Origin of the sequence: Rhodococcus sp. IEGM1428, assembly GCF_050321865.1 — a bacterium.
Lineage (GTDB): Bacteria > Actinomycetota > Actinomycetes > Mycobacteriales > Mycobacteriaceae > Rhodococcoides.
Genome location: NZ_JBNQFW010000001.1, coordinates 1,613,735 through 1,671,405, shown reverse-complemented (window position 1 = coordinate 1,671,405; position 57,671 = coordinate 1,613,735). Strand labels below are relative to the sequence as shown.

Genomic DNA, 57,671 nt, shown 5'->3' with positions numbered 1-57,671 from the left:
TCCCACTGCGAAACATGCATTGCGGACGGCAGCCTTCTCGTGATCGTCGAAATGACCGTCTGCGCCGCCGATGATGATGCCGATCTGGATGACGGCTCGCGCCTGGTCGGGCTTCGACTTCAGCTTGCCGATCGTGGCAGTTGCTTCGACCTTCCCGAAGTCGAAGTCACCCTGCAGCTTGTCGCAGTACCAGTCGAACTTCTGACGAAGTTCGTCGGATTCGAACACCCGCAGAGCCTCGTTACCGGCGATCAGGGCTGCTGTCTTCTGACGCTCGGCAGGATCGATGGTGCCGTCTGCTGCCGCGATGAGCGCGCACATGGCCATGCTGCCGTTGGCAAATTCCTTGTTCTTGAACTGGCTGGTCTTGGTTTGCAGCTGACCGTTCAGTTCTTGTGCCTTGGACTTGAGTTGATCCCAGAACGCCATGGAGCTCCTCTTCGTGTTCTTTCATCCGCGCACATGCGCGAACTCCGTCCATTGTCCATGCTGCCGGTGAACGAGGATGGAACCTCAGTTCGGTGTGGTCGATTCACCAGACCTTCCCTGCCTTCCTCAGCGCAGCCGCTCCGCATCGCGCGCTTTGGTCAACAGTTCGACACACAAGCGGTGCAGTTCCGTGGCGTCGGCACCTTCAGAGACTGCGGTGCTGACGTCCTCGGCGGCGCAGCGAACCTCGAACGCTCGATCGGCAGCCGCCGACGCCTCTTCGGCCGTCAAGATGACGGCGTCGTCGGGAATCGAGGTTTCCTTCATCGCACTGCGCTGCTCGTAGGCACGTTGGCGACACGACTGACGGCAGTACCGTCGCTTGCGTCCGGTTCCGGAGTCGGCGACAGGGCGTCCGCACCATGTGCACGTCTGGTCACGGCGGGTTCTGACGGACATGGTCGTTCAGCCTACTGCGGCCGGAAGGTAAGATGCATTCACCAGCTGCGACGATGGCATCGCGCCGGGGCTCCATCGGCCCGGGAACGAACCGACGCGCGGCGACGTTGTAGATCAGTGGGTAGACGGTGTAGCTCGGTGTCGACCGATGACGCCGACTCGCGTACCTACTATCGATGGAGAGGACTTCACCATGGCAGATCGTGTACTTCGAGGTAGCCGACTCGGAGCCGTGAGCTACGAGACCGATCGTGATCACGACCTGGCACCTCGCCGCGTTGCACGCTACCGATGCGACAACGGTGAGGAGTTCGACGTTCCCTTCGCCGACGACGCAGAAATCCCCGGCACCTGGGCTTGCCGAAACGGTCTCGAAGGGTCGCTGATCGAGGGAACCGCGCCGGAGGCCAAGAAGGTCAAGCCGCCGCGCACCCACTGGGACATGCTGCTCGAACGGCGCTCGGTGGACGAGCTGGAAGAACTCCTCAAAGAGCGCTTGGATTTGTTGAAGGTCAAGCGCCGCGGAGCATGAGTACCGTCGCCTGCACCGCCTGATTGGAAACAATCCGGCGGTGCAGTTTTTTTGTGCTATTCCAACTCGACGTACGTTCCGGGTGAGGGCGGTGTGTTTATCGTCGCGCTTTCCTGCGTTCCAATACTGTTGAGTGGCGGTGAAACCGCGCGAGGTGTCATGATCGAGCATCGATTACCGCGTGCAGGACGTAGATCGGCAATGTCTGCCGTAACAATTGTCGGTGCATTCCGATAATCATCACCACTGGAGTCGAAACATCAGGGGGCAGTAACTCGTGAGCCAGGATTCTGATCAACGCTCCAACGACGCTCTGCGCACAGCTGCCTCCGAGGCGAAATCCGAAGGTCATCGCGCTGTAGGTGAGCAGAAGCTCGCCGAGCTGAGGCGTGAGTTGGACGGGATAGACGAAGTTCTGCGCGCTGCAATTCGAGACCGTATCGATGTGTGTGTCCGAGTTGCACATGTGAAGCGCGAACATTCCATTCCGATGATGCAACCCGGCCGCGTCGGTTTGGTGACCGAACGCGCCCGAGAATTCGCGTCCGAAAACGGCCTGTCCCCCGACTTCCTCGAAGAGCTGTACCGATCGATGATTGCCGAAGCATGTCGCGTCGAGGACTTGATCATCGATTCTCCGGCCGCCGGGCTCGGCCCCGAGAGTGAACGGTAGAGCACGTCGATGACCATCAACACACTCCTAGTGGACAACTACGATTCGTTCACCTACAACCTGTACAGCCTGCTGGCGGAGGTCAACGGCCGTCCGCCGACAGTGGTCAAGAACGACGTCGAGTGGACGTCTCTGAACTTCGACGCCTACGACAACGTCGTCATCTCCCCCGGACCCGGACGCCCTGATCTGGAGCAGGACTTCGGCATCAGCAGTCGAGTGATCACCGAATCCGGTCTCCCGATCCTCGGTGTGTGCCTCGGGCACCAGGGGCTGTGCCACCTGTTCGGTGGCAGTGTCGATCTCGCACCGGCACCGATGCACGGCAGGATCACCGATATCACTCATACCGGTGTCGATCTCTTCGCCGGAATCCCGTCTCCCTACTCGGTGGTTCGGTATCACTCACTGGTCGTGACGCGAACACCCGCCGACTTCGAGGAAGTCGCATGGACACCCGACGGCTTGGTGATGGCAGTTCGGCATCGCAGCAAGCCGATGTGGGGAGTGCAATTCCATCCCGAGTCCATCAGCACCGAGTACGGACGTGAACTGCTCGCCAACTTCCGAGACCTGACATTGGCGCAGTCCAACGCATCGAGTGCTGCAGGTACCCAGGATTCGATGTTCACCATCGAAACTCGCTCTCTCGACGAGGCTTTCGATCCCGAGCAGGTTTTCGCCACGCTCTACGCCGACGGTAAGAAGAGTTTCTGGCTGGACGGCAGTGCAGCACTCGAGCCCGAATGCAGGTTCACCGTCATGGGCGACTGCTCGGGGCCACACGCCGAGTACGTGACCTACTCCGTTGCCGAGACCATGGTGTCCGTGCAGGGTGCCGACGGTACGACGGAGCGCGTTCACTCCACGTTCTTCGACTACATCGACGATCGATTGCGCGAGCGCGCCACTCCCCCTCGCCACGACCTTCCGTTTGCCTTCGGACTCGGCTACGTCGGATATCTCGGCTACGAGTTGAAGGCCGACACCGGCGGACAATTGGTGCATACAGCTGCCACCCCCGATGCCTCCATGGTCTTCGCGGATCGCGCGTTGGTCTTCGACCACGAGGCCGGCACCCTCTATCTGATGGGATTGGCCACCACGCCCGGTGACCCCGTCTTGGCGCAGTGGTTCGACTCGACAACCGCCACACTGCGCGGCCTGTTCGGTCGATCCGCACAGGCGGCCCGCTCCGGCATGGGCGCGTCCGGTACTCCTCTGCTCGGAGCAGCGCACTCGCTCGAACCGCGACTGCGGCACGATCGCGCCCACTACCTCGATTTGATTTCCCAGTGCCTCGCCGAAATCCGCTCCGGTGAAACCTACGAGGTCTGTTTGACGAACACCGCTACGTTGGCGGGTTCGATCGACCCTGCGGCAACGTATTCGTATATGCGGGAGATCAACCCGACCCCGTACAGTGCGTTCTTGAATTTTCCCGAGGTGTCGGTCTTGAGCGCGTCACCCGAGCGCTTCCTACGAATCGACGCAGACCGCATCGTGGAGTCCAAGCCCATCAAAGGAACTCGTCCACGCGGAGCGACTTCCGAAGAGGACAACGCACTCAAGGCCGACCTCGTCGCAAACGAGAAGGACAAGGCCGAGAACCTCATGATCGTCGATCTGGTCCGCAACGATCTGGCTCAGGTGTGCATTCCTGGTTCGGTGCATGTGCCGAAGCTGTTCGATGTCGAGACCTATGCTCCTGTGCATCAATTGGTGTCGACGGTTCGCGGTCGTCTGCGTGACGACGCGTCGGCGGCGGACTGTATCCGCGCTGCGTTTCCGGGTGGATCCATGACCGGGGCCCCGAAGATCCGCACCATGGCGATCATCGACAAGCTCGAAGACGGTCCGCGCGGAGTGTATTCGGGTGCCATCGGCTACTTCTCGATCACGGGCACTGCGGACTTCTCGATCGTCATCCGCACGATCGTCGCCACCGAGCACGAGGTGACCTACGGGGTCGGCGGTGCGATCGTGGCACTGTCCGATCCCGATGAGGAGTTCGAGGAAACGATGGTCAAGGCCGTGTCCATGCGCCGGGCGCTGACCGGCCGAACGTAAAACGGAGGGTAGGGCGCTTGCCGCCCTACCCTCCGTGTCGTGTGCGTCTGTGTAAGCGCTTGTCGCGTCTTACGGAGCGGTGAAGTACTCGAAGACTGCGGGCTGTGCCTGCGGGTTGCCGTTGGCCGTTCCGATGACCGCGCCGGCGACGGTTCCGATCACAGTTCCGATGATGCAACCGGAAATGAAGTTCGGGAAGATGGACACGCAGCCGATGGCGAAGCCGAGGCCTGCACCGATTGCCGTACCGACGCCGCCGCCGTTGTTCCAGCCGATTGCCAGCTGGTTGACCATGTTGTCGAACGCCTGCTGCTTGGTACGAGGGCCCACAGCGTCGGCGACGGGAACAGTCTGCGGAGTCAAGGTCAGCTCGCGACCCTCGGCACCGATCAGGGGTGCGATCGAGTAGACCGTGCCGTTGATGGTGTACTCCAGCGGAACCGATGCGAGCGTGGCACCGGACTGATCGATGATCGACACTGTCTCGCTCGTCGCATCGACCCGGAACAGTCCGGCGTCGAGGATGGTCTTGACGGATCCATCCGGGTTGACCGACGTCTGGTAGTTCACCGTGTCCGACGACGGGTCTGCCACGGCGTGGCCCGCTCCGGTGGCTACCGCAGCGGTCAACGCCACCGCGACCGTAGCTGTTCTGATCAGTTTCACTTCTGTCCCCTGGTTGTAGTGACGAGCATTCGACCGCATTCGTACCGAACGCCGATGGTATTCGTAACGGTGCTCCTCGATGTGAAGAACACGCCAAACGTTATTCAGCTGTATTACCCAGATGAGAATCGACGATCGGCCCGATTACATCGGCCGCATCGGCATTTGTCATCTCGTTGTGGAAAACCTCGACGTCGTGGATGACGATATCCCCTGTCACGTACGGTCGCCATTCCTGCGGTGATCTGACAATTCCGTCGCTCGCACCCTTCGTTGCGGAAAAGAACAAAACATCTCCGTCGAAGACGTCCGGCACGAACTCGGCCATGATTCTGGTCGAATTCTCGAATCCTGCGTTGATTCTTCGCAGATGATCGGCGGTCACTCCGGTCGTCTGACCCAAGGATTCGTCGAGCAGTTCCACGCCTCGCTCGTAGGTCAACGGCTCGGCCGACGGTTGCGCCGTAAGGTCGAGACCCAGTCCACCGAGCAGATTCTCGACGCTCAACGCTCCGTCGATGTTGTCGTCGTCGTGGCCGTCGACGTAGCTGTCCAGCAACGCGAGAGTGCGAACTTCGCTGCCGGTGCTGCGCAATTCCACAGCGATCGCGTGAGCGAGCGAGCCACCCAGCGACCAACCGAGCAGGTGGTACGGACCGACCGGCTGGACAGTGCGGATCTCGTCGGCGTATCGGTGCGCGAGGTCACGAATCGAACCGAACGAAGTACCTTCCACGATGCTCGGCAGCTGCAGGCCGTACACGGGACGGTCGTCGGTCAATTTCGAGACGATACCGGCGTATCCCCACGAGAGCCCGATTCCCGGGTGGACGCAGAACAGCGGTGCCTTCGACCCGGTACCACGCAGCGGAATCATCACTCCGAACACCGAATCGAGATCGGCACCCGCGGCATCGGCGTCGGACGCAACTCGTGCGGCCAGCCCGGCCGGTGTTGGGTCGACGAACAACGCTTGCAGCGGCACTCGTACTCCGATGGCCCCTTCGATGGCCGGCACGATCTTCGTGGCCACCAGCGAGGTGCCGCCGAGCTCGAAGAAGTTGTCGTCCATGCCGACACGCTCGACTCCGAGAACCTGAGCAAAGGCGTCGGCGATGGCGGCCTCCACGTCGGTACTCGGTGCTCGGTACGGAGTTGTCGAGACCGTCAGCTCCGGTATCGGCAATGCTCGACGATCGAGCTTGCCCACCGGGGTGAGCGGAATGTCGTCGAGTTCGATGATCGCCGACGGAACCATGTGGCGTGGAAGCATTTTGGCTACTCGATCCCGCAGCGCCTCGGTGTCGACCGTCTCGCCGTCTGCCGCCAGGACATACGACACGAGCACCGTGTCCCCGGACGCCGCGGTGTGTCCTATGGTGGCGGCAAATCCGACCTGTTCGTGCTCGGTGAGGGCGGAGTCGATCTCACCGAGTTCGATTCGGAAGCCGCGCACCTTGACCTGGAAGTCGCTGCGTCCGACGAATTCGACAGCACCGGTACTCCCCCAGCGCACGACGTCGCCGGTGCGGTACATCCGCTCACCCGGAGTACCGAACGGGTCGGCTACGAACCGCTCGGCCGTCAGTCCGAATCGCCGTAGGTACCCACGTGCTGTGCCTGGGCCGGCAATGTACAGCTCGCCTGACACACCTGCCGGGACCGGTCGCAGGCGCGCGTCGAGCACCAGGAACCGGAATCCGGTCCCAGGGCTGCCGACGTCCACCGTGCCGCCGGGCACCAACGGCCCACCGACACTCGCTTGGATGGTGGTCTCGGTCGGACCGTAGCCGTTGAACATTTTGCGGCCAGGTGCCCATTTCGCCACCAGTTCCGGAGTACAGGCCTCGCCGCCGACCGCAAGGACGCGGACAGTGCCGAGGCGAGTCTCGTCGATCGAGGACAATGCCGCCGGTGTCAGGAATGCGTGCGTGACGTGTTCGGACTCGAGCAGATCGGCAAGTTCGCTGCCGCCGAACGTACCCGGCGGCACGATCACGACCGTGGCACCGACGCCGAATGCCATCGTCAGCTCGTACACCGACGCGTCGAAACTCGGCGAGGCGATGTGCGACACCCGCGAATCTCGGGTGGGTCGGAAACGCTCGATCACCTCGGCCTGCAGGTTGGCCATGCCTCGGTGTCGCACCGCGACGCCCTTCGGCCGACCCGTCGAACCCGACGTGTAGATCAAATATGCCGGGTGGTCGAGATGCAGGGTCGCCGTGCGCTCCGAGTCGGTGACGGCGTCCACGGGGTAACGAGACAGTTCCGAGGACGTCTCGGGATCGTCCAACACGAGCCACGGCACGGTGTCGGGTAGCGACTCCCTGCTGTCGATATCGGTCAATCCCATTGCAGCGCGGGAATCTTCGAGCATGTGCGCGATGCGGTCGGACGGGTAGTTGGGGTCGACCGGCAAGAAAGCTGCGCCGGTCTTGGCGACCGCCCACACCGACAGGACCGATTCGATCGACCGAGGCAGTGCCAGGGCGACGAACGTTTCCGGGCCGACGCCGTAGTCGATGAGCATCCGAGCAATTCGGTTGGACCAGCTGTCGAGGTCGGCGTAGGACAGGCTCACGCCTCGATAGGTGACGGCGACCGCGTACGGGTCGAGTGCCACCGACGCGGCGAGCATTTCCGGCCATGTCCGCAGCGCGACGTCCGCCGAACCGCGGGCCGGTGCCAACGCCTGCTTCTCGTCGGCACCGAGAATATCGATATCCCCCACCGCTGTGAGTCGGTCGTTCCCGACGGCGTCGAGTACGCGAACCAGACGCGCCGCGATGGCGTCGACGGTGGCTGCGTCGAACAGTGATGTGGCGTAGTCGAACGCTGCCTCGAAGCCGGCCGGTCGCCCGTCGTCCCCGAAATTCTCGGACACCAGGAGTTGCAGATCCTGCTTGGCCACGGGTACGTCGAAGTCGAAGCCCTCCACCCGCAGTTCGGGGAGCTCGAGTGACGCCTTCTCGTTGTTCTGGAACGACAGCGCCACCTGTGAAAGCGGAGCGTACGCCGTCGACCGGGTGGGATTGAGCACCTCGACGATGCGCTCGAACGGCATCTCGGTGTGATCGAAGGCATCGAGATCGTGTGCCTTCACCTGCGTGAGCAGATCCACGAACGAGGTGGAGTCCACGACCCGGCTGCGCAACACCAACGTGTTGACGAACATCCCGACGAGGTCGTCCAGTCCCGCGTCGCCGCGCCCTGCCACCGGGGTGGTGATCGCGATGTCGTCGGTACCGCTCAGTCGTGCCAACACCACGGCGAACGCGGCGTGCAGCACCATGAACATACTGACGTTCTGCTCGCGGGTCACCTCGACGAGTGCCCGGTGGATCTCGGCGTCGACGGTGAATCGCACCCGGCCACCCCGGAAATCCTGAGTGGTGGGTCGAGGGCGATCGGTGGGCAACGGCAGCAGATCCGGCAGTCCTGCGAGCGCTGTCGTCCAGTACTTCAGCTGGGCCGCAGCCACGCTCGACTCGTCCTTTTCGTCGCCGAGCAACGAACGCTGCCAAAGCGTGTAATCGGCGTACTGCACCGGTAGCGGCCGCCAATCCGGCGCGCGCCCTGCGCTGCGAGCCGAGTATGCGAGTACGACGTCGCGCGCCAGCGGTGCCATCGATGCGCCGTCGGCTGCGATGTGGTGCACCACCATGGCGAGAACGAAGACCTGGTCGTCCGCCGCCGAGCCGGTCGTGTCGAGCACCTGGAACAGCTCGACATGCACCGGGATCTCGGTGGTGACGTCGAACCCTCGACCCGCCAACAGGGCCACGCGATCGGTCAGTACCCCGGCATCGATCCGTTCGGGTTCGACCGTCGGTGCGACATCGCCGGCCGGGTGCACCAGCTGCACCGGGAACTGCGGTCCCTCGGGGAAGGTCGTGCGTAGCGACTCGTGGCGTTCGAGAACGTCGACGACCGCGGCGGCCAGTGCCGCAGTGTCGAGCTGCCCGGTCAGTTTGACGACCAACGGCACGTTGTATGCCGCCGACGAGGTGTCGAACCGGTTGATGAACCACATACGTTGCTGAGCGAGCGAGAGCGGAATGTGCTCGGGTCGCTGAACCGCGACGAGGGCCGGACGCTTGGTTCGGATGTCCGCAGTACCGACCGCGTTCGCCAGACCCGACACCGTCGGCGTCTCGAAGATCGTGCGAACGCCGATCGCAGTACCGAATTCGGCGTTGACGCGCGCGATCACCCGAGTTGCACTGAGCGAGTCGCCCCCCAGCTCGAAGAAGCTGTCGTCGGCACCGACTCGGTCGATGTCGAGGATCTCGGCGAACACCGCAGCGACGGTCAGCTCGGCAGGGGTGGTCGGCTCGCGGTACGACGTGGCCGCACCGAACTCCGGTATCGGCAGGGCAGCGCGATCGAGCTTGCCCACGGGGGTGAGCGGAATGGTCTCGAGCACGACGATGGCGCTCGGAACCATGTGAGACGGCAGCGCAGCGGCGAGATGATCGCGCAGCACAGCGGTGTCGAAGGTGTCGACAGCCTCCCCTGCCAGACGCACGTAGGCAACGAGCACCGTCGCCCCCGAAGGCCCCGGAGTGCCGAAGGTCGCCGCGAAGTCCACCGCAGGATGCGCGGAGAGCGCCGCGTCGATTTCGCCGAGTTCGATGCGGAATCCGCGAACCTTGACCTGGGAGTCGCTCCGACCGACGTACTCGATGGTCAGATCCGGTGACCACCGCACCACGTCTCCGGTGCGATACATCCTCGAACCGGGTGCACCGAACGGATCGGCGACGAATCGCTCTGCCGTCAGGCCCATTCGGTCGTGGTACCCGCGGGCCAGACCGACACCGGCAAGGTACAGCTCTCCTGCGACACCGACAGGAACCGGCTGCAGCCGTGAGTTCAGGACCACCTCGTGCACGCCGCGCACCGGCCCACCGATCGACACCGGCTCGCCGGCGACCATCGGCGCACTGATGTTGGACATGATCGTGGCCTCGGTCGGTCCGTACCCGTTGTACAGGTTGCGCCCGGGGGCCCACTTGCCGACCAACTCGGCCGGAACGGCCTCGCCGCCGACGACGACGTCAGCGAATGTTTCGAGACCTGTTGGGTCCACCGACGCGAGGGCAGACGGAGTGATGAATCCGTGAGTCACTGCCTCCGATGCCAACAACGACGCGAGTTCCTCGCCGCCGTACACCGTCGGTGGCACGATCACCATGGTTGCTCCGGCACCGAATGCGAGCAGATATTCGAGCACGGAGGCATCGAAGCTGGGCGACGAAACATGCAGTGTGCGCGAGTCTTTCGAGACGCCGTAGCGCTTGCGCTGCTCGGTCGCGAAGTTGTCGAGGCCGGAGTGGGTGACCATGACGCCCTTCGGAACGCCCGTCGAACCCGACGTGTAGATCGTGTACGCAGCACTGTCCAGAGTGACGCGACCGTGACGTTCGCTGTCGGCTATCGGCTCGTCACCGACGCCGTTCGGGCCGTCCGTGGCGAGATCGTCCAGAATGATCCACGGCACGGTCGAGGGTAGGTCGTCGAGATGGGCACGGGTGGTGACACCGAAACTCGCGCCCGAGTCCGCCAGCATGTGTTCGATGCGATCGGCCGGGTAGTTCGGGTCGACCGGAACGAATGCGGCACCGGACTTGGCGACAGCCCACACTGTCAGAACGGACTCGATGGATCGTGCGATACCGAGCGCGACGAACGTCTCGGTGTGCACGCCGTGGCTCAGCAGAATCCGAGCGAGCTTGTTCGACCGTCGGTCCAGCTCCCGGTACGTCAGCTCTCCGTCCACGCTGCGCAGCGCGATGGCGTCCGGATCGATGGCTGCGGCGTCGGAGAAGATCTCCGGCAACAAACGTGTGGAGCGGCCCTCGATTCCGAATACCGGTGCCAGGGAGCCGAATTCGGACTCATCGAGCAGGCTGAGTCGGGCCAGAGGCTGCTGTTCGTCTGCCAGCACTGCATCGAGCACCCGCTCGACTCGATCGACGATGGCGTCGACATCCTCGACGTCGAAGAGTTCGGGCAGGTACTTGGCCTTCAGGTTCAGGCGCTCGTCGACGGACGAGACCAGAGTCAGTGGGTAGTGCGCAGCGTCGGTTCCGAGAATGTCGGTCACCTGCATGCCGGCGAAATCCGTTGCCGCAGAGGCACCGGCGCGATCGACCGGGTACGACTCGAACACTGTCAGCGTGTCGAATGCGACCCCGGCACCTGCGGCACGCTGGATGTCGGTCAGTCCGAGGTAGTGGTGGTCCAGCAACGACGCCTGCTCGGACTGAACACGATCGACCAGAGCGCCCAGCGTCTCGCCGGGATCGAGCGTGACCCGAACGGGCAGCGTGTTGATGAACAGCCCGATCATGCCTTCGATGCCCGGGACCTCAGGCGGACGTCCCGAGACGGTGGCACCGAACACGACGTCGTCTCGACCGGTCAGCGTCGCGAGCACGACGCCCCACGCGGTCTGGACGAGCGTGTTGAGAGTCGACCCGCGGCGCGCCGCGAAATCGCGAAGGGCAGCGGTGGTCTCGATCGACAACGAGCGCTCGGACTCGCGCGAGACCGTGGACAGTTGCCGCCCTCGATCGCCGGTGACCAGCAGGGTCGGCTCCTCGACGCCTGCCATCGCACTGACCCACTGCGCGGTGGAGATCGAGACGTCGCGTTGCCGCATCCATGTCAGATAGTCCCGGTACGCGGGCACCCGCGGCAGCATCGAGTCGTCGGACTCGGTGACGTACAGCGTGATGAGTTCCTTGACGACCAGCGGCGTCGACCAACCGTCCAGCAGAATGTGGTGGTTGGTCAGCAGCAGTCGCCAATGATCGTCGGCGAGGGTGATGAGCGTGAATCGAAGCAGCGGCGCGGAGTCCATCTCGAACCGAACACCGCGATCGGCTTCGAGGACTGCTTCCAGTGCAGCCTCGACATCGGCTTCACCGCGCAGATCGATCTCTGCCCATGGAACCGTGACCGAATTCTGCACGATCTGCAGAGACTCGCCGGAGCTGTTGTGGACGAACGCTGCCCGCAGATTCGGATGACGTGAGACGAGCTTGTCGACTGCGGCGTGCATCCGCGCGGAATCGACGGTGCCGCGCAACTCGAGGCCGAGTTGCACCATGTAGGCGTCGACGCCCGCAGAGTCGCTGCCGACCTCGCCCGCGAGGCGCGCGTGGAAGAGCAGGCCAGCCTGCAGCGGCGACATCGACCACACGTCGTCCAGGTCCGGGAATCTGTTCTCCAGTACCTCGATGGACCTCTGATCGATGTCGACCAGCTCGAGATCGGACGGAGTGAGACCACCTGCACCGTCGGCCGAGGCGTGCTCGGTGATCGCGGTGAGTGCCTGCGTCCAGAGCTCGATCAACCGATCCACCTCGTCGGCACCGAGGATCCCGGCCGGGAACGCGAAGGTGGCGTCGAGCTGCGGGCCGTCGGGTGTCGACGTCGTGACGGCATTGATGTCCAACGCGGCCGGCACGGGCATGTCCGGGTTCTGCGCGTCGCCCAGTTCGGCGTCGGCCACGGGAATCCAGCCCACGTCTTCCATGCCCTCGGACGAACCGGTCGAGAACCGCCCGAGGTAATTGAAACTGACCTGCGGAGCGGCGTGATCGGACAGAGCTTCGGTTCCTGCGGGATCGAGGTACCGGAGCATGCCGTAGCCGATGCCGTGATCGGGGATCTCGAGCAGCTGCTCTTTGACGGCCTTGATCAGCGCGCCTGCGGAGTCTCCGCCGGACAACGCGTCGGCGATGTCGACGGAACCGAGGTCGAGTCGCACCGGGAAGATCGTGGTGAACCAGCCGACGGTTCGGCCGAGATCGGCTCCGGGAACCACGGCGTCTTCACGGCCATGGCCTTCGAGCGTGATCAGCGCACTGCGGACAGCGGCTCCCCGTTCGCGACGCCATGCCGTGAGCGCGAGAGCCAACCCGGCCAGCAGGCCGTCGTTGACGCTGCCCCGGAAGACATTCGGCACAGTCGTGAGCAGTCGCTCGGTGACCTCGACCGGCAGCGATGTGCGAATGCGCTGCACGGTGGCGTCGACATCGACGCTCTTGTCCAGTGGTCGCGAACCGATCGTCGGATCGTCGCCGCTGAGAATCCGCTGCCACAACCCGAGCTCGTCGGCGCGGCTCGCGGTGACCTCGGTCAATCCGGTGGACCAGCGCCGCATCGACGTGCCGATCGGTGCCAGCACAGGCTCGTCACCCGCGACGATCTGGCTCCATGCCGTGGCCAGATCCGGAACGAGGATGCGCCAGGACACGCCGTCGATGACGAGGTGATGTGCGACGACGAGAAGTCGACCGGATCCGTTCGGGCCCTGGAACCACACCATCTGGACCATGACCCCGTCGGCGGGGATCAGTCGATCCGCTGCGGCGTCGAGTTCGGTTGCGGCGCGGGAGGAGAACTCGGCACCGTCCACGGAATCGACCGAGACGGCATGGATGACCGACGCGGCGGACACGGTCCCGATCGGAGATACTTCCTCGTGCCACGTGCCGTCCGAGTCCTGGAACAGACGTGACCGCAGCATGTCGTGACGATCGAGCACGGCCTGGACCGTGCGCTCGAGCGTGGTGGTGTCGATACCGACCGGGAGCTGAAGCAGAGCGGTCTGGGTGTAGCGACCGAAGTCGGTGCTGCGATCCAACATCCACCGAACGACCGGTGTCAGGGGTAGTGGGCCGACTCCCCCGCCGTCGAGTTCCTCCAGTACGACGACGTCGCCTCCGAGAACGACCACCTCGGCCAGCGCGGCCACGGTCTTGCGCTCGAAGATGTCACGCGGAGCCAGCACCAGTCCGGCCGCCTTGGCGCGGGAGACCAGCTGAATCGACATGATGCTGTCGCCGCCGAGTGCGAAGAACGAATCGTCGACGCCGACGGTGTCGAGTCCGAGCACGTCCGCGAACAAGCCGGCGAGAATGGACTCGACTTCTGTTGCAGGCAAGCGACTTTCGGTGACATTGGCCGAGAAGTCCGGTGCCGGCAAGGCGCGTCGATCGAGCTTGCCGTTGGCGGTGAGGGGCAGCTCGTCCAGCACGATCAGCGCGGCAGGCACCATGTAGGACGTCAGCGTGGTGCCCACGAAATCGAGAACGGCGGAGTGATCGAGGGTGCAACCGGACTCGGCAACGACGTAGCCGATCAATCGGTCACCGAATCCATCGTCTCGTACCGAGACCACGGAGGCCGCGACACCGTCGAATGCGAGCAGAGCGCTTTCGATCTCACCGAGTTCGATGCGGAACCCGTGCAGCTGTACCTGCATGTCACTGCGGCCCAGGTATTCGAGCGCCCCGTCGCGGTTCCATCGCGCCGTGTCACCGGTGCGGTACATCCGGTGTCCGGCCGGACCGGAGGGGTCAGCCACGAAACGGGTTGCCGACAGGCCGGCCCGTCCGAGGTAGCCGCGCGAGAGCTGTGCCCCGGAGACGTACATTTCGCCGGTCACGCCAGGTGGCACAGGCTTCAGACGCGCGTCGAGAACGGCAACGTTCAGGGCCGGGATCGCCTGACCGATGACGCTGGCGGAGGCCGAGGCGGCGAACTCCTCGGTCAGGGCGAGGTGGCTCACGTGGACCGTCGTCTCGGTGATGCCGTACATGTTCACCAGGGTGGGCGCGGACTCGTCGTGTCGGGCATACCAACGGCCCAACTGTCCGAGATCGAGTGCCTCACCGCCGAAGATGACGTAACGCAGCGAGAGTTCTGCGAAGTCATCGGTAGCTCCCACGGCCGCGGTGGCAACCCTGTCGGCCTCAGCGAACTGATAGAACGCCGTCGGTGTCTGGTTGAGCACCGTGACCTTCTCGCGCACCAGCAACTCGCGGAACAGCTCCGGCGAGCGTGCCGTGTAGTAATCGACGACGACGAGGGCTCCGCCGTGCAGCAACGGGCCCCACAGTTCCCACACCGAGAAGTCGAACGCATACGAGTGGAACATCGTCCAGACATCGCGGCTGTCGAAATCGAACAGATCCGCTGTGTTCGCGAACAGTGTCGCCACATTGCGGTGCGCGATCTGGACGCCCTTGGGACGGCCGGTACTACCCGAGGTGTAGATGACGTACGCGATCGAATCTGCACCCGTCCTGCCCGAGCGGTCCGCATCCGTCAGCGGAGAGCCGGAGACGTCGTTCAACTCGGCGATCAGTTCCGGCGAATCGACGAGGAGAACGTCGAGGTCGGAGGCCGGAACCGCGGTGCTGTCGGCAACGGTGGAGATGACGCAGACAGGCGAGGCGTCCTCGAGCATGAACGCGAGTCGGTCCGCCGGGTAGGATACGTCGATCGGCAGATACCCGCCACCGGACTTGATCACGGCGAGCAGCGCCACGATCAGCTGCTCGTCACGTGGCATAGCGACCGCAACGAGCGATTCGGACGTCACGCCGCGCCCGACGAGAACCCGGGCCAGGCGGCTCGAACGGTCGTCCAGCTCGGCGTAGGTCATCGATCGATCGCCGAAGACCACGGCACGCGAATCCGGGAATCGTGCTGCAGCAGCGGCGAATCGGTCGGCCAAGGTCGAGTCGTCTGCCGCGAGGCCCGAGTGGTTCCACTCGTGCGTCATCGCATCGAGCTCCCCGGGGAGCAGCAGGTCGATGTCGCCTACGGCGCTGTCAGGATCGGCAGTGAGTGCGTCGAGGAGGGCGCCGAAGCGTGCGGAGAACTCCTGGACGGACGATTCCTCGAACAAATCGACCGCGTACGTGATCGCTGCGGTCATCCCGGACGGCGCACCGGTCTCGTCGAAGTTCTCCGCAACGGTCAGCTGTAGATCGAACTTCGCCACGTGTGCGTCGATGTCCACGGCTCGGACGGTCAGGTCCGGCAGCTCGAGCGTCGCCGAGGTGTTGTTCTGGAATTCGAGCAGAACCTGGAACAGCGGCGAGTGGTCGGTCGAACGCGTCGGGTCGAGTACGTCGACCAACCGCTCGAACGGGACGTCGGTGTTGTCGAACGCAGCCAGATCGGCTGTGCGCGTAGCGCGGAGCAGCTCGGTGAACGAGAGCTGCGGTGCCACGTCGGTGCGCAGAACGAGCGTACCCACGAACATGCCGACCAGATCGTCGAGTGCGGCGTCGCCGCGGCCTGCGATGGGGGTCCCGACAGCGATGTCCTCGGTGCCGCTCAGTCGCGCCATCAGGACCGACCATGCCGCATGTACGGCCATGAAGACGGTTGCCTCGTTGGCGCGTGCGACGTCGACTAGTGATGCATGGGTGTCGCGGTCGATCTCGAAACGAACACTGTTGCCGCGCAACGATTGACGGGCCGGGCGGGGATGATCCAACGGCAGCGGGAGAACCTCGGGCAGGTCCGCCAGGGCGGTTTTCCAGAAGTCCAGCTGTTGTGCGGCGAGTGACGACGGATCGGACTCGTCGCCGAGAACATCGCGCTGCCATATCGCGAAGTCGGCGTACTGAACCTCGAGCGGTACCCACATCGGAACTGTGGCTGCGGCACGGGCTCCGTAGGCCACCATCACGTCTCGCGCCAGCGGCGCCATGGACGCTCCGTCGGCGGCGATGTGATGCACGACGATCGAGAGCACGAACTCGTCCGGTGCCAACCGGTACAGAACCGCACGGAAGGGCAGCTCGGTCGAGACGTCGAATCCCTGTGCCGCAGCGGCCGACACGGCCGCCACGACCTCGCCGGCGTCGAGATCGACGACGTCGAGCTCCGTCGATGCCGTCCGGACGTCGAGAATCTTCTGCTCGGGTCGCTCCCCCTGCGTGGGGAACACCGTGCGCAGCGACTCGTGACGTTCCAGAACGTCGCCGACGGCCGCGCTCATCGCAGCGATATCGAGACGACCGGTCAGACGAACCGCGAGCGGGATGTTGTACGCCGCCGACGTCACGTCGAACTGGTTGATGAACCACATCCGTTGCTGAGCCAAGGACAACGGAATCGAACTCGGCCGCGGCTTCGCGACGAGTGCGGGGCGGCGAACCGTACCGAGCGGGTTGCTGTCCACGCGCTCGGCGAGCGACTCGACAGTGGGAGCCTCGAACAGGGCGCGCACACTGATCGCGGTGTCCAGGGCAGTGTTCACTCGTGCAGTGAGTCTGGTGGCGCTGAGGGAGTCGCCGCCCAGATCGAAGAAGCTCGAATCGATACCGACTGTCTCGATTCCCAGCACCTCGCCGAATATGTCGGCGATGATCCGCTCCGTCTCGGTACGGGGAGCACGTGAATCGCTTCCGAGATGGAGGTCGGGAGCAGGCAGTGCTTTTCGATCCAGCTTGCCGGCAGGGGTCAACGGAATCGACTCCAGCGCGACGAAGGCCGTCGGGATCATGTGCGTGGGAAGCGAACTCGACACATGGGTCCGCAAGGCGGTGGCGTCGATCTGCCGACCCGGTCGCGGGAGAACGTAGGCGACGAGAATCGTGTTTCCCGTCGGACCGTCGACCCCGACCGTAGTGGCGAATTCGACCGTCGGATCGTCGGTCAGAACAGCGTCGATCTCGCCCAGTTCGATGCGGAACCCGCGCACCTTGACCTGGAAGTCGCTGCGCCCGACGTACTCGAGTGTCCCGGATTCGGTCCAGCGCACGACATCTCCGGTGCGGTACATCCGCGCACCCGGCTCGGCGAAGGGATGTGCAACGAATCGGTCTGCTGTCAGACCGAATCGGGAATGGTAGCCCCGGGCAAGCGCGGGCCCGGCGAGATACAGCTCTCCCGCAACTCCGACCGGAACGGGATGCAGCCGTGTGTCGAGAACGACCTGGCTGAAACCGATTGTCGGCGAACCGATGTCGATAGAGGAATCGACACTCAGCGGATCGCTGATCGACGAGAAGATCGTCGCTTCGGTGGGTCCGTACGCATTGAACATCAGACGACCCGGTGCCCAGCGAGCCACCAGCTCGGGCGGGCAGACGTCTCCACCGGTGGCGACGACGCGCAGCTCGGTGAGGCCTTCGGGGTCGACCGATGCCAATGCTGCAGGCGTGACGAACGCGTGCGTCACGTTCTGCTCGGCGAGCAGTGCGGCCAGCTCGGTGCCGCCGTACACCGAGGTCGGTGCGATGACCATTGTCGCAGCGCCGGAGAAGACCATGACCAGTTCGAGGATGGAGGCATCGAAGCTCGGCGAAGCGAAAGCCAGAACTCGAGCATCGGGAGTCACCTCGAAACGGCTTCGCTCTTCCTCTGCCAGATTCGCAAGACCGCGATGGGTGACGGTGACGCCCTTGGGCACACCGGTCGAGCCCGACGTGTAGATCAAGTAGGCGACCTGATCGACGTGCATCGGACGCGCTCGGTCGTCGTCGCGCACCGGGGTGGTCGAGAGATCGGCAAGCTCGGCGCGTGTCTCGTCCTGATCGAGGACGGTCCACCGGGCCGAGCCGAGACCGTCGACCGCGGTGACATGCGTGCCGAGTGTGAGGCCGATGGAGGCACCCGAGTCGACCAACATGTGCTCGACGCGATCGCGGGGGTAGCTCGGATCGATGGGCAGGAATGCCGCGCCCGTCTTGGCGACCGCCCAGATACCGAGAACCGAATCGATGGAGCGTGGTAGAGCCAGTGCGACAACAGTTTCCGGTCCGGCACCGCGGGCGATCAGCGCGCGGGCAAGAGCGGAGGACCGCGCGTCCAGCTCGGCGTAGCCGAGGCTGCCGTCCCCGCTCCACAGAGCGAGACCGTCGGTGTTCGTTGCCGCTGCACCGGTGAAGATCTCGGGGAGCAGACGAACACCCGACGACGCCGGCCCGTGAACCGGGGCCAGTCGACCCAGTTCGTCCTCGGACAGCAGTGACAGCGATCCGACGCGCCGATCGGTATCGGTGGCAATGGCCTCCAGTACCCGGACGATCCTGTCGATCGTCGCGCGAACGACGCTGTCCTCGAACAGTTCTGGCAGATACTTGGCTTCGATGTGCAGGCGGTCGTCGACCATGGCGACCAGAGTCAGTGGATACTGCGCGGTGTCGCTGCCGTCGTGGACGTCGTGGACATGCATGCCGGCGAGGTCGGTCTCGGCCGACAGTCCTGCGCGGTCCATCGGGTAGGACTCGAACACCGTCAGGGTGTCGAAGGCGACGGCCGGTCCCACGGCGCGCTGGATGTCGGTGAGTCCGAGGTAGTGGTGATCGAGCAGAGCAGCCTGCTCGGCCTGCACCCGATCGAGGTATTCACCGAGTGTCTCGGATGGATCGAGCACGATCCTGACCGGCAGGGTGTTGATGAACAAGCCGACCATCGACTCGATATCGGACACCTCAGGCGGTCGTCCGGACACGGTCGCACCGAACACCACGTCGGAGCGTCCGGTCAAGGTACCGAGGACCATGGCCCACGACGCCTGCACCATGGAGTTCATCGTCACGCCGCGTGCTCGGGCGACGGCCCGCAGTCGGTCGGTCTGTGCGGTGTCCAACGAGATCAGCGCACGGCCGGCCAACGTCGACTCCTGGCGCCGACTTTCGACCGGAGTCAACAGAGTGGGTTCGGACAGTCCTGCGAGCGCGTCGGTCCACGCCGCAGTCGCCGACGAACGGTCACGTTTTGCGAGCCACGACAGGTAGTCGCGGTAGGCGGGGACGCGTGGGAGCACGGTCTCGTCGCCGTCGACCACGTACAGAGTCAAGAGGTCCTTGAGCAGCAGCGGCGTCGACCAACCGTCGAGCAGAATGTGATGGTTGGTCATCACCAGACGCCACTCACCCGGCGCCACCGTGATCAGCATGAAGCGCAGCAGCGGAGCCTGAGCCATGTTGAATCGGGTGGCGCGGTCCTCGTGTTCGATGCGTTCGAGCTCGGCGGCCCGATCGTCGACGTCCAGACCGGTAAGGTCGATCGACGACCACGGTGCGTCCACCTCGTGATGAACGATCTGGATCGACTCGCCGTCGGTGTTGTGCACGAAGGCGGTACGTAGGTTGGCGTGCCTACGCAGCAGCGCCTGAGCAGACCGTCGGAACCGCGCTTCGTCGAGGTGTCCGCGCAGTTCCAACACGAGTTGAACGATGTAGGCATCGACGGACTGATCCGACAGCTCGGCGTGGAACAGCAGACCGGCCTGCAGAGGCGTCATCGACCAGATGTCGTCCAGTGTCGGATAGACGCGTTCGAGATCGTCGATGGAGTTCTGGTCGAGCCGAACCAGCTCGAGATCGGACGGAGTGAAACCGCCGGCTCCGGGCCGCTGCGCAAGCAGAGTCAGCGCGGTGAGTGCCTGTCGCCACAGCTCGACCAGCTCTGCGACCTCGGCCGCATCGACAACCCCTGTCGGGAACGCGAACGAGGCTTCCAGCCGTGGGCCGGTCGGTGTCGCCGTGGTAACGGCGTTGATGTCGAGCACAGCGGCGACGGGTAGGTCCTCGTCCTGCGAATCACCGACACCGGAATCGTCCACCGGCAACCAGCCGTGCCCGCGAAGCTCGTCCGGAATGTCGGTGCTGTAGCGCCCGAGGTAGTTGAAACTGATCTGGGGAGCCGGGAAGTCGCGAAGCGCAGCGGCACCCGTCTCGTCCAGGTATCGCAGCATGCCGTAGCCGATGCCGTGATCCGGAACGGCCAGCAATTGCTCCTTGACCGACTTGATCAGGCGCGCTGCATCGGCGCCGCCCGCAAGAGCGTCGTCCAGATCGATACCGTCGAGGGTCAATCTGAGCGGGTAGATCGTGGTGAACCAACCGATGGTGCGGCCGAGATCGGCGCCGGGCACGACGTGGTCCTCACGGCCGTGGCCCTCGAGGGAGATGAGCGCGTCGTCGACGACCACGCCGCGACCTCGTCGCCAGACGGCGGTGGCAAGGGCCAGAGCTGCGAGAAGACCGTCGTTGACGCTGCCGTGGAACGCGTCGGGCAGTGCGGTGAGCAGTCCCTCGGTGACGTCGGTCGACAGAGTCGTCTCGATCTTGTCCACGGTCCGGTACACGTCGATCTCGCGATCGAGTGCACGGGATCCGATGAGCGGATCGGGTTGCGCCACAACAGATCGCCAGAGCTCCAGCTCGTCGGCACGGGTCGCAGTGACCTCACGCAAGCCGTGAGACCAACGGCGCATCGAGGTGCCTACCGGAGCCAGTTCCGGTGTGTTTCCGCCGATGATCTGGGCCCATGCCGACGCGAGATCCGGAACAAGAATCCGCCAGGACACACCATCGATCACCAGGTGATGGGCGACAACGAGCAGACGGCTCCCCTCGGTGCCTGCGTCGAACCACACCATCTGGATCATGACGCCGGAATCAGGTGCCAAGCGGGCCACCGCTGCCGCGGCCTCGGTTCTGGCCTGCTCCGAGAACTCCGCTCCGTGAACGGTTGTCGACGAGACTCGGTGGACAACCGACTGCGCCGACACCGATCCGACGGGAAGAACCTCCATTGCGGGGTGCTCACCGCGATGCAGTACACCGCGAAGCATGTCGTGGTGGTCGAGAACCGACTGGACAGTGGCTTCGAGAACGTCGAGTTCGATGTCCGCCGGAAGCGTCAGGACAGCGGTCTGGGTGTGCTTGTCGAGCACTGTCGTGCGATCGAGCATCCACGCCACGATCGGGGTCAGCGGTACGTCTCCGACACCGCCGCCCGGCAGTTCCTCGAGCACGAGCGCAGCGGTTCCGTCACCGGCTGCGACCACCTCGGCCAGCGCGGCAACTGTCTTGTGCTCGAACACGTCTCGCGGCGAGAGGGCGAGGCCGGCCGCCTTGGCGCGCGAGACCAACTGAATGGACATGATGCTGTCGCCGCCGAGCGCGAAGAACGAATCGTCGACGCCGACGCGGTCGAGCCGCAGGACCTCGGCGAACAATCCGGCCAGCGTCTTCTCGACCGCATTGTCGGCATCGCGGCCGCCCGTGGTGACCTGGGCGGACCAGTCCGGTTCGGGTAGTGCGTTTCGGTCGAGTTTGCCTGCCGGAGTCAACGGAATCGACTCGAGCATCACCAACGCCGACGGCACCATATGCGCCGGCAACACCGACCCCACATGCTCCCGCAACGACGCCGCATCGAGAACCGTCCCCGCCACCGGCAACACATACGACACCAACACCGTCGCCCCGGCCGCACTCTCACGCCCCACCGTGACCACAAAATCGACACCCGGCACAGCCGCCAACACCGAATCGACCTCACCCAACTCGATCCGGAAACCACGCACCTTCACCTGAAAATCGCTACGCCCCACATACTCCAACGCACCCGACGCATTCCACCGCACCACATCACCGGTGCGATACATCCGCGAACCCGCACCACCGAACGGATTGGCCACGAACCGCTCCGCCGTCAAACCCAACCGAGCGTGATACCCACGAGCCAACGCCGGACCCGCCAGATACAACTCACCCACCACACCCACCGGCACCGGATTCAACCGCGCATCCAACACCACCTCCGCGAAACCGATAGTCGGAGAACCGATATCGACCGACTCCCCCACCACCAACGCCGACGAAATCGACGAGAAAATCGTCGCCTCCGTCGGACCGTACGCATTGAACATCCGCCGACCCGGCGCCCACCGCGCCACCAACTCCGGCGCACACACATCACCACCGGTGACCACAACCTGAACCGAATCCAACCCCACCGGATCCACCGACGCCAACGCCGCAGGAGTCACGAACGCATGCGAGACCCGCTCCTCGGCGAGCAACGACGCCAACTCCACCCCACCGAACACCAACGGCGGAGCAATCACCATCGTCGCCCCACCCGAAAACGCCAACACGAACTCGAGAATCGACGCATCGAAACTCGGCGACGCAAACGCCAACACCCGAGACGAGGGACCCACACCGAACCGAACCCGCTCCTCCGCAGCCAAGTTCCCCACACCACGATGAGTGACCACCACACCCTTGGGCACACCAGTGGACCCCGACGTATAAATCAGATACGCCGCATCATCGAGACGCAACACCCCCGAACGCTCGGCATCCAACACCGGAGCAGCCGACCGAAACGCCAGATCCGCCACCACATCCGGATCATCGAGCACCACCCACGACACCCCACCCACACCCGACACCGCACCCACATGAGCACCCAACGTCACACCCACCACAGCACCCGAATCGACCAACATGTGCTCGATCCGATCCACCGGATAATTCGGATCCACCGGCAAGAACGCACCACCGGCCTTCGCCACCGCCCACACCGCCACCACAGACTCCACCGACCGCGACAACGCCAACGCCACGAACGACCCCGGACCCACACCACACGACATCAACATCCGCGCCAACCGCGACGACGCCGCATCCAACTCACCATACGAAAGCACCCGCGAACCCGACACCACCGCAACACCACCGACACCAGCCACACCCACCGCACCAGCCAACAACTCCGGCAACACCACACCCACCACAGACCGCGGACCACGAACCGGAGCCAGGGAGGCGTATTCGTCGTTCGACAGAATGTCGATGTCCCCGATTCGGACGGACGGGTCCGTCGTCACGACATCGAGGATTCGCGCGAGGCGGTCGGCGAGGACTCGGACCGTGTCGGCATCGAACAGTTCTGTGGCGTAACGGAAACCGGCTTCGATGCCGACCGGTGCCCCGAATTTGTCGAATTCTTCCGAGACCGTCAACTGCAGGTCGAAATTGGAGATGTGATTGGGCAGTTCGATGCCCTCGATCGACAGACCGGGCAACGTCACCGTCGGTCGGTCGGTGTGCTGGAACTCGAGCATCACCTGGAACAACGGCGCATGGGCGGTCGATCTCGCGGGATCGACCGCATCGACCACGCGCTCGAACGGGATGTCCGAGTGTGTGAACGCCGCAAGGTCGGTGGCACGCACGTCCGAGAGGAGATCCTCGAAACGAGTGGAGCCCGGCACCTGGGTGCGTAGCACGAGCGTATTGACGAACATGCCGACGAGCTCGTCGAGCGCAGCATCCCCTCGACCCGAGATCGGCGTTCCCACCGAGATGTCCTCGGTGCCGGACAGTCGGGCGAGAAGGACGGCCAATGCGGCGTGCACGATCATGAACGAGCTCGAATTGTGCTCGGCAGCAACAGTTGCGAGCCGCGCATGGATGGCAGCGTCGATCTCGAACGAGACCGACTCGCCGCGCAGAGACGCCACCGCCGGGCGGGGGCGATCGGTTGGCAGCGGCAGAACCTCGGGGCTGCCGGACAGTGTGTCGACCCAGTAGGTCGATTGCTGTGCCATCAGCGACTCGGGATCGGACTCCGTGCCGAGGTATCGACGCTGCCACAGTGCGTAATCGGCGTACTGGACCGGCAACGGTTCCTGGCTCGGCGCATGCCCTGCGGCACGGGCGCTGTACGCCACCATCAGATCGCGGGCCAGCGGGGCGCTGGAGAAGCCGTCGGAGGAGATGTGGTGCACCACCATGACGAGTACGTGCTCGTTCTCGCGCTCCCGGATCAATCTGACGCGCAACGGAACGTCCGCCACCACGTCGAAGCCCGAGCCGGCGACATCGCCGATCAGTTCGTGCACATGCCGGTCGTCGTCCGCAGTGATCGGAGTCAGATCCGGCAGTGCCGACGCCACATCGAGAATCGATTGCACAGGGCCGTCGTCGGACAGCGGGAACATCGTGCGAAGAGACTCGTGCCGCGTCAGCACATCGCCGATGGCCGATCGCATCGCGTCGACGTCGAGGGCACCGCTCAGTCGCATGGCGAACGCGACGTTGTAGGCAGCCGACTCGGTGTCGTACTGATTGATGAACCACATTCGTTGCTGCGCCAGCGACAGCGGCACTACGTCGGGCCGCTCCTGCGGAATCAGTCGTGGAGCCGCGTCGGCGTCGTGTTCGCGGATGTCGATGCCTGCGGACAATGCGCGCACGGTGGGCGCGTCGAACAGATCCCGGATACCGATATTGCTTCCGAGTGCGGCATTGACCCGCGCTACCAATCGCATCGCGATCAGCGAGTTGCCACCGATCTCGAAGAAGCTCGACGTGACGCCCACCTGGGAAATGCCGAGCAGGTCAGCGAAAATGCCGGCCACGATTTCTTCGACGGGGTTCTCGGGACCGACGAATTCCGCAGCGGCGACGGTGAACTCGGGTGCAGGCAACGCCTTTCGATCGAGCTTTCCGCTGGCGTTGACCGGCAGCGAATCGAGCACCACCACGTGCGAGGGCACCATGTAGGCCGGAAGCCGCCGCGCGGCCTCGGCCGTCAGATCGGTGGGGTAGACGGCAACACCGTGTGCGCCCACGACGTACGCAACCAGCGTCTCACCGGTGTTGGGGTCCTTGTGTACCAATGCGATCGCTTGGGCGACCGACTCGGACCGCAGCAGGACGGCTTCGATCTCGGGCAGTTCGATGCGCAGGCCGCGCAACTTGACCTGAAAATCGGTACGGCCGATGTACTCGAGCTCACCGTCGGCGCGCCAGCGGACCAGATCGCCTGTGCGGTAGAGCCGCTCACCCGGTTCCCCGAACGGGTCGGCGACGAAGCGATCTGCCGTCAGATCGCCGCGGCCTACATAACCGCGTGCGAGTTGGACACCCGCGAGATACAGCTCGCCGGGTGCGCCGATCGGTGCCAGCCGCAAAGACGCGTCGAGCACGTACAACCGGGTGTTCCACACCGGTGCGCCGATGGGGATGGAGACCGGATCCCGTCCGGTCACGTGGTAGTAGCTGACGTCGACTGCGGCTTCGGTCGGACCGTAGAGATTGTGCAACTCCGCAAGGGAGAACTGAGCGAACTGTGCCGCGGTGGCAGGCGGAAGTGCCTCGCCACTGCAGAAGACGAGCCGCAGCGATGTGCACTCTGCAGCCCGGGCGCCGGCCGCGAACACAGCGAGCATCGACGGTACGAAGTGCACGGTGGTGATGTGTTCGTCGGCGATGATGCGGGACAGGTACGCGGGGTCGCGGTGTCCGTCGGGTTCTGCCACCACGAGTTTGGCGCCCACCTGAAGTGGCCAGAAGAATTCCCACACCGAGACGTCGAAGGTGGCGGGCGTCTTCTGCAGAACGGTGTCGGCGGGCTCGAGGCGATACTCGTGCTGCATCCACAGCAGGCGATTCACTATGGCGGAGTGCGTGACTGCCACGCCCTTGGGCCGGCCGGTGGAACCGGAGGTGTAGATCACGTAGGCGGTGTTCGAGCCACCCAGGCTGCCCAGTCGATCGACATCGGTGACCGACGAGTGATCGCGATCGGAGACGTCCAACAGATCGACGGCGAGAACGGGAGTTGCCACCGGAATGTTGATCCAGTCGCGGCTCGTGGTGAGAATGCACACCGGTTGAGCACTCGACAGCACGTAGGACGACCGCTCGACCGGATGGTCCGGGTCGATCGGCACATACGCACCACCGGCCTTGACGATGGCGTACATGCCCACGAGCAGGTCGATCGATCGTCGCATTGCCAGGCCGACGTGGGATTCCGGAGCCACGCCGAGCGAGATGAGGTGCCGAGCGAGCTGATTGGCACGCTCGTCCAGTTCGAGATACGTGATGTGCTCGTCCTCGAACACCAGCGCGGTCGAGTACGGACTGCGGAGCACCTGCCGGTCGAACATACTGCTCAGCGTGACGCCGATGTCTCCGGCCGGGATCTGCTGGTGGACCGAAGACGATTCGATCAGTCGTGCGGTGTCGTTCCACTCGAACAGAACGAGTTCCCGTTCGGCCGCGGAGAGGATGTCGATGTCGCCGGTTCGGACGTCGGTCGACGTGCCGATGGTGGAGACGATTCGCAGGAAGCGGTCGACGAATCGGTCGATGGTATCGGGATCGAACAGATCTGTGGCGTAGGTGAAGGCGGCCGACAACGCACCGGACTCGTCGGCGGGGTTCTGATCGACCCGTAGTTGCAGATCGAACTTCGCTGTGTCGGTGCTGATTTCCTCGAACTCGACGGTGAGATCGGGCAGTTCCAGCGTGGCCGCGGCGTTGTTCTGGAATTCGAGGAGAACCTGGAACAGCGGCGAATGATCGGTCGATCTCGCCGGATCGAGCACATCGACGAGTCGCTCGAACGGAATGTCGGTGTTGTCGAACGCCGCGAGATCGGATCGTCGGGTACCGGCCAACAACTCGCCGAAAGTCGCGTGCGGCTCGACCTGTGTACGCAGCACGAGCGTGCCGACGAACATACCGACCAGATCGTCGAGGGCTGCGTCCCCTCGACCGGCGATCGGGGTTCCGATAGCGATGTCGCGGGTGCCGCTCAACCGGGCGAGCAGCAAAGCAAGCGCGGAGTGGACCACCATGAACAGCGTCGACTCGTGTTCGGCCGCAACCGAAGACAATCGAGCGGCGACATCGGCCGGAATGGTGAACGGGGTGACGCTGCCACGCATCGACTGCCGAATGGGCCGTGGTCGATCGAGCGGCATCGGCAACACGTCGGGTAGATCTGCCAGTGCCGACTGCCAGAAGTCGATCTGCCGCGATGCCACGGATGTGGGGTCGTTCTCGTTGCCGAGGACGGCATGTTGCCACAAGGCGAAGTCCGCGTACTGCACGGCCAGGGGATCCCACATCGGAGCCGATCCCGCAGACCGGGCACCGTAGGCGACCATGACGTCGCGCGCCAGCGGTGCCATCGAGGCACCGTCGGCAGCAATGTGGTGTACCACGATGGCGAGCACAAAACTTTCCGTGCCGGTCCGATACAGCACGGCCCGGAACGGAAGATCGACCGTGACGTCGAATCCTGTTGTCGCAGAGGTGCGGACGAGCGCATCTACAGATGCGCCGTCGACCTCGACGAAGTCGAGTGGGAGGTTGGGTCCGGTGACGTCCTCGACCGGGGTGATGACCTGGTTCGGCAGATCTCCCACGGTGGGAAACACCGTCCGGAGAGATTCGTGGCGCGACAGCACGTCGCCGATAGCCGCGGACATCGCGGTGACGTCCAGGCGACCCGTCAAACGGACGGTGAGTGGAATGTTGTACGCGGGCGACGCCACATCGAACTGGTTGATGAACCACATTCGCTGCTGAGCGAGAGAGAGCGGAACGGACTCGGGTCGTTCGACAGCCACGAGTGCCGGGCGGCGGTGCAACGAGGCACCCTTTGCCTCCGCACGTTCTGCCAGTGTGCGCACCGTCGATGCCTCGAACAGGTCGAGAACCTTCAGATCGGTTCCGAGGGCAGAATTGGCTCGCGCGATCAATCGCGTTGCCACCAGCGAGTTTCCGCCGAGATCGAAGAAGCTGTCGGTCACACCGACCCGATCGACCTCGAGAACGTCGCAGAAGACAGCGGCCACAGCGGCTTCGTACTCCGTCTGCGCGGCCTCGAACGCACCGTGCGATCCGAGTTCCGGTTCGGGTAGTGCGTTTCGGTCGAGTTTGCCTGCCGGAGTCAACGGAATCGACTCGAGCATCACCAACGCCGACGGCACCATATGCGCCGGCAACACCGACCCCACATGCTCCCGCAACGACGCCGCATCGAGAACCGTCCCCGCCACCGGCAACACATACGACACCAACACCGTCGCCCCGGCCGCACTCTCACGCCCCACCGTGACCACAAAATCGACACCCGGCACAGCCGCCAACACCGAATCGACCTCACCCAACTCGATCCGGAAACCACGCACCTTCACCTGAAAATCGCTACGCCCCACATACTCCAACGCACCCGACGCATTCCACCGCACCACATCACCGGTGCGATACATCCGCGAACCCGCACCACCGAACGGATTGGCCACGAACCGCTCCGCCGTCAAACCCAACCGAGCGTGATACCCACGAGCCAACGCCGGACCCGCCAGATACAACTCACCCACCACACCCACCGGCACCGGATTCAACCGCGCATCCAACACCACCTCCGCGAAACCGATAGTCGGAGAACCGATATCGACCGACTCCCCCACCACCAACGCCGACGAAATCGACGAGAAAATCGTCGCCTCCGTCGGACCGTACGCATTGAACATCCGCCGACCCGGCGCCCACCGCGCCACCAACTCCGGCGCACACACATCACCACCGGTGACCACAACCTGAACCGAATCCAACCCCACCGGATCCACCGACGCCAACGCCGCAGGAGTCACGAACGCATGCGAGACCCGCTCCTCGGCGAGCAACGACGCCAACTCCACCCCACCGAACACCAACGGCGGAGCAATCACCATCGTCGCCCCACCCGAAAACGCCAACACGAACTCGAGAATCGACGCATCGAAACTCGGCGACGCAAACGCCAACACCCGAGACGAGGGACCCACACCGAACCGAACCCGCTCCTCCGCAGCCAAGTTCCCCACACCACGATGAGTGACCACCACACCCTTGGGCACACCAGTGGACCCCGACGTATAAATCAGATACGCCGCATCATCGAGACGCAACACCCCCGAACGCTCGGCATCCAACACCGGAGCAGCCGACCGAAACGCCAGATCCGCCACCACATCCGGATCATCGAGCACCACCCACGACACCCCACCCACACCCGACACCGCACCCACATGAGCACCCAACGTCACACCCACCACAGCACCCGAATCGACCAACATGTGCTCGATCCGATCCACCGGATAATTCGGATCCACCGGCAAGAACGCACCACCGGCCTTCGCCACCGCCCACACCGCCACCACAGACTCCACCGACCGCGACAACGCCAACGCCACGAACGACCCCGGACCCACACCACACGACATCAACATCCGCGCCAACCGCGACGACGCCGCATCCAACTCACCATACGAAAGCACCCGCGAACCCGACACCACCGCAACACCACCGACACCAGCCACACCCACCGCACCAGCCAACAACTCCGGCAACACCACACCCACCACAGACCGCGGACCACGAACCGGAGCCAGTCGAGCACGCTCGGCCGCGGACAGCATGTCCACGTCACCGATCAGCAGCTCGGGTGCATCCGTGAGCGCATCGAGAATTCGGACCACTCGGCGGCCGAATTGCGACATGCTCGCGGCGTCGAACAGTTCTGTGGCGTAATCGAAAACGACACCGACCGAATCGGACTCGTTCACGGTGACGACCAGATCCATGTCGATTCCGTCGTGCGGCAGAACTGCGGGACCGAATCGAAGCGCAACCTGAGCCAGCGGGCTGTGCGAGCCGGACCGAGACAGACCGAGCGCGCCGACGACGTCGTCGAACGCCACGTCACCGTGTGCGAGTGCAGCGTCGAAATCGACCTGGGTCGCAGCGACGAAGTCGCCGAAAGGCTGCCGTCCGTTCGGGTTGGTTCGCAGAACGACGGTTTCGCCGCTGTCGACGGGCACGGCGATCGAGACGTCGTCGGTGCTGGCAAGGCGTGAAAGAAGCACGGCGAGAACGGATTCGAACACCACGAACGGCGTTGTCGCCCGGTCGGCGGCCAGTTGTTCGACTGCTGCCCAGGAGGTGGATCCGAGGGTGATCTCGTGCGATGCGCGAACATGGCCGATACGTGAAGGACGGACGCGATCGCTGGGGATGCCGATCAGGTCCGGAGAATCGGAGAGTCGATCCGTCCAGTAGGCGAGCTGAGCGGCGGCGCGTCGGCGTCGACGGCCTTCCTTGGCGCTGTCCGGATGTACTTCGGCGACAACGACATCGGGGGCGGCCGCGATGAATGCTTCGGCCATATCCACGAAACTCGAGTGGTGCGCCGTGAGGTCGTCGTCGTCGTACCGGTTCGGGTTGGCCCTGAAGTCGACGAATGTTCTTGCAGGTGAACCACTCTGGTACACGTTGACCAGAAGGTCCTCCACCGGCCCAGACGTGACGATGTTGAACTCGCCGACAATGGAACCGAGGTTGATCTGCTGGTGGAACAGCATCATGTTGACCATCGGCCCGGTGAGCTGCTTGTCGCTGCCCGAGGCCGCCAGCTCGCGCCGGATGTCCTCGATGCTGAACCGCTGGTGCCGAAGCGCGCCCATCAACTCGAGCTGGACCTGCTGGACCAGTTCACCGACGGTGGCGTCCTCTCGGACGTGCATCGGAATCGGTGCGACGTTGACCAGCATTCCGCCGGATCGGCGGAGCAACGCCGTGGTTCGGGCGGACACCGGAATGTTGACCAGTACGTCGTCTCGTCCGGTCATTCGCGAGAGGTAACAGCCGAACGCGGCGATGAACACCGCGGCCGAGGTTCCGCCCTTGGTGGAATCGGACTCTTCGAGAGCGGTGACGACGTCGGCGGGCAGAGCGATGCTGCGCAACTTGCTCGCGGCAATCGTGCGGCCGTCCGTGTTCGACAGAGTTGCTCCGTCGTGAATGTCGGCGGCGCGGGCGACCCAATATTCCTTGTCGGACTCGAAGCGTGTCGACGTCCGGTACTCCTGATCGAGCTCGTACAGACGGCGCAACTCGGCCGCCTTGTTGGGCTCGGGTTCGGAGTGCTCGACGGCGGCTGTGTACAGCGCTGCGGTGCGGTTGACGAGCGTCATGGCACCGTAGCCGTCCAGGGCCACGTGGTGGATCTTGCTGTACCAGAGGTTGCGCTCGTCCTCGACCTGAATGATCCAGCTCTCGACCAGCGGATCGTTCTCCATGTCGACCGGCTGCACGTAGTTGTGGTCGATCCACTGCAGCGCCGAGGACATCGGATCGTCCTCGCCGCGAAGATCCAGATAGTGCACGGATTGGTCGATCGAATGATCGACCAGCTGAACGGCCTCTCCGTCGATCTCGGCCAGACGGAGGTAGGCGGACTGGAACTCGTGTCCGGCCTGAGCCGATGCTTCCTGCAGCACTGCTATGTCGAGGTTGCCTCGCAGGTCGACGTACTGGGCGATGCAGACTGCAACGTCAGGGGCCAGCTGCTGAGCGAACCACATTCCCCGCTGGGCGGAGGAGAGTGGGAAGCCGTTTTCGAAACCGGTGCCGGTCGGGGGCGTCTGAGACCCACCGGTCGTTGTTGCGCGCATTCACTTGCCCTTCGGCGGCACGGTCGCGGTGGCGAAATCCGACGCCGAATTCATCGGCTCGGACGTTTCGGTCCGGTTCGGGGTGTCGAGCCGCGGCGGCTTGTGCGCGCGATTGAGCAATTCTGGCTTCCGTTCTGGTCTGCGTTCGTGTCGGTTCACACACGCTCGATGTACTGAAAGGGCTCGTATTGCTTCGTCGCGCATCGCCGACCGGATTGAAACGGGGCGGCTCCCTGGTTCTACCGCTTCGACCGAACTGTGAGTTCGCAGGACGAGTACGAGACGACGACCGATTGGGTATGTGTCTGCGACATGAGCTTCCCCTCCCCGAACAGGTGTCCGGCACGAACGCAACGTCGGTGCCGACCCTTGGATCCCATTACAACGTGTGGCCGAAGCTGTCCAGCCCGTCCACCCACTGAAGCCGCACCCGAAACCCGGCCTCCAACACCTCCAGCGGCTTACAAAGATACAACATTGGCAGGAGCCTTTTGTGCAGTAGTCATAAGAAGCATCGACGACCGCTTCCAGCCTGTTACAGGAGTGACCGTGTTCGCCACTCGAACGTGCCCTATTCGATCGAACGAATGACTTCTCGAGAGGAACGGGCGCCACGTCCCGGTATTTATCCGGCGCAGCGATCGGTAAAATGCCGCATTTACCGACTTCATGTTTGTTTGTGTGGCAACTCGCGCCGCCTGATCAGCAGGGTCGCACCGAGTGCACCGACAGCAGAAAGGCACAGGATCAGCTCTGATCCGAAGCCCAGCCGAGTGGCGACGGTGTGCGTTCGGCGCAGCGCAACACTCGAAACGAGTACGTCTGGGGTGAACAGCGGCGTCTGTTGCAACACGGCGCCGTTGGGCGAGACTATCGCGCTGACGCCACTCGTCGCGGCCACCACGACAGTCCTTCCGTGTTCGACTGCCCGTACTCGCGACATCGCAAGTTGCTGGTAGGTCATTTCGGTGTCGCCGAAGGTCGCGTTGTTGGTGGGGATGGCGATGAATTCCGCTCCGGACCTGACCGATTCCTCGAGGGCGCGATCGAATGCGACCTCATAGCACGTCGCTATTCCGGCGGCTATTCCTGCGGCGTGCACCACGCCGTTACCACTGCCGGGGACGAAATATCCCGCCCGGTCGGCATATTCCGAAAACAAACGGAAAAAGCTTCGGTAGGGCAAGTACTCGCCGAACGGTTGAATTATCTTTTTGTCGTGCCTCTCGCCGGGGCCGTCGTCACCGTTCCATGCAATGACGGAATTCGAGTTCGTGCCGTCGGCATTGACGAGCACCGTGCCGACGAGGATCGGCGCGCCGACGGCAACCGAGGCTCGTGTGATGAGAGTCGCAGCGTCGGGATTGCGCAACGGGTCGATATCGGACGCGTTCTCCGGCCACACGACGAGATCCGGAGCGGGTTGTCTGCCCGCCTCGACATCGGCGGCCAGAGTCAAGGTCTCCCGGACGTGATTGTCCAGAACTGCGCGGCGCTGTGCGTTGAAATCCAGACCCAATCGCGGAACGCTTCCCTGCACGGCAGCGATGGTGACCGTGCGTTCGCCGTCCTCCGCGTCGTTGGTGTGCAGAGTCGGTAGCAGAGCAAGCGCGAAGATGGACGCGACCGTTGTCGTGGCCACGGGAACGACGAAGGATCGCACAGTGCGCGGACGGCAGCTCGCCAGGATCAGCGCCGCCAGGCCGGTTCCGGTCAGGGCCACCCCGAAGCTGAGCAGCGGTGCGCCTCCCACGCTCGCCAACGGCAGCAACCAACCCTCGGGTTGCCCGAAAGCCAGCCGACCCCACGGGAAGCCACCGAACGGAACACTCGACCGCAGCCATTCGGTCAGACTCCACGCCAACGCCAACGACAGTGGCCACCAGGCACTTCGCGCTGCAACTACGCCGAGTGCCCCGAACAATCCCACGAAGACGGACTCGGCGGCAGCCAACGCCAACCACGGCATCGGCCCCACGTACACACCTATCCACGGCAGCAGCGGAACGAAGAATCCGAGGCCGGCGGCATACCCGTAGCCGAAGCCTGCCTTCAGTGACACCGATCGTCGACCGCCGAACCCGGTCAACACCAGCGCCAGTACCGCAATGCCGATCGGTGCCAGGAACCACAGGGCCCGAGGAGGGAAGCTCGCGAAGATCAGTACACCGGCACCGACCGAGAGCAGGGTCGACACGGTGGCCCTGCGTAGACGATCACCCCGTGACGGCGTCGTCGCGACCGCCGGAACACTGTCACCCTTCATGGATGACCTTGCCGCGATGCACGGTCATCGAACAACGTGGGCTCTCGGCCGACGCGTCGAGGCTGGGCAGCGGAGACACTCCGGCCCGTGGGTCCGTCGACCAGCGTTGGACGCTGTCTTTGGGGGCCCGAACAACGAGTTCGTCGACGTCCCACACCGCGAATGATGCGGGCGCACCCGGCACCAGCGTGCCCGCCACGCCGTCTCGGACTCCGCCCGCGCGCCACGCTCCCCGGGTCGCCGCGGAGAACGCAGCTCGGGGTGAAACGGCACTGCCGGGCGTGTGGTGGTTGACGGCGGCCCTCGCCGTCGCCCATGGATCGAGGCGCGTGACCGGTGCGTCGGAACCGAACGCGAGGGCGACGCCGGCCGAGGCCAATCGAGCGAACGGATGGAGTGCGGCGCCGCGCTCGGCACCGAGCCGTGCCGCATAGAGTCCTTCCGAACCACCCCACAGCGAGTCGAACAGCGGTTGCACGCTCGCTATCACGCCCCACGAGGCCAGAAGATCGGACTGTTCCGGTGTCACCATCGACAGATGGTCGAGCCGGTGTCCGCATGCAGCAACGGCAGGTGTGCCGAGTTCGGCCACCACACGCGCGAAGGCAGTGACGGCGGCCGAGACCGCGGCATCTCCGATGACGTGGAAGCCGGCTTGGACCCCGGCCGCGGTACAGGCCGAGATGTGCGCGGTGATCGCGTCGACGTCGAGGTAGGAGACTCCCGTTCCGGGGCCGTCCGCATAGGGAGAGGACAACCACGCGGTTCGCGACCCCAGCGAGCCATCGACGAAGATGTCGCCGGCCAGGCCGTGCGCCCCGGTGTCGGCGAGCAGCTGCCGTGCCTGCTCGGCCGTGTCGACCGGCTCGCCCCAGTAGCCGCGCACTTCCACCCCGTGTGCGGTAGCCATCAGTTCACGGAAGTCGTCGATTCCCGACACGATCGGGCCCCCGCATTCGTGCACGGCGACGATTCCCTTCGCTGCTGCGTCGTCCAGCGCCGCCTTACGGGCCCGGGTGCGGGTGTCCGTGGTGAGCATGGCGCGAGCCGTCTGCCTCGCGAGGTGGTGCGCATCGGCAGTGAGCGGGGACTGCGGCGAGAACCCCGTGGCGGTGTCGATACCGGACGCCGCCGCCCGCAACGGCGTCGAGACGGCTGCCGAGTGTGAATCGACTCGCGTGAGGTACACCGGCCGGCCCGGAGCTGCTGCATCGAGATCGGACGTCGTCGGTGACCGCCGTTCGATCCACTCCGATTCGTCCCAGCCGTGCCCCCACACCAGTGCGTCGGACGTCTTCGCTGCGTACTCGGCGAGTGCGCGCATGCAGTCGTCGAGGGATCGGCAGTGGGACAGATCGAGTCCGATCAGGGACAACCCCAGATCGGTGACGTGTACGTGTGTGTCGACGAAAGCCGGTGCCACGAAGGAGCCGGCCAGGTCGGTGACGGGCACTCCGGGATGAAGCGCACGGCCGGTGCGATCCTCACCGATCCAACTGACGACTCCATCGGTCACGGCCATGGCGGTGGCGTCCGAGGCCATCGGACTGTAGATCCGTCCGCCGCAGAACAATTCGGTGGTCACGAACGACCAGTCTGCCCCTACCGATGCGGCTTCCGGAAATCCCCGGTCGGCTGATCGTCACGGTCCGCCTCGATGACCTGACCTTCGAGGACGAGTGCAGAACCCGCCGCCGATGACGCTGTGCCCGGTGTTTCGACGCGATCGTCGAGGATCTCGCCGTCGATGACGGTCGGACGCATGCGCCGCGTCGCAGTGGCGACCTGGGGCAGCCAGCGCGCAGCCGCCCACATCACGGCCGGGCGCAACAGCCACCGAGTCGGCGGGATCAGCAGCAGCAAACCGATCACCGTGGTCACCAGGCCGGGAACGAACATCGCCACGGACCCCGCCGCGAACAGAGCGCCGTCGGCCACTGCGCCGCTGGCCGACCGCTCACCGCGCGATGCTCTCCGCAGACCGTCCAGTACGCGTCTACCCTGCGACCGCACCAGCAGCGAGCCGATCAGCGATCCACCGATCAACAACACCACGGTCCACAGCACACCGAGCGCGCTCGAGACGGCGACCAGTGCGGCGACCTCGACGACGACATAAAGTACGAACAGAGCGAGCATGACGGTCCTTTCTTCGCTTGACCGGTACAACGCTCGAGCCGACGAAATCGCTCCCGAAGTGCCCTGTTTGCCGAGAAATTCTCAGGAACCCGGTCGTACGAGACCGGTCTCGTACGCGAGCACGACCGCCTGTACTCGGTCGCGCACGTCCAATTTCGTCAGAATCCGTCCGATGTGCGTCTTGATCGTCGCCTCGGACAGGTGCAGTACCGCCGCGATCTCGGCATTGGACAGACCGGTCGCCAAGTGCACCAGTACCTCCCGCTCACGACCGGTCAGTGCGTCGAGAACCGACGCATCGGTGGTCGAAACGGACTGGGCGACGAACCGCGAGAGCAGCCGCTTGGTGACCTTCGGTGAGACGACGGCATCGCCTGCGGCCACACTGCGAATTGCGGATACCAAATCCTCTGGTGGTGTGTCCTTGAGCAGGAATCCACTTGCGCCCGCCCGAAGCGCTCCCAGGACATGCTCGTCGAGATCGAATGTCGTCATCACCAAAACCCTTGTATCGGAACTGGATTCGGTAATGGATCGCGTGGCGGACACACCGTCGATGCCGGGCATGCGGACGTCCATCAACACCACAGCCGGTGCCAGCCTGCCCACGGCCTCGATGGCACCGGCACCGTCGGATGCCTCACCGACCACCTCGATGTCGTCCTGGGCCTCGAGCACCATGTTCAATCCCATGCGCATGAGCTCTTGGTCGTCCACGACGACAACGGTGATCGGCACCGATCCAACCTAGCTGTAAAAAGCACCTAGCCCTCACTCGATCGGCAGCGTCGCTCGCACGAGCCAGCTGCCGTGCGGAGTGCGGCCCGCGTGCAGCGTGCCCTGCAGCACGGCCACCCGCTCCCGCATCCCGAGCAGTCCGTGTCCGCCGCCGTCCACGGATGAGACCGCGCCGGTGCCGGTGCCGTTGTCGGAGATCTCGACGGTGACGACATTTTCTTCCCGGACCACTTTGACCACGGCGCGCGGGGCGTGGCCGGCGTGCCGTAGAACGTTGGTGAGCGATTCCTGCACCACACGATGCACGCCCAGGCTGATTGCCGGGCTGATGTCGTCGAGATTTCCGGTCTGCTCGAGCTCGACGTACAACCCGGCGCGGCCCATCATCTCGACCACCCGGGCGAGGCCGGCTGTGCCGTAGTGAGGCATGTCGTCCGAGTCCGGGGAGGTGCGCATCAGTGCGACGGTTCGGCGCAGCTCTGCCAGCGCAAGCCGACCGGTCGCGGAAATGTTGGCCACAGCCTGCTCGGCTCGCTCGGGATTGCGCCGGATGGCGTACGAGGCGCCGTCGGCCTGAACCACCATGACACTGACGCTGTGGGCGATGACGTCGTGAAGTTCACGCGCGATGCGCGTGCGTTCCGCGATCACGGCCTCCTCGGCGCGGCGGTCTCGGTCGTACTCGGCGACGACCAGTCGAGCCTGAGTCGCCTCGTCGTAGGCCCGCCGAGCACCGAGAAACTCCGCCGCGAGCCAGGACAGCGCGTAGAGAAGCGCACCGAACAACAGTGTCGTGAAGATCGGCTGGTCGAACAGCAGCATGGACGCTACCGAATACGCCGCGAGAGCAACGGCGTAGACGGCACCCTGAACTCGTCCTACGTACGCAACCAGGGTGTACAGCATGGTCGGCAGAGCCAGCGTCGCCGGGTGACCGTTGACGGCGTCGCCCACCAAGGCGCCCGCGATATCGCAGATGCCCGTGGCCACCAGAGTGAAAGCCGCGATCGACCGGGGAAAGCGTCGCCGCCATGCAACGGGTACCGCCAACACGACCGAGAACACGAGAAACAACGGCCCGTTCAGTCCATCGGCAGAACTGACGAACACCAAGATCTCGACGACGAACAGTCCTGCCGCCAGCAACGCATCGGCTACGAAGGGCTGCCCACGGAGCCACAGGCTGAAACGACGCATGTGATTGAGTTTGCCGTATGACTGCCGCGGACTGGGGACTGCTGATGGTGGCTGCGACAGCCGCTGGCTGGGTCGACGCCGTGGTCGGTGGAGGCGGCCTGATCCTGCTGCCCGCAATTCTGCTCGTGGCACCACAACTGACGCAGCAGGCGGCGCTGGCGACCAACAAGGCGACCGCGGTGTTCGGTACCGTCGCCGCAGTCGTGACCTTCGCTCGGAAGGTCTCGCTGAACTGGACAGTCCTGGTTCCGGCCGGTGTCCTCGCCGCGGTGACCTCGGCGGCCGGTGCTGCCGCAGTCTCGCTGATCGACCGTGAGCTGTTCATCCCGATCATCATGGTCGTTCTCGTCGGTGTGGCAGTACTCGTGACGTATCGTCCTACCATCGGTCGAACCGTGGCGTCGTCGCCGCCGACGCATCGCAAAGTTCTGATCATCGTCGGTCTCGCGGCAGCGGGGATTGGCTTCTACGACGGAATCCTCGGGCCCGGAACCGGCACGTTTCTCATCATCGTGTTCGCCACGATGCTCGGAACGGAATTCGTGCGCAGTGCTGCGATGGCCAAGGTGATCAATGTCGGATCCAACGTCGGGGCCCTCGCGTTCTTCGCCGCCACCGGCAGTGTGTACTGGCAACTCGGAGCTGCCATGGCGGTGTGCAACGTCTTCGGGGCGGTCGTCGGGTCCAGAACAGCGGTGGCCAGAGGGGCCGGTTTCGTCCGAATCGTCCTGCTCGTCGTCGTGGTGGGGATGGTTCTCCGACTCGGCTGGCAGCAGTTCGGCTAGCGTCGGTGCAGTGACGAGACAACCGGATCGGTCGGTCGACGCCGACTTCCTCGCCCTGCCCCTGCGGGACCTCGCGGATGCCGCACTGAGCACAGCACGCTCGGCCGGAGCCACCCATGCCGATGTGCGCGTGCAGCGTTTGACGACGCAGTCGATCTCGCTGCGCGACGGCTCGGTTCAATCCTCGGTCGATGCCGGTGAGATCGGCCTCGCCGTGCGGGTGGTGGTCGACGGGACCTGGGGGTTCGCCTCCCATGCCGAACTCGGCACCGACGCGGCTGCCGAGACAGCCCGTCAGGCAGTCGAGGTGGCTACGGCACTGCGTGCGCTCAATCGCGAACGGGTGGAGCTCGCGTTCGAGCCGGTCTACTCGGATGCGACCTGGGTATCGGACTACGACATCGATCCGTTCGAGGTACCCACCGCCGACAAGGTGGGGTTGCTCGCGGAGTACTCGTCCCGCCTGGCCGCGTCGGACGGCGTGGACCACGTCACCGCTTCGGTGCTACAGGTCAAAGAGCAATCCTTCTACGCCGATCTGGCCGGCAGCAGCATCACCCAGCAGAGGGTGCGACTGCATCCCCAGTTCGAGGCAACAACCGTCGACCGGTCCGTCGGTGCCTTCGAAACCATGCGCACCCTCGCGCCACCGGTGGGACGCGGTTGGGAATACCTCGGCGAAACCAGCACCTGGGACTGGGCCGACGAGTTGGCCCGAATTCCGGAATGGCTGGCCGAGAAGGTGAAGGCACCGACCGTGGTGGCCGGACCGACCGACCTCGTCATCGACCCGACCAACCTGTGGCTGACCATTCACGAATCCATCGGGCACGCAACAGAATACGATCGAGCCATCGGCTACGAGGCGGCATACGCAGGCACCTCTTTCGCGACGCCGGACCAATTGGGCACGTTGCGCTACGGATCGCCCGTCATGCATGTCACTGCCGATCGGACCGAAGTCAACGGACTGGCCAGCATCGGTTACGACGACGACGGAGTGGCCTCGCAACGGTGGGATCTGGTCCGCGACGGGACACTGGTCGGTTATCAACTCGATCGTGTTTTCGCTCCCCGGCTCGGGCTGGAACGGTCCAACGGGTGCGCATACGCGGATTCTCCACATCACGTTCCGATCCAACGTATGGCGAATGTGTCGCTGCAGCCGGACCCGGACACCGATCGAACGACTGCCGACCTCATCGGTGCGGTGGAGGACGGCCTCTACGTCGTCGGCGACAAATCCTGGTCGATAGACATGCAGCGGTACAACTTCCAGTTCACCGGTCAACGCTTCTATCGCATTCGCAACGGCATGCTCGACGGCCAAGTGCGCGATGTTGCGTATCAGGCGACCACCACGGAATTCTGGGGTTCGATGGAGATGCTCGGCGGACCGTCCACCTGGCGGCTCGGCGGTGCCTTCAACTGCGGCAAGGCGCAGCCCGGCCAGGTTGCCGCCGTCAGCCACGGTTGCCCGTCGGCGCTGTTCCGCGGCGTCAACGTCCTCAACACCCGATCGGAGGCAGGTCGATGATCGCGCCGCAGCTCGTGATCGAACGTGCACTCGCCTGCGCGAGTGTCGACGACACGATCGTCATAGTCACCGACTCGAGCGACGCGACGCTTCGCTGGGCCGGAAACTCCATGACCACCAACGGAATCGCGACCTCGCGGCGCTGGGAGGTGATCTCCATCGTTCGAGACTCGACATCCGCACGAGTGGGCACTGTGTCGTCGACGAGTGTCGAACCGGACGACATCGAGGGCGTGGTACGCGCGAGCGAAGCGGCGGCGCGATCGGCGGAGCCCGCCGACGACGCGATGCCCTTGCTGCCTCGAGAGTCGGACTCGGATCCTCGAGACTGGGACCGCCGAGCGCAACACACGTCGATCGATGTGTTCGGCTCACTGGCAACGGAATTGAACGTCGGGTTCGACGGTCGCGACGCCCTGTACGGATTTGCCCAGCATCGGGTCGACAACGTCTGGCTCGGCACCTCGACCGGCCTGCGTCGAACGTTCACGCAGCCGACCGGATCGGTCGAGATCAACGGCAAAAGATCCGGGGCCAGCGCCTGGGTCGGAACCGGCACCACAGACTTTCGTGAGGTGTCGGCCCAGAACATGTTGGACGAGCTGTCCATCCGGCTCGGCTGGGCGCAGAACACCGTCGAGATGCCGGCAGGGCGATACGAGACGCTGCTACCGCCGTCGGCCGTGGCGGATCTGATGATCTACCTGATGTGGACCATGGAGGGGCGTGGCGCGCAGGAAGGTCGCACTGCACTTTCGGGCGCAGGTGGAACACGAGTGGGCGAGAAGCTCACTGCTCTTCCGCTCACGTTGTACTCGGATCCGCGCGCAGAGGGTCTCGAGTACGCGCCGTTCGTTGTGGCGGGATCGTCCAGCGATTCGGTGTCGGTATTCGACAACGGCATGGACACCGAGCGCGTCGACTGGGTACGGGACGGGTCGGTCTCGGCGCTGGCCTATCCGCGCGCGTCGGCCGAGAAATACGAGGCTCCCGTTGCGGTGCCGGGCGAGAACCTCGTTCTCACGGGTGGCACGGACATCGGTCTGGACAAGATGGTGGCCGCTACGGAACGCGGATTGCTCTTGACGACACTCTGGTACATCCGTGAGGTCGATCCGACCTCACTGCTGCTCACCGGACTGACGAGGGATGGCGTGTACGCCATCGAGAACGGTCGAATCATCGGTGCTGTGAACAACTTTCGGTTCAACGAGAGCCCGCTGGATCTGCTCCGTCGCGTCACCGAAGCGGGTGCAACGGAGGCGACACTGCCGCGCGAGTGGAAGGACTGGTTCACCCGCACGGCGATGCCGCCGCTGCGCATTCCCGATTTTCACATGTCCTCGGTCAGCGCCGCTCAGTGACGTAGGTCCGGGCTACTTGTCGGGTCCGGAGAGCTCGAGCGCGATGTTGTCCGGGTCGCGGAACTCCACGATGGACAGCCCTGGCCCTGCGTCCTTGATGCCTTCGTGGGCGATGCCGAGATCGTCGAGCGTTTTGACGGCATCTTCGAGTGCGGCTCGCGTGTCCACGGTGAAGCTCAAGTGGTCGAGCCCGCAGCGGTCTTCAACGAAAGTGTCGTCGCTCGGTGCAACCGGACGCAGGCCGAGCAGTCCCCCGCCGAACTTGTAGATGACTCCACCGAACAGGAACCACAGCGCCTTCTTGGTCTCCTCGTCGGCGTCGGGATCCCAGGCGTATGCGACCTCGAAGCCGAACACCGAGTCGTAGAACGACCTCGATCGCTCGATGTCGCGAACGGTGAGACGGACGTGGTTGTAGTCGGTCACTGCGATAGGCACGTGATACTCCATTCCGGCAGCAGGGGAAGCTGCCTCGTGAAGCATTCGGAACCGCGCATGCGAGCGATGGTGCCGATGTGTCGATTTCAGGCTGCGGTGATCGACAGTCCGACCGAGCCGCTCTTTCCACGACGCAGCACGCTGCCCTTCACGGTGAGCCACCCCAGGATTCCGTACTTCGACGCGACAGCTGCGCGGGCCTTCTCGGTGCCGGTCGCGTCGAGAATCTCGGCGGTGGCGCCCACTGCGTCGCCCTGCGGATTGCCGCGCATGTCGCACGGCGCAATCGTCACTTTCGGGTTGCGGCGAATGCGTTTGACCTTCCACGAATCGGCAACCGTCCACATGAGTAGTCGGTCACCGTCGAGCGCACCCCACAGCGGCGTCGGCACCCCGGTGCCGTCCTTCTTGAACGTCGTCAGCAGTACGTACTTGCCCTTGGCAATGTCTTCGAACGTGGCGGCCATACCGCTCAGAGTACGTCGCTACTCCCCTTCGAGCTCGCCCTCGGTCTCGAGGTAGATCTGGCGCAACCCGTCGAGAACCTGCTCGTTCGGCTCGGCCCACATCTTCCGCTCCACCGCCTCGAGCAGGCGTTCGGCGATGCCGTGCAGTGCCCACGGATTCGACTGCTGCATGAACTTCTGATTTTGCTCGTCGAGCACGTACGTTTCGGCCAGCTTCTCGTACATCCAGTCCTGTACGACGCCCGTGGTGGCGTCGTAGCCGAACAGGTAGTCCACCGTGGCCGCCATCTCGAACGCGCCCTTGTAGCCGTGCCTGCGCATGGCCTCGAGCCACTTGGGGTTTACCACGCGCGCACGGAACACCCGGGCGGTCTCCTCCGAGAGGGTGCGGGTGCGTACCGATTCCGGACGCGTGCTGTCGCCGATGTATGCCTCGGGCGACTTTCCCGTCAGCGCACGCACAGTCGCCACCATGCCGCCGTGGTACTGGAAGTAGTCGTCGGAATCGGCGATGTCGTGCTCGCGTGTGTCGGTGTTCTTGGCGGCAACGGCGATGCGCTTGTACGCGGTGCGCATATCGTCCGACGCAGGGACGCCGTCGAGGCCGCGGCCGTACGCGAAACCGCCCCAGGTGGTGTAGACCTGAGCCAGGTCGTCGTCGCTACGCCAGGTCTTGCTGTCGATCAGCTGCAGCAACCCGGCACCATAGGTCCCCGGCTTGGATCCGAAAATCCTTGTCGTGGAGCGTCTTTCGTCTCCGTGTTCAGCGAGATCGGCCTGCGCGTGTGCGCGGACGTAGTTCTGCTCGGGCTCCTCGTCCAATGCGGCGACCATCCGTACCGCGTCGTCGAGCAGGGCCAGCACGTGCGGGAACGCGTCGCGGAAGAAGCCACTGATTCGGACCGTGACGTCGATACGAGGACGGCCGAGCTCGCCGAGATCCATCACCTCGAGCCGAGTGACCCGGCGTGACGCCTCGTCCCATACCGGCGACACGCCCAGCAGCGCGAAGACCTCGGCGATGTCGTCGCCGGAAGTTCGCATGGCCGACGTGCCCCACACCGACAGGCCCACCGACTTCGGCCACTCCCCGTGATCCTGGCGGTAGCGAGCGAGCAACGACTCCGCCATCGCCTGTCCGGTCTCCCACGCCAGTTTCGACGGCACAGCCTTCGGGTCGACGGAATAGAAATTGCGCCCGGTGGGCAGGACGTTGATCAGTCCGCGCAGCGGTGAACCGCTCGGCCCCGCCGCGATGAACCCGCCGTCGAGCGCGTGCAGCACCTGCTCGATCTCGCGTGAGGTTCCGCGCAAACGCGGTACCACCTCGGCGGCAGCGAACTTCAAGATCTCTGCGACCACGTCACCGTGTTCGCCTGCAACGCGCTCGGACTCGTCCGGATTCCACTGCGTGGCCTGCATGGCTGCGACCAGACCGTGCGCCACGGCCTCGATGCTGTCGACGCGTGTGCGTTCCTCGTCGCCGTCCTCGCTGAGCCCGAGAGCCTCGCGAAGTCCCGGGACCGTCTGCTCGCCGCCCCACATCTGCCGAGCTCGCAGCATCGCCAGCACCAGTTCGACCTCGGCGTCGCCGACGGGTTCCTGGCCCAGGATGTGCAGCCCATCGCGGATCTGCACGTCCTTGATCTCACACAGCCATCCGTCGACATGCAGCAGCATGTCGTCGAACACTTCCTCGTCGGGGCGCTCCTCGAGGCCCAGATCCTTGTGCATCTGCGCCGCGGTCATCAGGGTCCAGATCTGCTGTCGGATTGCGGGCAGCTTGGCTGGATCGAGCGCCGAGATATTCGCGTGCTCGTCGAGCAGTTGCTCGAGCCGGGAGATGTCTCCGTAGCTCTCCGCACGCGCCATCGGGGGAATCAGGTGATCGACGAGAGTGGCGTGTGCTCGGCGCTTGGCCTGCGTGCCCTCCCCCGGATCGTTGACCAGGAACGGATAGATCAGCGGCAGATCGCCGAGGGCCGCATCGGTGCCGCAGGAGGCGGACATGCCGAGGGTCTTGCCGGGGAGCCATTCCAGGTTTCCGTGCTTTCCGAGATGAACCATCGCGTCGGCCCCGAAGCCGCCGTCCTCGCGGGCTGCGGAGATCCACCGGTAGGCGGCCAAATAGTGATGGCTCGGCGGCAGATCCGGGTCGTGATAGATCGCAACGGGCTTCTCACCGAATCCGCGCGGCGGCTGAACCATGATGACCACATTGCCGAACTGCATTGCTGCGATGACGATCTCACCGTCAGGGTCGGCGGAACGATCGACGTAGAGATCGCCCGGTGCCGGTCCCCAATGTTCGACCACGCCGTCTCGGAGATCCGCGGGGAGCTGCTCGAACCAGGTTCGGTACTGCGCCGCCGAGATGCGAATGGGGTTGCCCTCGAGCTGAGCGTCGGTGAGCCAATTGGGATCCTGGCCACCGCGGGCAATCAGTGCGTGAATGAGAGCATCACCGTCGCGAGCGGCCAGACCGGGCACCGAGTCCGGGCCGTCGACCGGGCCGAGGTCGTAACCGGCGGTGCGCATGTCCGACATCAACGCGATAGCGCTGGCCGGGGTGTCGAGGCCGACGGCGTTGCCGATCCGCGCATGCTTGGTGGGATAAGCCGAGAACATCAAGGCGATGCGGCGGTCGGCGGCCGGGATGTGTCGCAGCCGTGCATGGCGAACGGCGATGCCGGCGACGCGCGCCGCTCGCTCGTGATCCGGAACGTACGTGGTCAGCCCGTCGTCGTCGATCTCCTTGAACGAGAACGGAACCGTGATGAGACGACCGTCGAATTCCGGTACCGCGACCTGTGTGGCCACGTCCAGTGGCGACAGTCCGTCGTCGTTCTCGGACCACGTCGCGCGTGAGCTCGTCAGGCACAGACCCTGCAGGATCGGAACGTCGAGAGCCGCGAGTTCGGCGACGTCCCAGGCCTCGTCGTCGCCACCCGCAGACGCCCCGGCAGGTTTGGTCCCGCCCGCTGCAAGCACCGTCACGATCAGGGCATCCGCAGACTTCAGCGTCTCGAGCAGGTCGGACTCCGCCGTGCGCAACGACGCACAGTAGATCGGAAGGGCCGTGGCACCGGCGTTCTCGACCGCGGCGGCGAGAGCATCGATGTACGTGGTGTTTCCGGCCAGATGCTGCGCGCGGTAATAGAGGATCGCCACCGTCGGACCGTCGGAGTGCGGGGTCGAGTTCCGTTCGAGGTGCCCCCACGTCGGCAGGTGCCGCGGAGCATCGAAACCGTGACCGGTGAGCAACACGGTGTCGGAGAGGAAGTTGTACAGCTGACGCAGGTTGTCCGACCCGCCCTCGGCTAGATAGTTGTGTGCCTGCGCGGCGACGTTGGCCGGCACCGTCGAGATCTCCATCAGATCCGCATCCGGTGCCTGCTCACCGCCGAGAACGACAACCGGAAGCCCGGTGGCGAGTACGGCGTCGATGCCCGCCTCCCACGAGCGGCGCGATCCGAGAATGCGCACGATGATCAGCTCGGCCGATTCGGCCATCGACGGGATGTCCTGCGCCAGTAGACGAGATGGGTTGCCCCAGGTGAAGTCGGCTCCACTGGCACGGGCGCTGAGCAGATCTGTGTCCGACGTGGACAGCAACAAGAACACGGGTAACGCCCTCCTCGGGGGTTTTCGCGCCCCTGACCTAGGTGAATCTTCTCTTCGGTTCGTCGGCGAGAGGGTCTGACTCCGGCCCGTGCACCCGAAGTGCAGGGGCCGTTACAGTGGCGCGACCGTACCGGATTCTCGCCGGTTTCCTCTCGGCCTGAGCCGTGTCGAAGGAATGCTACCGGTGTGAGCGGCACATCGGTCCACCCGTCGCGCTTGTAGCCTGGTGAACATGAGTTCGCCTGACAGATCGGTGCCCGACGGCTGCCCAGGAGCGCTGACGACCCACCTCGCTGCGGACGGTCCGCTCGCGCGGATCAGGCTGCCGGGTGGTGTGGTGCTGCCGGAACAGATGCAGGTCCTGGCGCGGGCTGCAGAGGAACTGGGCGACGGGACCGTGGAGCTGACCTCCCGGGGCAACGTCCAGCTGCGGGCGGTCTCGGACCCGGTCGCCCTGGCGAGCAGGTTGGCCGAGGCCGGATTGCTCCCGTCCGCAACGCACGAGCGGGTGCGCAACATCCTCGCCTCACCACTCTCGGGACGGGTCGGCGGTCTCACGGACGTGCGTGCGCTCGTCCGTGAGCTGGACGAAGAACTCTGCGCGCGCCGCGACCTGGCCGAACTGCCCGGGCGAACGCTGTTCGCCCTCGACGACGGGCGCGGCGACATGGGCGGACTCGAACCGGATTTCGGTGCGTACGCCCAGTCCGACGGGTCGTACGCGCTGCTGCTCGCAGGCCGGGACAGCGGAGTTCGAGTGGATCGAGTCAACGTGGTGCCGACGCTGCTGAACTGCGCCGCAGCCTTCGTGGAACTGCGAGAATCCGAATGGCGGTTGGCCGAGGTCGACAACGGCATTGTTCGAATCGTCGAACTGCTCGGGCTCTCTGCGGGCACTGCGCTGCCGTTGCCCGCACCTGTCGAGGTACCGCCGATCGGCTGGCTCGAGCAGGACGACGGGCTGGTGGCCCTGGCCGCAGGACTTGCCAACGGCGTTATCGGCGCACGATTGGCCGAGTTCCTCGCCGCCATCGAACGACCGGTGATCGTGACTCCGTGGAGGTCGCTGATCGTGTGCGATCTGGACGAGGAGCCCGCCGAACAAGTTGTCCGGGTGCTGGCCCCGATGGGCCTGATCTTCGACGCCGAATCACCGTGGATCCGGGTGAGCGCGTGTACCGGATCGCCGGGCTGTGCGAAATCGTTGGCCGACGTCCGATCCGACCTGGAGGCGGCGGTCGACGCCCGGATGACTCCGCGTGACGAGCGGCAACACTGGTCCGGGTGCGAGCGGCGCTGTGGGCGACCGAAAGGTGAGGTCACCGACGTTATTGCGACAGGAATCGGCTACCAGGTGTCCTGAGCACCGGGAGACCGGCTTCCGGCCGAGGGGTCCCTCTCCCCTATCGTGACACGCATGCACGACTACGTCCGCGACGGCGCGGAGATCTACCGCCAGTCTTTCGCAACCATTCGAGCCGAAGCAGATCTGTCTCGATTCGCGCCGGATGTCGCCCAGGTGGTCGTACGCATGATCCACGCTGTCGGGGAGATCGACCTGACCGAGACCATCGGATTCACGCCCGACGTGGTGGGTTCCGCTCGCACCGCCCTGCGCGCCGGCGCTCCGGTGCTGTGCGATGCCAACATGGTCGCCGCCGGCATCACTCGTCGCCGTCTCCCGGCCGACAACGAGGTGCTGTGCACTCTGTCCGATCCTCGGGTACCGGATTTGGCTCGCAGTATGGGCACCACGAGAACTGCTGCCGCGCTGGAGTTGTGGGGCGAGAAGCTCGGCGGTGCCGTCGTCGCGATCGGAAACGCGCCGACCGCACTGTTCCACCTGATGGAGATGCTCGCGGCCGGAGCCCCGAAACCTGCAGCCATCGTCGGCGGCCCGGTGGGATTCATCGGCGCAGCGGAGTCGAAGGAAGATCTGATCGCAGCCGACCTCGGCGTGGAGTATCTGGTCGTCCGAGGTAGACGTGGAGGCAGCCCCATCACCGTCGCCGCGGTCAATGCCATTGCGAGCGAACAGGAATGAGCGCTGTCGGAAAGTTGTGGGGAGTCGGCGTCGGCCCGGGTGACCCGGAGCTGTTGACCGTCAAGGCTGCTCGTGTGATCGCCGAGGCCGATGTTGTTGCATTCCACAGCGCTCGGCACGGCCGCAGCATCTCGCGCGCCCTCGCGGCCGGGTACATGCGTGACGGTCAACTCGAGGAGCACCTGGTGTACCCGGTGACCACCGAGGCGACGGCTCATCCCGGTGGGTATCAAGGTGCGATCGACGAGTTCTACGAGTCCGCTGCTGCACGGCTCGCCGCTCATCTCGACGCCGGTCGGTCGGTTGCGCTTCTGGCCGAGGGTGATCCGCTGTTCTACAGCTCGTACATGCACATGCACAAACGTCTGGCGCACCGGTTCGAGGTCGAGGTGGTTCCCGGCGTGACCTCGGTCAGTGCTGCGTCGGCGGCGCTGGCAACTCCACTGGTGGAACGCGACGAGGTGTTGACCGTCCTGCCCGGAACACTGCCCACCGACGAACTCACACGCCGACTACGCGGTACCGACGCCGCGGTCATCATGAAACTCGGGCGAACGTATCCGACAGTGCTCGACGCACTGGAACGATCGGGCAGGCTGGACGAGGCGCGATACGTCGAGCGGGCCAGTACACCCGACCAGCGCGTCCTCGATGCCGCCGACGCGGACGACGTCCCGTACTTCTCGATGATCGTGGTGCCGAGCCCCTCCAACCGAGCCGAGACGCCCACCAGCACGGGCGAAGTGGTCGTCGTCGGCCTCGGTCCAGGTGACGATGCCTGGACGACGGACGAGGTGCGGGCCGAACTTGCCGCCGCCACCGATCTCGTCGGTTACATCACCTACATCGATCGGGTACCGCCGAGGCCCGGGCAGATACGGCACGCGAGCGACAACAAGGTCGAATCCGAACGCGCGGCGTTCGCCCTCGACCTCGCCAAGCAGGGACGGCGAGTAGCCGTGGTGTCCTCGGGCGATCCGGGGGTCTTCGCGATGGCGACTGCGGTCATAGAGGTTGCAGCCGAACAACAGTGGAGTTCGGTGCCGGTACGAGTGGTACCGGGAATGACCGCCGCAAACGCCGTCGCGAGCCGGGTGGGAGCACCCCTCGGCCACGATTATGCCGTGATATCGCTCTCCGACCGACTCAAGCCATGGGACGTGGTGGCCGGGCGTCTGTCGGCGGTCGCCGCAGCCGACATGGCGATCGCGATCTACAATCCCGCCTCGAAGTCGAGGACCTGGCAGGTTGCAGCCATGAAAGATCTACTGCTCGAGCACCGTTCACACCAGACACCAGTGGTGATCGGACGCGCGGTGGGCAGCATGCAGGAATCGGTGCGCACTGTGACGCTCGGAGAACTCGACCCCGAATCGATCGACATGCGGTGCCTGCTCATCATCGGATCCTCGATGACCACGGTAGTGAAGACCGGAAGCGGTCCGAAAGTCTTCACCTCCCGGCGGTACCCGTCACCAGACGCGTAACCGGTTCGTCAACCAGTCCACGGCGGTATCGACCTCGTACACGATCGGTGCCGAGGTCGGTGTTTCGGGACGCGCGATCATGACGACGGGGATCGACGCTGCCCTCGCCGCATCGAGTTTGGCTCGAGTCATGTCGCCGCCGCTGTTCTTGGTGATCAACAGGTCGATTCGGTTGTCTGCGAGCACCGTCGATTCGTGATCGATGTCGAACGGCCCACGATCGAGTTGCAGCGTCATGCACGGTGGTACCCGATCGGTCGGAGGATCGATCGCCCTGACCAGAAACCACGAGTGGTCGACCCTCGCGAAATGGTGAACGCCCTGCCTGCCTGTCGTGAGGAACACCCGGCTGCCAGGGGTGATGGCCGACGCCGCGTCCGGCAGCGAGGGCACCGAGGTCCACCGATCGCCCTCGCCCTCGGTCCACGGTGGCCGCGTCAGGACGAGGAGTGCGACTCCCGTTACCTCGGTGGCATGCACGGCGTGCGCTCCGATGGTGGATGCGAACGGGTGTGTCGCGTCCACCACCACGTCGATCGCGTTGTCTCGCAGCCACACCGCTAGGGCATCCGGTCCACCGAACCCGCCGATTCGGGTCCGACCGACGGGCAGTATCGGCTGTGAGACCCGCCCGGCCAGTGAGGTGACGCTGTCGATGTCCCGAACCCGATCCAGCGCCGCCGCGAGTGCCCGCGCCTCTGTGGTACCGCCGAGAATCAGAACCTTCACGATTTGATCGCACTCCATTGAGTAACCGGTAAGTGTGGCCTCCACGTCGTGAACGCACCCAACGGCTCACCGCGATAGATCTGGAATCTGCGGAGTTCTCCGCCGTATTTCGCCGCCGCGGTCAGCAACAACGAATCCGATTCTGCGGTCACCGAATTGGCAACCACACGCCCCCCTGTGCGCACCGCCTGCCAGCACGCCTCGAGGATGCCGGCTCCGGTCAATCCACCACCGATGAACACCGCGTCGGGCACCGCGTTCACGGCCGAGACGCCTCCGAAGCTCTCGGGTGCCGCGTTGTGCACGATGAGTCCCGGAACTCCCAGGTGCAGAGCGTTGCGCTCGATCTGCTCACGCCGCGCCTGCGAACTCTCGAACGTCACTGCGCGGCAGGATCTGTCGGTGCGCATCCATTCGATGGCAATGGTTCCCGATCCGCCTCCGATGTCCCACAACAGTTCTCCGGGCGCAGGTGCCAACGCGCTCAGGGTCAGTGCTCGAACCTCCTGCTTGGTCATCTGGCCGTCACCGGTGTATGCGGAGTCGGCCAGGCCGGGGACGCGACCGTGGCGGGGTGCGTCGGGATCTCCAACGCATTGCAACGCAACGACGTTGAGCGGGTCGACGCCCTCGAACGTCGAATCTCGAGCTCGACCATGGACGACTCGTTCGGCCGGTCCGCCGAGTTGTTCGAGCACAGTCATCGCGGAGTCTCCGAACCCGTTGCCGGACAACAGCCCTGCCACCTCACCCGGTGTACTGCTCCCCCGACTCAACACGATCACTCGGCGACCGTCGGCCAGGTCCGGCAACAGTGTCTCGATCGGTGTGTTCACCAGAGACACCGTCGGAGTGTCCTGCAGTGCCCAGCCCAGTCGCGCGCATGCCAACGACACGGAGGACGGTGCCGGGTGCACGCGCAGTCGCTCGGCACCGAACTCGCGCACCAACGTCACCCCGATGCCGTGGAACATCGGATCCCCGCTGGCCAACACACAGACGCTCGACGCCTCGTAGGCGTCGAGCATCGACCGCAGATTCGGTAGCAACGGGCTCGGCCACGTCCTGGTCTCGGTGCAATGCGGCCGGACACTCGCAATCTGGCGGACGGAACCGAACACCACATCTGCCTTCTCGATTGCCCTGCGGGAGGTCGCAGGTAGCCCGTCCCAGCCGTCCGCGCCGATTCCGACGACGATTATCGGCCGGGGCGTCGGTACCGTCATCAGCGGGGCATCCTGCGCCAGAGCCATTGTGGCAGTAGGCGCATGGCGAAGAAGACCGGTCTCAAGGTGCCCGGAATCGCGACACTGTTCCGGCGCTTGCACAACGCCTTGACGACACCGTCGGCGACCTGATCGGGGGTACTCGACATCGGAGCCGGGTCCATTCCTTCGGTCATGGACCCGATGACGAACCCGGGGCGGGCGAGCAACAGGTGCACTCCGCTGCCGTGCAGCGAATCGCTCAGCCCGCTGGCGAATCCGTCGAGGCCGGCTTTCGCGGACCCGTACACGTAGTTTGCGCGGCGCACTCGTACACCCGCTACCGACGAGAACACGATCAGGTCGCCGGTGCCCTGCGCCCGAAGAAGTGTCGCGGCGTGAGTGAGGACGGAGACCTGCGCCAGGAAGTCCGTGGTGATGACGTCGAGCGCATGCTGGGCGTCGTTCTCGGCGCGCGCCTGGTCTCCGAGGACGCCGAAGGCGAGAACCACGATGCCTATCGGACCGTGTTCTCGGGCCACCTCGCGGAGGAGTTCTGCGTGGGTGTCCATCGCGTTGGCGTCGAATTCGACAGTGTGGACCGCGCCCGCGCCCGCCCGTTGCACCCGGACTTGTTCTGCCGTCAGCTCGTTGCTGCGTCTCGCGGCCAGTACGACGGTTCGCCCCGGTGCCAGTCGGGTGGCGACCTCGAGCCCGATCTCGCTTCGTCCGCCCAACAGCAACAGCGTTCCGGGTGCGGGTTCTGCTCGTCTGCTCACGCCGATCAGTCTGGCCGATCGAACCCCGCTCGTGGCAGTCGGGGCACGTCACTACAGTCGGGCTATGGCCGCAACCCCTGCAGACGCGACTGCCCTCACCGACGACGCGCTCGAATTCCTCACCGAGCGGCATCTCGCCACACTGACGACGCTTCGACCGGACGGGACGCCGCACGTCGTTGCCGTCGGCTTCACGTACGACTCCGATGCTCGAATTGCGCGGGTCATCACCAACGACGTGTCACAGAAGGCCATCAACGCCGGCCGCGGTGCCTACGCCGCCGTCACTCAGATCGACGGTGCCCGCTGGCTGACCATGGAGGGACCGGCTTCGGTCCGCAGCGATCGAGATTCCGTCGTCGACGCCGAGAACCGTTACGCCCAGCGCTACCGCGTTCCGCGGGAGAATCCCACCCGGGTGGTCATCGAGATCCAGGTGCGACGGGTACTGGGGAGTCGTTCGCTGCTCAGCCGCTGACGCGCAGTCGGCTCCCGCGTCAGGCGAGGTCCGCCGGCCACGGTAGGACGGTCAAGTCGGGCCATTCCGTCGTCCAGCGGGCGGCTTTGGCCTCGTACACATGCTGCATCGGCACGCGCGGATTGGGTCGCACGATTCCCGCGAACAGATCCTCGAAACCGTGTGGCGCGTAGACGACATCTCCCCCGTCGGCATCGGTGGTGATTCCGAAACAGCACGTGGTGGATACAAAATGGTCGATCGCGTCCTCGGTGCTGTGGAACGGTGCGATCCGACTACCGAAGTGTTGCTCGTACCACAGATGTACCCGTGCTTCGTTGCGCACTTCGACGTCCACCCCGAGGTCGGCGAACAGTGAGGCCGCCGTCTCGATCACCTCGTTCTCGGCGTCGTAGGACAGATCGGAGTCGTCGAAGTAGAAGAAGTCGTAGTCACGAATGCCCGCCTGTGGATCCCGATCGGCCAGGTGGTTCCAGACAGTCTGGAAGAGGCCACCCGCCGTCAGGTACCACCCGGGAAGCCCGAGTTGCGGGGCACGTCGAAGTATTTCGGCCACAGCAGGATTGGCCTTTATGACCGACACGAACTCGGCCTCGCACACAGTCGTCACACCGGGAGGACGGCCAGACCGTGGGGCCGAAGATTGACCGATTCACACCCGTCCGCAGTGACGACGACGATGTCTTCGATACGGGCACCCCACTGTCCACGGAAGTAGATTCCCGGCTCGATGCTGAACGCCATCCCCTCGGTCAGGGTGATGTCGTTACCTGCCACGATGTACGGCTCCTCGTGCACCGACAGTCCGATTCCATGACCGGTTCGGTGAAGAAACGCATCGACCAGCCCGGCGTCCACCAGGACGTCGCGGGCAGCCGCATCGATGGACTGTGCCGTGACCCCCGGCACCACCGCGTCGACAGCTGCTTGCTGCGCCCGCTCCAGCACCGCGTAGAGGCCCGCGATCTCCGCCGTCGGCTCGCCGAGACTGTAGGTGCGGGTCGAGTCGGAGTTGTATCCCGGTGCAACGGGACCGCCGATGTCGATCACGACGATGTCGCCTGCCTCCACGACACGATCGGACACCTCGTGGTGCGGATCGGCACCGTGGGGGCCGGACCCGACGATGATGAATTCGGGTGCAGTGTGCCCCTCTTCGACGATGGCCGTGGCAATGTCTGCAGCGATCTGCGCTTCGGTGCGGCCCACGCGAAGCCATTCCCCCATGCGGGCGTGCACTCGATCGATGGCGTACCCGGCTCGCCGTAACGCGTCGATCTCGGCCTCGTCCTTGACCATCCGAAGTTCGCGGAGCACATCCGTGGCCAGCACCGGCACAGTTCCGAACACCTCGGCCAGCGGCACGAAGTGCAGTGCGGGCATCGCGTCGGCGACGGCAGTCTTCGTTCCGGCCGGAACCGCAGCAGCCACCAGCGCGTACGGATCGACGCCGTCCACCCAGTCGACGAGGTTCAGCGAGAGATCCGCAGCCGCGGAATCGCCCAGCGCGGCCAGCTCGAGCCGCGGTACGACAATACTGGGAGTGCTGCCGTCGGCCGGCACGACCAGGGCGATGAGACGCTCGAACGAACTGGCCTTCGAGCCGATCAGATACTGCAGATCCGGGCCCGGTGTGATCAGCAGCGCATCCAATCCCGCATCGGATGTCAGACGCGCAGCTCGCGCGAGCCGCGACGCGTAGACGTCACTGGAGAAACGTGAGGAACTGACCGAAGAATCGACACTCATGCCTCCAGGCTAATGCCGTACGGCAAGATGAGCCCCATGACCGCCCCCGGAAAGTCGCCGTTGCTGCTCCTCGACGCTGCGAGCCTGTGGTTCAGGGCCTACTACGCACTGCCCGAGTCGATTACGGCCCCCGACGGACGACCCGTCAACGCCGTCCGTGGTTTTCTCGACATGATCTCGGCGCTGATTGCACGCACCGAACCCAGTCGGCTGGCCGTGTGCCTCGATCTGGACTGGCGGCCGCAGTTCCGAGTCGATCTCGTGCCGTCCTACAAGGCGCACCGTGTCGCCGAGGCTGCCCCGGAGGTCGCCGAGAGTGAAGAGGTTCCGGAGACGTTGACTCCTCAGGTGGACATGATCATGGACGTTCTCGCCGCGCTGGGTATTGCGACCGCAGGCGCGGAGGGGCTGGAGGCAGACGACGTGCTGGGCACCTTGGCTGCGCGCGAGCGACAGGACCCGGTGGTCGTGGTCAGCGGGGACAGAGATCTGTTGCAGGTCGCGGCGGACGAACCGAACCAGGTTCGGGTGTTGTACGTGGGGCGAGGGTTGGCCAAGGCCGAATTGTTCGACCCCGCATTGGTTTCCGAACGCTACGGAGTTCCTCTGCACCGCGCAGGCGCGGCCTACGCCGAGCTCGCACTGCTCAGAGGCGACGCCTCGGACGGCCTGCCAGGAGTGAAGGGCATCGGGGAGAAGACGGCCTCCACCCTGATGCTCCAGTACGAGTCGGTCGCTGCATTGCGTGACGCGGCACTCGATCCGTCGTCGGACATGGCCAAGGGAATCCGGGCGAAGCTGGCCAACGCGAGCGACTACCTCGATGCGGCCCTTTCCGTCGTACGGGTGGTCACCGACGCAGACGTCGTCTTGTCGAAGTCGGACGAGATCCCGGCCGAGCCCGCCGACGTCGACGCTTTGAACCAACTTGCCGAGACCCTCGGAGTGGAAAACGCCGTGGCCCGCCTCGTCGCTGCGATGGCGGCCACGGCGTCGCCGCGGAACTGACCGAGTAACAGAGGCAGCTACTTGGGTAGCGAGACCTCGTAATTGGCGTCGTCGTCCAGGAAAGTCAACGTCACCTTCTTGAAGGCTCCGTCTACCGTCAGGGTGCAATCGACACTGGTGCCGGCCTTGACCTCGATGTTCTGGGGGCACGACACCCCGGAGACATCGGACGCTCCGTAGGACTCGGTGACGACCTTACGGACGCCCTCTTGGGCGGCCGCAGTATCGAGCGTGGTCGAGCGGCCGAATGCCAAGAACGAGACCAGAGCGATCACCGCGACGACCGCAATGACAACGCCCACGATGATCAATGGTTTCTTCGACTGCGATCCGGCCGGCCGGGGGCCCTGCTGACCGGGTACTTGCTGATTCGGATACTGCTGATTTGGGTTCCACGGCTGCTGCCCGTACTGGCCGGGACCGTACTGACCACCACCGAATTGCTGTGGGGCATAGGGATTCTGATAAGCCGAATCACCCGACGGCGGTGTGCCCGTCCCGGGATAGGGCGCGCCGTACTGCTGGCCGGCCGGGTACTGCGCGGTGGGATTCTGACCCGCCGAGGCCGGTGGATTCTGGCCTTCGGGAAACTGCCCCTGTGGGTATTGCCCCTGTGGGTACTGGCCCTGGGGATAACCGCCCTGTGGGTACTGGCCCTGCGGGTACTGACCCTGGGGGTAGCCCGCTTGCGGATACTGGCCCTGCGGATACCCGGTCGGTGGGTACTGGCCCTGTGGGTACTGACCGCTCGGCTGCGGTGAATTCTGCCCGTACGCGCCTGGCGTGGACTCTCCGTACGGAGTGGTCGGCGCTGCGGGCGGCTGCCCGTACTGGCCCCATGCGGATGGTGTCGGGGTCTGCGAATCCGGTGCAGGAGTGGAGCCTGCGGAATGACCAGGAGATCCAGGAGTGGAGCCTGCGGAATGACCAGGAGATTCGGGAGTATCTTTCGCGGCACCGTCCTGCTGGTCGGGTGTGCGCGACCAACTGTTGTCGGGGTCGGTCGGACCGTATGGGCCGCTCATCTCGCCTCCACTGAAATTTCGGATTCGTCGGGGGTACAGTAGCCCGACTGTACGACGTCCCGCTGTACCGACCCGGCAGTCCGATTCGCTCCGAGTGCGTCGGGTTCATCTCTACCGGGCCACTCCATCACACCGCTCCTGTCACGCGGCGTCGACGGCGACCACGCCGCGGCGCAGGGCTGCGACGGCGCGCGCCGCCGTTCGCGACAGTTCCGGCTCCGGGGCCGCGAGCCGAACCTGATCGAGCAGATCTATCACCTGTCGGCACCACCGCACGAAGTCTCCACCCGAGAGAGCTTTGCCGTTGTCCCCGGCCGTGACGAGGGCGTCGACCAACGAGTGATCGGATGCCCACTTGTAGATGGCCTTCACGAAACCCATGTCGGGCTCTCTCGTCGGCGGGAGCTTGTGACGAACTTCGTCCGAACGGAGCTCGTGCCACACCCGGACCGTCTCGGTGAGTGCATGTCGAATGGGACCCGTCGGACCGTGCGGGGTGATGTCTCCCTCCGACCTCGACTCGTAGACGACGGCCGAGACGACCGCTGCCAACTCGGCAGGTGACAGGCCCTGCCACAGGCCACCGCGGAGGCATTCCGCCACGAGCAGGTCGGACTCCGAGTAGATCCGGCTCAACCTGGCACCGTCGTCGGTCACCTTGGGATCCTTACCCGGCGTCACGTACCCGCGGTCGGCGAGTAGAGCCAGGATGCGGTCGAAGGTGCGAGCCAGAGAGTTCGTCGTCGCCGATACTTTCTGACGCATCGTTTCGGTCTCGCGGGCAAGCCGGTTGTAGCGCTCACCGGTACGGCCGAGTTCGTCACGATCGGGTCGTGCGTGCACCGGATGCGATCGAATGGCTCGGCGAAGGGTGGCCAGCTCCTTGTCGTCCGCTGCTGTCGACTTTCGTCGGA

At 64.7% G+C, this 57,671-nt stretch carries 31 protein-coding genes (2 of these 31 running past the window's edge); 11 read left to right on the top strand and 20 right to left on the bottom strand.

What is annotated here, in order from left to right; translation table 11 throughout:
- Together ACQR3T_RS07680 and ACQR3T_RS07675 are read right to left on the bottom strand one after the other, a co-directional pair.
- A protein-coding gene (locus tag ACQR3T_RS07680) for a tellurite resistance TerB family protein (RefSeq protein WP_027497122.1) crosses the window boundary here: on the bottom strand, positions 1-429 show its 5' portion. 27 nt of this gene lie to the left of the window's left edge; the window shows 429 of its 456 coding nt (coding positions 1-429); the start codon lies at positions 427-429; its stop codon lies off the left edge, out of view.
- A gap of 126 nt (positions 430-555) precedes the next feature.
- Positions 556-888: a hypothetical protein gene (locus ACQR3T_RS07675; RefSeq protein WP_269606598.1), complete on the bottom strand. Its 333-nt coding sequence runs from the start codon at positions 886-888 to the stop codon at positions 556-558.
- A gap of 193 nt (positions 889-1,081) precedes the next feature.
- Between ACQR3T_RS07675 and ACQR3T_RS07670 the strand changes: the two genes are divergently transcribed.
- The 3 genes from ACQR3T_RS07670 (at position 1,082) to pabB (ending at position 4,163) form a co-directional block, all read left to right on the top strand.
- Positions 1,082-1,420: an RNA polymerase-binding protein RbpA gene (locus ACQR3T_RS07670; protein WP_027497120.1), complete on the top strand. Its 339-nt coding sequence runs from the start codon at positions 1,082-1,084 to the stop codon at positions 1,418-1,420.
- A 277-nt stretch (positions 1,421-1,697) separates the two neighbouring features.
- Positions 1,698-2,093 (top strand): chorismate mutase family protein, encoded by a 396-nt coding sequence (locus ACQR3T_RS07665; RefSeq protein ID WP_197914613.1) that lies wholly within the window; start codon positions 1,698-1,700, stop codon positions 2,091-2,093.
- A gap of 9 nt (positions 2,094-2,102) precedes the next feature.
- Positions 2,103-4,163 (top strand): aminodeoxychorismate synthase component I, encoded by a 2,061-nt coding sequence (pabB, locus tag ACQR3T_RS07660; protein ID WP_428692909.1) that lies wholly within the window; start codon positions 2,103-2,105, stop codon positions 4,161-4,163.
- 69 nt (positions 4,164-4,232) lie between these two features.
- On the opposite strand, the gene ACQR3T_RS07655 is transcribed toward pabB, so the two are convergent.
- The 8 genes from ACQR3T_RS07655 to ACQR3T_RS07620 form a co-directional block, all read right to left on the bottom strand.
- Complete coding sequence (locus ACQR3T_RS07655) at positions 4,233-4,829, bottom strand: hypothetical protein (protein WP_428692908.1); 597 nt, start codon at positions 4,827-4,829, stop codon at positions 4,233-4,235.
- 100 nt (positions 4,830-4,929) lie between these two features.
- Positions 4,930-31,698 carry a non-ribosomal peptide synthase/polyketide synthase gene (locus ACQR3T_RS07650; RefSeq protein ID WP_428692907.1) on the bottom strand — a complete coding sequence of 8,923 codons (26,769 nt, stop codon included), beginning with the start codon at positions 31,696-31,698 and terminating at the stop codon, positions 4,930-4,932.
- A complete protein-coding gene (locus ACQR3T_RS07645) occupies positions 31,699-31,857 on the bottom strand; it encodes a hypothetical protein (RefSeq protein ID WP_428692906.1) in 159 nt (52 codons plus the stop codon). It abuts the gene before it with no gap.
- Positions 31,858-32,365: 508 nt separating this feature from the next.
- Positions 32,366-33,964 carry an apolipoprotein N-acyltransferase gene (gene lnt / locus ACQR3T_RS07640; RefSeq protein ID WP_428692905.1) on the bottom strand — a complete coding sequence of 533 codons (1,599 nt, stop codon included), beginning with the start codon at positions 33,962-33,964 and terminating at the stop codon, positions 32,366-32,368.
- On the bottom strand, positions 33,954-35,549 hold the full coding sequence (locus ACQR3T_RS07635; RefSeq protein WP_428692904.1) for an amidohydrolase: 1,596 nt from the start codon (positions 35,547-35,549) through the stop codon (positions 33,954-33,956). Before ACQR3T_RS07635 ends, lnt begins: the two co-directional genes overlap by 11 nt.
- 17 nt (positions 35,550-35,566) lie before the next feature.
- Positions 35,567-36,103, bottom strand: coding sequence for an FxsA family protein (locus ACQR3T_RS07630; protein ID WP_428692903.1), 537 nt, complete (start codon positions 36,101-36,103; stop codon positions 35,567-35,569).
- Between the two features lie 81 nt (positions 36,104-36,184).
- Positions 36,185-36,841: a response regulator gene (locus tag ACQR3T_RS07625; protein WP_428692902.1), complete on the bottom strand. Its 657-nt coding sequence runs from the start codon at positions 36,839-36,841 to the stop codon at positions 36,185-36,187.
- Between the two features lie 33 nt (positions 36,842-36,874).
- Positions 36,875-38,038, bottom strand: coding sequence for a sensor histidine kinase (locus ACQR3T_RS07620; protein ID WP_428692901.1), 1,164 nt, complete (start codon positions 38,036-38,038; stop codon positions 36,875-36,877).
- Between the two features lie 17 nt (positions 38,039-38,055).
- Here ACQR3T_RS07620 and ACQR3T_RS07615 point away from each other — a divergent pair, with 17 nt between their 5' ends.
- From ACQR3T_RS07615 to ACQR3T_RS07605, 3 genes are read left to right on the top strand one after another with little or no spacing between them, the layout of a single operon-like run.
- Entirely contained in the window at positions 38,056-38,823 is a 768-nt protein-coding gene (locus ACQR3T_RS07615) for a TSUP family transporter (RefSeq protein ID WP_428692900.1), read from the top strand.
- 10 nt (positions 38,824-38,833) lie between these two features.
- A complete protein-coding gene (locus ACQR3T_RS07610; RefSeq protein WP_428692899.1) occupies positions 38,834-40,360 on the top strand; it encodes a TldD/PmbA family protein in 1,527 nt (508 codons plus the stop codon).
- Positions 40,357-41,724: a metallopeptidase TldD-related protein gene (locus tag ACQR3T_RS07605; protein ID WP_428692898.1), complete on the top strand. Its 1,368-nt coding sequence runs from the start codon at positions 40,357-40,359 to the stop codon at positions 41,722-41,724. Before ACQR3T_RS07610 ends, ACQR3T_RS07605 begins: the two co-directional genes overlap by 4 nt.
- Positions 41,725-41,736: 12 nt before the next feature.
- Here ACQR3T_RS07605 and ACQR3T_RS07600 read toward each other — a convergent pair whose 3' ends face one another.
- The 3 genes from ACQR3T_RS07600 to cobN all read right to left on the bottom strand — a co-directional run bounded on the left by ACQR3T_RS07600 (position 41,737) and on the right by cobN (position 46,253).
- Complete coding sequence (locus ACQR3T_RS07600; RefSeq protein WP_032378501.1) at positions 41,737-42,162, bottom strand: VOC family protein; 426 nt, start codon at positions 42,160-42,162, stop codon at positions 41,737-41,739.
- 86 nt (positions 42,163-42,248) lie between these two features.
- The gene (locus tag ACQR3T_RS07595) at positions 42,249-42,629 is read right to left on the bottom strand and encodes a PPOX class F420-dependent oxidoreductase (protein ID WP_037173737.1); all 381 of its coding nucleotides are present in this window, start codon (positions 42,627-42,629) and stop codon (positions 42,249-42,251) included.
- An 18-nt stretch (positions 42,630-42,647) separates the two neighbouring features.
- Positions 42,648-46,253: a cobaltochelatase subunit CobN gene (cobN, locus tag ACQR3T_RS07590; protein WP_428692897.1), complete on the bottom strand. Its 3,606-nt coding sequence runs from the start codon at positions 46,251-46,253 to the stop codon at positions 42,648-42,650.
- 232 nt (positions 46,254-46,485) lie between these two features.
- On the opposite strand from cobN, the gene cobG reads away from it, so the two are divergent.
- The 3 genes from cobG to ACQR3T_RS07575 are packed head-to-tail and all read left to right on the top strand — an operon-like array spanning position 46,486 to position 49,784.
- Positions 46,486-47,616, top strand: coding sequence for a precorrin-3B synthase (gene cobG, locus ACQR3T_RS07585; protein WP_428692896.1), 1,131 nt, complete (start codon positions 46,486-46,488; stop codon positions 47,614-47,616).
- A 54-nt stretch (positions 47,617-47,670) separates the two neighbouring features.
- Positions 47,671-48,297, top strand: a complete 627-nt coding sequence (locus ACQR3T_RS07580) for a precorrin-8X methylmutase (protein ID WP_032377897.1) — start codon at positions 47,671-47,673, stop codon at positions 48,295-48,297.
- A complete protein-coding gene (locus ACQR3T_RS07575; protein ID WP_428692895.1) occupies positions 48,294-49,784 on the top strand; it encodes a precorrin-2 C(20)-methyltransferase in 1,491 nt (496 codons plus the stop codon). The genes ACQR3T_RS07580 and ACQR3T_RS07575 overlap by 4 nt, the downstream gene beginning before the upstream one ends.
- Here the strand turns inward: ACQR3T_RS07575 and ACQR3T_RS07570 are convergent.
- Genes ACQR3T_RS07570 through ACQR3T_RS07560 form a run of 3 tightly spaced genes read right to left on the bottom strand, consistent with a single transcriptional unit; the run spans position 49,770 to position 52,497 of the window.
- Complete coding sequence (locus ACQR3T_RS07570) at positions 49,770-50,516, bottom strand: cobalt-precorrin-6A reductase (protein WP_428693089.1); 747 nt, start codon at positions 50,514-50,516, stop codon at positions 49,770-49,772. The genes ACQR3T_RS07575 and ACQR3T_RS07570 overlap by 15 nt on opposite strands.
- On the bottom strand, positions 50,510-51,766 hold the full coding sequence (cbiE, locus tag ACQR3T_RS07565) for a precorrin-6y C5,15-methyltransferase (decarboxylating) subunit CbiE (RefSeq protein WP_428692894.1): 1,257 nt from the start codon (positions 51,764-51,766) through the stop codon (positions 50,510-50,512). Before cbiE ends, ACQR3T_RS07570 begins: the two co-directional genes overlap by 7 nt.
- Positions 51,739-52,497, bottom strand: a complete 759-nt coding sequence (locus tag ACQR3T_RS07560; RefSeq protein ID WP_032377894.1) for an SDR family NAD(P)-dependent oxidoreductase — start codon at positions 52,495-52,497, stop codon at positions 51,739-51,741. The genes cbiE and ACQR3T_RS07560 overlap by 28 nt, the downstream gene beginning before the upstream one ends.
- A 64-nt stretch (positions 52,498-52,561) precedes the next feature.
- Here ACQR3T_RS07560 and ACQR3T_RS07555 point away from each other — a divergent pair, with 64 nt between their 5' ends.
- A complete protein-coding gene (locus ACQR3T_RS07555) occupies positions 52,562-52,975 on the top strand; it encodes a TIGR03618 family F420-dependent PPOX class oxidoreductase (protein WP_428692893.1) in 414 nt (137 codons plus the stop codon).
- A gap of 19 nt (positions 52,976-52,994) precedes the next feature.
- Here the strand turns inward: ACQR3T_RS07555 and ACQR3T_RS07550 are convergent, their stop codons facing one another.
- Together ACQR3T_RS07550 and ACQR3T_RS07545 are read right to left on the bottom strand one after the other, a co-directional pair.
- Positions 52,995-53,558, bottom strand: a complete 564-nt coding sequence (locus ACQR3T_RS07550) for a nucleotidyltransferase family protein (RefSeq protein WP_230594582.1) — start codon at positions 53,556-53,558, stop codon at positions 52,995-52,997.
- Positions 53,559-53,581: 23 nt separating this feature from the next.
- Positions 53,582-54,724, bottom strand: coding sequence for a M24 family metallopeptidase (locus ACQR3T_RS07545; protein ID WP_428692892.1), 1,143 nt, complete (start codon positions 54,722-54,724; stop codon positions 53,582-53,584).
- 27 nt (positions 54,725-54,751) lie between these two features.
- Here ACQR3T_RS07545 and ACQR3T_RS07540 point away from each other — a divergent pair, with 27 nt between their 5' ends.
- Complete coding sequence (locus ACQR3T_RS07540; RefSeq protein WP_428692891.1) at positions 54,752-55,732, top strand: 5'-3' exonuclease; 981 nt, start codon at positions 54,752-54,754, stop codon at positions 55,730-55,732.
- A 17-nt stretch (positions 55,733-55,749) separates the two neighbouring features.
- Here the strand turns inward: ACQR3T_RS07540 and ACQR3T_RS07535 are convergent, their stop codons facing one another.
- Positions 55,750-56,757 carry a DUF4333 domain-containing protein gene (locus tag ACQR3T_RS07535; protein ID WP_428692890.1) on the bottom strand — a complete coding sequence of 336 codons (1,008 nt, stop codon included), beginning with the start codon at positions 56,755-56,757 and terminating at the stop codon, positions 55,750-55,752.
- 141 nt (positions 56,758-56,898) lie between these two features.
- Positions 56,899-57,671, bottom strand: the 3' portion of a protein-coding gene (locus ACQR3T_RS07530; protein WP_428692889.1) for a DEAD/DEAH box helicase. The gene runs 2,002 nt beyond the window's last position; the window shows 773 of its 2,775 coding nt (coding positions 2,003-2,775); its start codon lies off the right edge, out of view; the stop codon is at positions 56,899-56,901.

Bases quoted from the DNA above. Each gene is read 5' to 3' on its own strand.
- ACQR3T_RS07675 (WP_269606598.1), bottom strand. From the start codon at position 888: ATGTCCGTCAGAACCCGCCGTGACCAGACGTGCACATGGTGCGGACGC.
- ACQR3T_RS07670 (WP_027497120.1), top strand. From the start codon at position 1,082: ATGGCAGATCGTGTACTTCGAGGTAGCCGACTCGGAGCCGTGAGCTAC.
- pabB (WP_428692909.1), top strand. From the start codon at position 2,103: ATGACCATCAACACACTCCTAGTGGACAACTACGATTCGTTCACCTAC.
- ACQR3T_RS07650 (WP_428692907.1), bottom strand. From the start codon at position 31,698: ATGCGCGCAACAACGACCGGTGGGTCTCAGACGCCCCCGACCGGCACC.
- lnt (WP_428692905.1), bottom strand. From the start codon at position 33,964: ATGAAGGGTGACAGTGTTCCGGCGGTCGCGACGACGCCGTCACGGGGT.
- ACQR3T_RS07630 (WP_428692903.1), bottom strand. From the start codon at position 36,103: ATGCTCGCTCTGTTCGTACTTTATGTCGTCGTCGAGGTCGCCGCACTG.
- ACQR3T_RS07620 (WP_428692901.1), bottom strand. From the start codon at position 38,038: ATGCGTCGTTTCAGCCTGTGGCTCCGTGGGCAGCCCTTCGTAGCCGAT.
- ACQR3T_RS07615 (WP_428692900.1), top strand. From the start codon at position 38,056: ATGACTGCCGCGGACTGGGGACTGCTGATGGTGGCTGCGACAGCCGCT.
- ACQR3T_RS07605 (WP_428692898.1), top strand. From the start codon at position 40,357: ATGATCGCGCCGCAGCTCGTGATCGAACGTGCACTCGCCTGCGCGAGT.
- ACQR3T_RS07595 (WP_037173737.1), bottom strand. From the start codon at position 42,629: ATGGCCGCCACGTTCGAAGACATTGCCAAGGGCAAGTACGTACTGCTG.
- cobG (WP_428692896.1), top strand. From the start codon at position 46,486: ATGAGTTCGCCTGACAGATCGGTGCCCGACGGCTGCCCAGGAGCGCTG.
- ACQR3T_RS07580 (WP_032377897.1), top strand. From the start codon at position 47,671: ATGCACGACTACGTCCGCGACGGCGCGGAGATCTACCGCCAGTCTTTC.
- ACQR3T_RS07575 (WP_428692895.1), top strand. From the start codon at position 48,294: ATGAGCGCTGTCGGAAAGTTGTGGGGAGTCGGCGTCGGCCCGGGTGAC.
- cbiE (WP_428692894.1), bottom strand. From the start codon at position 51,766: ATGGCTCTGGCGCAGGATGCCCCGCTGATGACGGTACCGACGCCCCGG.
- ACQR3T_RS07555 (WP_428692893.1), top strand. From the start codon at position 52,562: ATGGCCGCAACCCCTGCAGACGCGACTGCCCTCACCGACGACGCGCTC.
- ACQR3T_RS07545 (WP_428692892.1), bottom strand. From the start codon at position 54,724: ATGAGTGTCGATTCTTCGGTCAGTTCCTCACGTTTCTCCAGTGACGTC.
- ACQR3T_RS07540 (WP_428692891.1), top strand. From the start codon at position 54,752: ATGAGCCCCATGACCGCCCCCGGAAAGTCGCCGTTGCTGCTCCTCGAC.
- ACQR3T_RS07535 (WP_428692890.1), bottom strand. From the start codon at position 56,757: ATGAGCGGCCCATACGGTCCGACCGACCCCGACAACAGTTGGTCGCGC.